Genomic DNA, 57671 nt, shown 5'->3' on the forward strand with positions numbered 1-57671 from the left:
AAAATGGTATAATTCTCGATCTGGAGAAACTTCAGGAAAAGGCATTAAATCTTTAATACCAGAAAAGTTTTGTGTAGTCATTGTATTTTTAAAAGCATCATTATATGCTACTTTATCAATACGATGTTCTTCTAATAAAAATTTGGGTTCTGTTTCTATTAATACACCATGAATGAAACCAAAACTTCCAAAACTTACGATTGCAGCATTAAACATAATATCATCCTGAATTCTTTCTGCTCCTAACCAATTAACAAACTTATCAGACATAATAGGAGTAGACGCTCGCTCTAACCAAACATGCCTATCCTTGCCTACTATTAAGTGTAATCCAACTACAAAATCTTGTAATGCACCAACGTTATAAGCAGCACCGTGTGTTCCTGTAGATAATGCTCCTGCGATGGTTTGACCATTACTAGCACCGGATGCTTTAATGGATCTGCTTGGTCTTTTTTCTTTTTCGAGTTTGGTATTTAGTTGTAAAATTGACATTCCACATTGCGAAAAAAATAAGTTTTCTAGGGTACCTCCATCGTTTAAATAATCTTTTGTTACATATGATTTAGAGATAGAAAAGGAAAGCCTAAGTGATTTAGTATCAATAATACCTCCTTCAGAAACGGCTACTTTAGAAAAAGACCAACCGCTACCCATTGCTCGCAATCGGATTTTATTTTTAATAGCATGTCCTATTAACCATTGGATGTTTTTAGTAGTAGCCTTATATTTCTCAGAACTTTTAGATAAGGAATGGTTATTTCTTATTTTAAAAGAAGCATTTTTAGTTAATTTTTGAGTAAAATTTTGATGTCTGTTTTCCCAAGAAGTTATTGGTAGTATTTCTATGCCTTTTGGTAATGCCATTTTTGAAGTTTTTAGATAGTTATAAATCTTCGATAGGAGTTTCTACAGGTGCGCATTCCCATTCTATTGTTTGTGGGACTACTATACCAAGAGTAATTGCTGAAATTAAAATATACCCAAGATTGGTTTTGCTAGTAACAGCATTCATTTTTTTAGATTCACATTCTGGGTTGATATCTTTAGGAGTTACTAAACCCCAAGCATAACTCCAAGATGTTTTATGATGTTTTATTATAGAATCATTATCATATTCGCTGACAACTCGTGTTGATATACAACTCTGACAAAGGATTAAAAGCAATAATAATATACTAATTGTGCGTAATTGGATATAATTTTTCATACCTCAGATATTTTATGAGGCAATAAGACGATTGAAGGGTAACTATATTCTTAGTAAAATTATGAATATATATAGTGTGCTAAAAGGGGTTTTTAACTGTATTTTCTTATAAATAAATTAGATAGTTTTAAAGTATATAAAAATATACTTTATATGCTTTTTAATGTGATTGTGTATATTTAAATATACTTTATTATATTTGTATGTGTTTTTTTTAAAGTATATTTATCTATACTTTGGAGATATTATTACTTATAAAGTATAATTTTGTATACCTTAATTTATAGATTATGGATTTAAGTAGATTTTCGGATAATGATGTTTTGTTAGAGCTTACGCAACGCGTAAAAAAGAGAAGGCTTAATCTTAATATAACACAAGAAGAGCTTTCTAAAAGAGCAGGAGTACATGTGCAAACAATAAAAAATTTCGAGTCTGGTAAAGCGACAACCTTACTTACATTTATTCAAATATTGCGAGCTTTTGGAGAACTTGATGCTTTAAGTTCTTTTTTGCCGGATCCTGGTATTAGTCCTGTTGAATTATTGAAATTAAAAGGAAAAGAAAGAGAAAGAGCTTCTGGAAATTCAAAAGATAAACCAAACAAATCATCATGGTAGATGTAATAAAAATAACACTCTGGGGAAAAGAATTAGGAGCTTTAAGTTGGGATACTGATAAGAAGTACGCATCTTTTGAGTATTTCTCTGAATTTTTAAATAATAATTGGGAGGTTTCTCCTATACATATGCCTTTAGGCACATCAGAGAAAAGAATATATAGTTTTCCTCGTCTTAACGAAGATACTTACAAAGGACTTCCAGGAATGTTATCAGATGTATTGCCTGATGATTTTGGAAATAGATTGATAGACCAATGGTTGTTACTTAATAATATACCAAAAGCACAGTTTACACCTTTAGATCGTCTATGCTATATAGGATCCCGAGGTATGGGAGCCTTAGAGTTTCAACCTGCGAGAAATTTAGGGAATAAAGTAGCAAGTAATGTAGTAATAGATAAATTAGTTATACTCGCTCAGAAAGTTCTAGATTCTAGAGAACAAATAGAACTTAATATTGATGAAACTGAACATTTAAATGAATTAATAAAAGTAGGTACTTCTGCTGGTGGACAAAGAGCAAAGGCAATTATAGCATATAATTCTAAAACAGGTGAAATTAAATCCGGTCAAACGGATGTTCCTGAGGGTTTTGAGCATTATCTGTTTAAATTCGATGGAGTAAATGATGTGTCTTTAGGAGATCCACAAGGTTATGGGAAAATAGAATATGCATATTATTTAATGGCATTAGATTGTGGAATTGAAATGGAACATTCTCAATTGTTTCAAGAATATAATAGAGCACATTTTATGACCAAGCGATTTGATCGTTTACCTAATAATAAGAAGTTACATATGCAAACATTATGTTCTTTAGCACATTTTGATTATAAATCTCCAGGAGCATATTCTTATGAGAATGCATTTGATATTATGCGACAGCTTAGATTACCGCATCGAGATGCTATTCAGTTATATAAAAGAATGTTGTTAAATGTTATTGCAAGAAATCAAGATGATCATACTAAAAATATTTCATTTCTAATGGATGAACAAGGAGTGTGGAAATTAGCTCCTGCATATGATATTACATATTCTTACAATCCAACAGGGATATGGACTAGCATGCACCAAATGTCAATTAATGGAAAGAGAAACGATTTTACTATCAGCGATTTATTAACTGTAGGGAGTAAAATAAGCTATAAAAATAGCAAAACAGAAATACAACAAGTATTAGATGTTGTAGCTAATTGGAGTTACTATGCTAATGAAGCAGGAATACCGTCTAAACAAGCTAATAAGTTACAACAAGCATTTAGGATAAATTTATAAATGAGTACGAAAAAGAAATCCAGATTAAATTATATAACTACTAAAGGCGTATTTTATATTACGTTATTGGTCATATTTATCACAATATTTCAGGTTTGGCAATTTGGATTAGAAAAGGAAAGAACTATTATCGAAAATTCTATCCTATCCACTACGATACTATCTGTGATATTTTTTCTCTTTATTACAATCGGTCTATATTATGGTGTAAAACTAAAAGATAATTTAGGCAAAATGACGGATCGATTGGATTATGATAGGGAAGGTGTATCTGATTTTTTTAATATAGATGCTGATATACCAGATGTTGGTGATGGATGCGAAGGTGCTGTATTAAGTATATTATTATGGATTCTAATAACTATTTTAATAGGAGTATTTTTATGGTTGTTTGGAGGAGTGCTATGGAGTGTTTTAATTACATTTTTAGCGATGCTTTATTGGATTTTCTTTAGGGCATTACGTTTGGTTTTTAAAAAATCTCCAGTTTGTAAAGGTAATCTTCCCAAAAGTATTAGGTATGGGATTAGTTATACAGTATTATATAATTTTTGGATTTATATAATAATTTTGATAGCTGAATTTATAAAACAATAATTATCGAGCATATAAGTACCGAGAAATTTGGTGAATTATTTAGGGCAAAAAATTCAAATTTGTTCACGATAAGTGGGGTAAAATGTTTCAATTTAGAAACTAATTTAAGACGCATTGTACTTATATACTCAAATAATAATAAGGTGCTGTTCTAGTTAAAATCTTCTCTGAGATAATACATTAACTTAGATTTGTCTGTAAAACTTTTTATTGCAATAATTTCACCGTTTAATTTATTATAAATTATTTCCGCGAATAAAAAGTCTATGTAGAATATACTGTAGTAAAAGTCTCTATTAGCATCGTTTATAGAAAAAAGGTGTATCCCTTTGTTCCAAATGTTACGATATTTCTCTGCTAAATTTTGCGAATTAAACCGCTTCTCTAGGGTAGTTTTTTGCATAAGCATTATGATTTTAAGATTTAAGGCACCACTAAACTACGGAAAAACCGTAACAAAACAAACATTAAAACGGAAAAATTTGAAATTTCCCCATTTATTACTTGTAAATTATTAAAAAGAACTATTTAAACGTTATTGTTAATTAATGATGTAAATAGAATAAAATATTATTTTCGTAGCTTAAAAGTAAAATTATATTGGCGACAGTTTCTCAAAATATATTTCTAACTAGAAAAGAAAAACAACGTTGTGTTTGTTGTGGTAAAAAAATTCCTTTTGGTAAATCGTTTGTTGCAGAAACCGAAGATCATAAAGGTACTTGTTTTGCTTGTTCACCATTTTTGGGATACTCCTTATTACCGGCAGGAAATGCTGCGATGACTAGAAGGTCTAAAAAACACTCAAAACTTTGTGGAGTCGTTTTAAAATGGAATCAACGTAGAAAGCGTTACGAGCGTAAAGGGCAGTTTGTAGAAGAAATAGCAATTGAAAAAGCACGGTTAGAGTGCGAAAATGATAGAGAAGCTAGAGAGCTTAAAAATAAAAAGGCAGCTATTATAAGAGAACAGAAAGATAAAGTGTATATCTTAAATTTTGCAAATGCAATAAGAAATAAATATCCTAATTGTCCTCAAAAGCGAGAGTTTAAGATAGCATCACATGCTTGCAAGAAACATAGTGGAAGGGTAGGACGTACTGCAGACGCCAAAGAATTTGACCCACAAATGATTGACTTGGCCGTACAAGCACATATACGGCATACAGAGACTAATTATGACGAACAATTTGGTAAAGGAAAAAGAAAGACAGAAATTAGATCAGATGTTCAGTCAAAAATTGAGAGTGTTTTGAATAAATGGAAATAGTAAGTCCTATATTCTAAGTGTAAAATCATTTAAGTTTTTAGAGATGGCAAAAAAAGGTAGAGAGAAAAATACATTAAATAAAGCAAAACATTCAAAGCTTATGAATCGCAAAAAGAATAAGCTTAAAAAAGAAAAAGAACAAAGGGCAGAACGATTAAAAGCGATAGTTCGAAAAGCTAATCAATCTAAAGAAAAAGGCTCTGAAAATGAATAAATGTTATTGTGGTAAAGACAAGTCCTATAATAATTGTTGTGGTACGGTTCATAAAGACATACTAAAAGCTACAACTGCCGAAGATTTAATGAGATCTCGCTACAGTGCTTTTGTTTTAGCTAATGGTGATTACTTAATGAAAAGTCATCACAGTACTACACGTCCTTTAAAAGAAAAGAAATCTATTGTTGCCTGGGCTAAATCTGTTAATTGGGTTAAGTTAGAGGTTTTAAATACTACAGATGGATCAGAATATGATATGAAAGGAACTGTGGAGTTTAAGGCTTTTTACTTTGAAAAAAATAAGATAGAATGTATTCACGAAAACTCTGCATTTATTAAAGAAAACGGGTATTGGGTATATCTAGGCGAAGCTTAAAGATTACACATCTCATAATTGGTGCTTAAAAATATTTGGTCTTCCTATTAACGAATTTTTAAAGATATTCTTTCAACAGGGCGGTTTAGCAATTGTATTGTTTGCTTTTTTTGGGTTATTGACCGATAAATGTCAGGTAATATTTCTCTTCAGTTTAAAAACAACCTATTCTTTTATTTTTCAAAATATATCTATTGATATCCATCAACATATAAACTTTTTCAAGAAAGGAGGGTAACAAAATAATCCCCCTTTTTATATAAGTATGTAAAATCAAAACGCGCGCTTGATAAATACACTTTTTTTGAGGTCGCCGAAAATCATAAAGAGTAGGCAAAATCTAAACATACAAATAATGAAAAAGGTATTCTTATTACCCAAAGGCTTAGACAAATTTTCTACAAAAGAGCTTAAAAATATGGAGGCTATTTTAGGAGGAACTGTGGATGTGCCAGATATTATATATTACCCAACTAGTGGTGGTAGAAGATGTGCAGAAGGCCAGGTTTGGTCAGAAACATTACAGCGATGTGTTCTTGTTGCTGTGGGAAATCCAGTTCAACACAGGTAAATGATTTGGTATTATATCCAAACATATATTGATAAATAGGTTGTTTAATCAACCTATAAAATACTAAGCGGAGTGGAGTAAACTTGTACAATTTTTATTCTCCAAACTTCGCTTAGTATGTTTAATATTCTTAACTTTTTAATTCCTTATTCATGCAATTCGATGCCTTAATACTCAAAGTAGCTAGCAGATGTAATCTTAATTGTTCCTATTGTTTTATGTATAATCTTGGTGATACTACATATAAGGGGCAACCAAAATTTATGTCGTATGAAATGATTGATTCCATTTTAGAAAAAACCAGACGATATATTCAGAAATATAATAAAAAGGAGTTCTCTTTTATTTTCCATGGTGGTGAACCTTTATTAATAGATAAGGAGTTTTACAGAACTTTTGTAGCTAAAGCTAATGATATCAAAAAAATACTCCCTAATGTAATTTTTAAGTATGACATACAAACCAATGGAGTTTTAATAGACAAAGATTGGTGTGCATTGTTTAGAGAATTAAATATTTATCCTAGTATGAGTGTAGATGGCACAAAAGAAGCACACGATATGTTTAGAGTAGATCATCGTGGAAATGGTAGTTATGATCAAGTGTGTAGAGGAGTTAAGTTATTAAAAGAGCAAATAGGATATGCTGATACAGTTTGTGTAATAAATATCAAAGAAGATGCAGGTACTATGTATAAAAGTTTCAAGAAAATGAATGTAAATTCTGTAAATTTCTTAATTCCAGATTATACACATGATAATTTTCCCTTTGATAAAAATAAAACGGAAATGGCTGATTGGTTAATTAAACTATTTGATATTTGGATACAGGATTCTGAACGATATAAGATTCCTATTTTTATAGGGTTAGTAAATAGGTTGTTAGGTGTTACCGAACAAACAAATAATGAATCTGCCGTTTTGGTCATCGAAACAAATGGAGAAATAGAAGCGATAGATTCTTTAAAAGCTTGTGGACATGGTTTTACAAAATCAGGAATTAATGTATTGCACAATGATTTTTCTGATATTAAAAAATCTCCTTTAGGGAAGTTGTATTTTGAAGAAAGTACAACAAAGTTGTGTGGTCAATGTCTTAGTTGTCCAATAAAAGAAGTCTGTCAGGGAGGTAGGTTGGTTCATAGATATAAAAAAGAAAATGGTTTTAATAATACATCTGTATATTGTAATGATCTTATAAAGTTGATAGCTCATATTCAGAATAGTTTAATGGCTATTTTTCCTGAATTATATAGTCAGAAAAATATAGATCGTATAAAAAGTGAAGAAATTATTCAATATTTGAGTAAGGAAAGGAGAAATTCTTCTACCAATTCAATGTTCTCTATAGAGTTAGAGTATTTTGCTTCCAGCTAGAATTGAAATTTTAAGTATTCTGATTATAAAGAACTGTTTACATTCATTTTAGTACTAATAGTTTCATTATGAAAAAAAATCTTCAAAATAATGATTATTCAATGGGTGAATTTGCTACTGTTGATCAATGTTCGTTAAGAGGACATTTACGTTGTGTATATACTACCGGTAAAGAAGTATATCGAGATGGTCGTAATGGTCGTAAAACAATTCATTGGTGGCGAATGTCTTATATTGGAAGAGCTTGTACCAGAAAGTGGGGTAGACGAGCAGGTGTTTTTTACGAAGCATTGTTTGTAGTCCCTCATTACATTGGAATATTCTTTGGAAACCTTCTTGGATATTGTATGTTTTTAGTTTTAGGAAGTAAGAAATGATTCATCTAATTCATTATTTGGATTAGAATTATTTTGTAAATATTACCACAATAATTGGCCAGTTATTGTGTTTAAGTAATGTTAATTTTATGAAATAATTATGAAAAATTGGCTAATTATATTTTCATTCATTTTTTGTTGTTCTTCTATTATTGCTCAAAAGGAAATTAAATTTTCTACTTATTTTAAAACCAATAAGGCGAACTTACGACTTAGTGATTTCTCAAGACTTACTAGATATATTGATTCAATTTCGAAATTAAAAAACGTTGGTAAAATAAAAGTTTTTGGTTATTGCGACGATGTAGGAGAAGAAGCTAATAATCTTATGTTATCTCAAAAAAGATCGGAATTTGTTTCTGAACAAATTAAGATTAAAGCAAATAAGCAGACCGTACTATTTTCCCCTGTAGGCAAAGGAGAATTACCAATTAATGATGAGAGTAATTTTTCTATTTCAGAACAAAGAACGAAAAACAGAAGGGTTGATATTATTGTTTATTTCAATGATAAGAATCAGATTATTGATGATTATCACGAGAAGGGTGATAGAATTATTTTAGACAATGTTTTATTTCAAGGTGGTAAAACTGTATTCTTACCAAGAACGGATTTTGTATTGCATAAATTGGTGGACGAATTAAAGGAAAAAAAGAAATTATACATACAACTTCAAGGCCATATAAATCAGTTAAAACCTCAGCAGATGGCTGACTCTACATTATATAGACCCGAAGATAATTTGTCTACACGAAGAGCAAAAAAGGTATATGATTTTTTAATTTCTAATGGTATTGATAAAGAACGATTATCTTACGTAGGTTTCGAAGGTAAATTTCCGTTAGGTACATATCCGCAATATAATAGAAGAGTAGAAATAGAAATAACGGATATCAAAGAATAATATAATTCTGTTAAAAACTTGTTTTCTTTTTCTCCTAAAAAAACAAGTTATTTGTTCCCGGAAAAAAAAGTTGTCATTGGAAGAACGAATTATTACAACAAAGAAGTTTACTCGAAATAATTTCTTTAAGAATACTTATTGCGTATTTAAGGGAGTACGTCTAAGAGAAATTTCTAGGAGAAAACCCCACTATCGAAGTGAATCTGGTAGCACCTATTACTATACAACTAATGGAGTATATCGCCTATCTAATCATTGGGGTAGAGCTGCTAAGTGTAACTGGAGATTGGTCTCAGAAATTCCTGTAGAGATTGATGATCTTCGTTTAGGGTATGCAGATTGGACTGATTTTAGAGAAAATCTAGATCAAGATGTAGATGCATATTATATTGCTGTAGATTTCGAAACCAAAACTGTTAGTTATAAGCATAAGGACAATCCTGCTTATGATCAGATTGCTGTGATACGTCCAGTTGATGCTACTCGTAAATTAATTAAACAGATAAAAACTCTTTTAGAAGATCATAAATGGGCAAAGTACTATGATTACGAGGATTTAGATGAGTTCCGAAAAGAAGTAGTATTGGAGTTAGTAAACACGACAAAAACATTGCACGATATTAGAAGAGAATTAGCATCAGGTTAAAACTATTCGGGCATCATTACATAACTGTTATCGTGAGATACTTTCGGAAATTGTTTGTTTCTCCATTTTTCTTTGGCTTCTTCTAGTTTAGTTGTGCTAGAGGAAACAAAATTCCAATAAATATGACGTTCTTCAGGGAATGGTTGCCCTCCAAAAAGTAATAGATGTGTGTTTGGCTCTAAAATTATGGTACATGTATCTTCTATTTTAGAAACTAGCATATTTCTTTTAGAAATATTGTTTTCACAGGCTTGTATTTCGCCATCTACGATACAGATGCCTATTTCTCCTTTTAGCTCTCCTTTGATTTGTAATTCATATCGTTCTTTACTTTTTACTTCTACCATAAAAAGTTCGGAATGCACAGGCAACGATGATATTCTACCATATCCTTTTCCGGCAACTAACTTAAATTCAGTTGTTCCATCATTCCAAGAAGGGATTTCAGTTTTATCTAAATGATGAAATTCGGGTTCTATATTTTCCAAATGTTTTGGTAGTGCTACCCAAATTTGATATCCGTGTGTTATAAATTCTGTACCGTCTCTCATGTCCTTAGGAGTACGTTCGGTATGTGTAACTCCTTTTCCGGCAACCATCCAGTTCACAGAACCTGGAGAAATACGTTGATTAGTGCCGATACTATCCTGATGCATAATTTCACCATCTAATAAATAAGTTAAAGTAGATAATCCGATATGTGGGTGTTGATCTACATCCATATATTTTCCTTTTTTAATGATGGTTGGACCCATATGATCAATAAAAATGAAGGGACCTACCATTCTTTTTTTTCGAAAAGGAATAAATCTCCCTACAAGAAAATCACCAATATCTCTACTTCGTTCTTCGATTATCAAACCTTGATTAGACATAAAAACAGTTTTTTGTTCATTTTAAGTTTCTAAAATACACTTTTTAACTACAGTATTTCGTTAAATAAGTATTAACGAATGATTGCGATTAAGAGGTTGTTCATACCTTAAAATAATTTACTATCTTTTCCCTTGCAATATTAAACAACCACAACTAACCAATGGAAATATTCTCCTCGTATAATTTAATAATCGAAGTTTCTTTAGTCCTTATTTTATCTTTTATTTTTAATGGAATAGCAAAGAAAACTAATATTCCAGCTGTATTAATGTTGATTATATTGGGTATTATTATTCAGTATGCGATTAAAGCATTTGGAGCGGGATCTTTTGATTTTTTCCCGATGCTAGAGATTCTTGGAATTGTTGGGCTGATAATGATTGTATTAGAGGCTGCGCTAGAATTAAAATTGAAAAAAGAAAAATTAGTTCCTATCTTAAAATCTCTTGGGATTGCTTTAATAGGGCTTGTTGCATCTGCATATATTGCTGCGGTAATTTTAAAGGCACTGATTGATGGAATGACGTGGCAATCTGCTTTGTTATATGCTACTCCATTATCTATTCTGTCAAGTGCTATAATTATTCCAAGTGTAGCCGGGTTGTCAGAAGCAAAAAAAGAATTTCATGTGTATGAAAGTACATTCTCTGATATTTTAGGAATTATGATGTTTTATTTCCTTACAGGAAAACTTAATCCCGCAGAAGATGCTGGAGTTTCGGGATTTGCATTTAACTTAATCATTACAATTATTATATCACTAATTGCCAGTTATGGTATTATTTTAATTTTTCAAAAGATAAAAAGCCAAGTAAAACTATTTCTATTAATAGCTGTTTTATTATTGTTATATGGAGTTGGAAAAAAAATGCATTTATCGTCTTTGATTATCATTTTGATTTTTGGTCTAGTAATCGCTAATATGAAATTGTTTTTTCAGTGGAAACTAGAAGGTTTATTGGATTTTGAAAAGGCAAAAACAATTTACCATGAATTACATGTAATTACTGCGGAAACTGCATTTGTAGTACGAACATTGTTTTTTGTGATTTTTGGTATTACAATTACCTTATCTTCTTTATTAAATTTAAAAGTAGCATTGATAAGTATTCTAATTATCATTTCGATTTATTTGATTCGATATGTATTGTTACGATTATTTGTAGGAAAAGATATTTCTCCTCAATTATTTATAGCTCCTAGAGGGTTAATTACAGTATTATTATTTTATGCAATACCAGCAGAGGCCATGATCCCAGGTTTTGAACCAGGAATTTTATTGTTTGTAATAATTGGAACTAGCCTTATAATGACTGGTGGTATGATACGTGATAATAGGGTAAAAGCGGTAGCATTAACTCCTGAAGAGATTGAAGAGGCAGCTGATGCAGAAGTAGCTTATATCATGAATACTACGACCGATCTTAGTGAAATTGAGGATTCCTCTGAAGAGGAAGACGATGATGAAATTTATGAATAATTAGTAGAAATGAAACGATTACATCGGTTAACAGCTATTTTAGTTAAGTTACAATCTAAAAAAATAGTTCAAGCTTCAGATTTAGCAGAGAAATTTGATGTAAGCATTCGTACTATTTATAGAGATATGCTTGCATTATCTGATGCTGGTGTTCCTATAGGAGCCGAGGCAGGTACAGGTTATTTTTTGGTAGATGGGTATTCTCTTCCCCCAATTATGTTTTCAGAAAAGGAAGCGAATGCATTAATAACTGCTGCTAAAATTATCCACACCAATAATGATGAATCACTTATTTCTGACTATAATACTGCTATAGAAAAAGTTAAAGCGATTCTTAATACAACACAAAAAGAAAAGTTAGAACTTTTAGAAAAAAGAATTGTTAGTCCTCCTTATAAAAAATCTCCAGCTAGCACTTATTTATCAACAATCCAAAAAGCTATTACAGATTTGAGAGTACTAGAAATAGAATATACAGCTGCTTCTACAGAATACACCAAACGATCGATTGAACCTTTAGGTGTATATTTTACAAATACTATATGGGTGTTAATAGCCTATTGTAGATTACGTAAAGATTATAGGGAGTTTAGGACAGATCGAATTATCAATTTAATAGAAACTTCAGAGTTATTCCCTCCAAAATTTTTTACGTTAGAAGAGTATTTTAAAAAATATATGGAACATTAAAAATACTACTGACATAAGGTTGTCACACTCCACTTGTAGTTTTGGTGAAAATTAGAATATGTATCACTTAATCCACACAATTATGCTTAGTATGTTTTTATGCTGCGCAACTACATTTAGTCAAAACCACAACCTTATGAAAGACAAACCTTATTCAATTGAAATCGTATTATTCGAAGTAGTACCAGGGTACTCTGTAGAACAAGCTGAGAAGGCTATAACCTCTTTAAATGATATTGTTAAATTATATGATGGATTTATAGATAGAACAACCGCAAGTAATATCGACGGTAAGTTTATTGATCTACTGTATTGGACAGATATTAAATCGGCTAAGCTAGCTGGAGAAGATATTATGAAAAATCCAAAGGCATTAGAAATTTTTGAAATTATAAAACCGGAATCAATGCAAATGTTTCATATGGATGTTTTTAACCAATTCGAAGAATAATCATATATTTAAAAGAATGTATTATGTTATCAGATTTAAAACCTATTATGCAAACAAATAAAAAGATTCCGGAGCACATAATAAATCGAAAAGGTCCAAGAAGTGCTAAAGATTTAGATTCGGAAGTATTAGAATATTTAAATAAAGGTCTAATTGAAACAGCTAACCTTATGGAATGGTTAGCTGTAGATCAATTAAAATTACTAAAATATATACTAGATGATTTAAACAAATCTAATTGGTATGATAGTTTTTATGAAGCCGTGTCTAATCAAAAAAAGCCAAGTGCCAATAGCAATACCAAAGTTATAGGCGCAACTTTTGCTCAATTAACCAATGATAATAAAGTCATTGATTATTTGTCTAATCATCCTTCTGATGTATGTAGATGTTGGGCTACTCAGTATTATAGTGGATTAGACATGTCAATCACAGAAAGACTTCACACTAATAAACCATTTGCTGCAGATCCACATTTTGGGGTTAGAGAAGTTGCGATTTTTGCAACAAAGGATTATATAATTCAAGATTTAGATCAATCTATTATGATATTATCTAACTGGACAAAAGATACTAATGAGAATGTAAGACGTTATGCTGTAGAAACGATTAGACCAATAGGAGTTTGGACAAAAAAAATAGATGAACTCAAAGAAACTCCCGAAAAAGCAATTGGTATTTTGGAAGCGTTGAAATCTGATACATCAAAATATGTAAAGGATGCTGTTGGTAACTGGTTAAATGATGCAAGTAAGACAAGACCTGATTGGGTTCTTAATGTTTGTAAAGAATGGGGAGAAAATAGCTCATCAAAAGATACCAAATATATTATAAAAAAGGCTCTAAGGACTATCAATAAGTAGCTTATAGCTAGTTGTTAACCGTTGTCTATTTTTCGACAATTATCATATTATTATCAAATCGAAAATAATGCTGCTAAATAATTATTAAATAATCATTAAATCTTATTCTTTTTAAAATTTATATAGGTAAATGTTTTCAGCTTTTTTATAGCTTTAAACTCCTGTTGGAAGTTATTAACAACAGGTTCATTTGATAAATTTTGCACTAAAGAATAAATAATGAGAGTACTTCATACGAGTTTAGAATGTTATCCTTTAGCAAAAGTTGGCGGCCTTGGAGATGTCGTCGGTTCATTACCAAAATATCTAACGGAACTAGGTTGTATTACAGAGGTAATTATGCCTTTTTTTGATAATTCAAAAATTAATGAGCTTTCTTGTGAAGACATTTATACTGATTCATTGGTTTTGGGATCTAATTCCTTTGATTTTACGATTAAAAAAGTAATATCCTCTGAGTTTGGGTTTCAAATATATCTAGTAGATATAAAGGAATTATTATATAGATCAAATGTCTATAGCTATGAAGATGATACAGAACGATTTGTAGCGTTTCAAATAGCGATTTTAAATTGGCTTTTATCTATAGATATAAAACCTGATATTATACATTGCCATGATCACCATACGGGTCTTATACCTTTTTTAGTATCCCAAGTGGGTGTTTATCAAAGTTTAATTGATATTCCTACCGTACTCACAATTCATAATGCGCAATATCAAGGTCAGTTTTCTTATGATAAATTAGATTATATACCACAATTTGATTTACATAATATTGGATTACTAGATTGGGATCAATGTATAAATCCTTTAGCTACTGCAATAAAGTGTGCTTGGAAAGTAACTACAGTTTCACCAAGTTACATGGAAGAGTTGCAAGGTCAAGCTAATGGTTTAGAAGGGCTTTTATCACACGAAAAAAATAAATGTATTGGAATACTGAACGGAATTGATCATCAGACATGGAATCCCAAAACGGATCCAATGATTATTAGTAATTACGGAAATAAAAATATCGTTTCTGGAAGAAAGGAAAATAAAAATTGGTTATGTAAAGAGTTTGGGTTTGATATAGATAAACCATTATTTGCATTTATAGGTCGACTTGTATATGAAAAAGGAGCAGACCTTCTTCCGGATATTGTTTCTGAGGCGTTACAGCATTTAGATATTAATATACTCATTTTAGGATCTGGTGATCCGGCTATAGAGTCAAAATTAAGGGAATTAAAGGAACGTTTTCCAGGTACATATAATACATATATAGGATATGATGAAAAACTATCGCATATTATATATGCAGGCGCTGATTTTTTATTAATGCCTTCTAGAGTTGAACCTTGTGGGCTTAACCAACTATATTCTTTACGATATGGTCTCGTACCTATAGTTAGAAAAATCGGGGGTTTAAAAGACACCGTTATAGATATTGGTGATGGTGGTTTTGGGATCTGTCATGATCAGGTAAACGTTCAGGATGTATATAATTCAATTAAAAGGGGAATTGAATTTTATAACGACCAAAATAGATATAGGAAAACACAGAAAGAAATTTTAAAAATTGATCATTCTTGGAATAATTCAGCTAATAAATACATTGAATTATATAAATCTTTAAAACAATCGCACAATGATTAACAAAAAAGTCCTTGCAATTATCCTTGGAGGTGGACAAGGAACCAGATTATCTCCTTTAACCGAAAGTAGATCAAAACCAGCAGTATCTATCGCTGGAAAATACAGATTGGTAGACATTCCTATTACCAACTGTATACATTCGGATATTAAAAGAATGTTTGTGCTTACGCAGTTCAATTCAGCTTCTCTAAATAGTCACATTAAAAACACCTATGTTTTTAGTTCTTTTAGTCAAGCTTTTGTAGATGTTCTTGCCGCAGAACAAACGCCTGGTAATAAAACGTGGTTTCAAGGTACTGCAGATGCTGTAAGACAATCGATGCATCATTTTCTTAATCATGATTTTGAGTACGCACTTATTTTATCCGGTGATCAATTGTATCAAATGGATTTTAATGATATGATTGAAGCGCATATAGAGAAAGGAGCTGATATCTCTATAGCTACATTGCCTGTTAACCCAAAAGACGCCACCGATTTTGGGATTTTAAAAACTGACGAAAATAGTTTTATCAGTTCATTTACTGAAAAGCCAAATTCTGATAAACTTCCAGGTTGGGAATCTGAAGTAAGTGAAGAAATGAAAAGTGAGAATCGTCACTATTTGGCTTCAATGGGGATTTATATATTTAATAGACAATTGTTAGTTGATTTGCTTTCTGATCCTTCAAGAATAGATTTTGGAAAAGAAATCATTCCTCAGTCGATTGAAGATCATAAAGTATTAGCATATCAATATGAAGGCTATTGGACAGATATAGGAACAATTCCTTCCTTTTTTGAAGCTAATATCGAGTTAGCCAATGATATTCCAAAATTTGATTTATTTGATAATGATAGAAATATACTTACCAGACCTAGAATACTTCCTCCATCAAAAATATCTGGAACACTACTAAATAAATCAATGATTGCTGAAGGTTGCTTAATACAAGCCAAGGAAGTAGAACAATCTGTTATTGGTATTAGATCCAGAATTGGAAAAGATACTATCATAAAAAACACATATATGATAGGTAGTGATAGATATCAAGACATAGAAGAATTGCAAACTGATGATAAGGAGAATAGACCTTATATAGGTGTCGGAGAAAGATGTAATATTAATAACGTTATTATTGATAAGGATTGTAGAATTGGTAATGATGTTGTTATTAATGGAGGGCCACATCTAGAAGACATTGATAATGAAAAGTATGTGATAAAAGATGGTATTGTAGTGTTTAGAAAAGGTGCTATAATACCAGATAATTTTAAGATCTAAGTATCTATAATTTCTAAATTAAATAATTATAAATAGAATATTCTATTTAGTTAAAATGATATTAATAATATCATGACCATTCTTATATGAGTAAAGTAATAGTACATAGTTTATTTTCTGAATTTGATATTAATCTTTTTAAAGCGGGTAAGCACTATCGATTATATGAAAAATTTGGTTCACATATTATTATGGTAGATGGAGTTCGAGGAACATACTTTGCAGTTTGGGCACCATCTGCTAAATCTGTTTCTGTGATTGGAGATTTTAATTTTTGGGTAGAAGGAGAACATCAATTACACGTTCGCTGGGATAAATCTGGTATATGGGAAGGTTTTATACCTGAAGTAGGAAAAGGTAATATCTATAAATATAAAATTCATTCTCATAATAATAGTATTGTAACTGAAAAAGCGGATCCATATGCACGTAGATGTGAACACCCTCCAAAAACGGCTTCGGTAGTTTGGGAAGATTTATATGATTGGAATGATAATGAATGGATGGCAAATAGAAAAAAACATAATACAATCGATGCTCCTTTTTCGGTTTATGAAGTTCATTTAGGCTCTTGGAAAAGAAAAATAGAAGAAGATCGATCTTTGTCATATACCGAACTGGCAGACGAATTGGTTTCCTATGTAAAGGAAATGAATTTTACTCATGTGGAACTAATGCCTGTTATGGAATATCCTTATGATCCATCTTGGGGATATCAAATAACTGGTTATTTTGCACCAACATCTCGTTTTGGTTATCCTGAGGAATTTAAATTACTAGTAGATAAACTTCATCAGAATGATATTGGGATTCTATTGGATTGGGTACCATCACATTTTCCAGAAGATAATCATGGTTTAGGCTTTTTTGATGGATCTTGTTTATATGAGCATCCTGATAAAAGAAAAGGATATCACCCTGATTGGAAGAGTTTAATATTTAACTATGAAAGAAATGAAGTTAAAAGTTTTCTGATTAGTAATGCAATTTTTTGGTTGGATCAATTCCATGCAGATGGATTAAGAGTTGACGCAGTTGCTTCCATGTTATTTTTAGATTATTCTAGAGAAGATGGGGAATGGGAAGCAAACCAATATGGAGGTAGAGAAAACCTTGCAGCGATTGAATTCATGAAGGAACTAAATAAAGAGATTTATATTAGTTACCCGGATGTACAAACAATTGCAGAAGAATCGACTTCTTTTCCCATGGTCTCTAAACCAACATTTCTTGGAGGGCTTGGTTTTGGTATGAAATGGATGATGGGTTGGATGCACGATACGCTACAGTATTTTTCTAAAGAGCCTATCTATAGAAAGCATCATCAAAATGATTTAACTTTTAGCATGACCTATGCATTTACGGAAAACTTTATGTTACCGTTATCCCATGATGAAGTGGTATATGGAAAAAGAAGTATTATAGGCAGAATGCCTGGTGATGAGTGGCAGCAGTTTGCTAATTTACGATTGTTGTATAGTTATATGTTTACACATCCAGGGAGTAATTTGCTTTTCATGGGTGCCGAGTTCGGTCAACGAGAAGAATGGAATTTCCATAGTAGTTTAGACTGGCATTTATTACAATACGATTATCATTCTGGAATTAAAAAGTTGATTACAGATCTTAATTTGTTATATAGAAATCACCCAGCTTTGTATGAAAAACAATTTGAGTCAGATGGTTTTGAATGGATAAGCTATGATGATCATGAAAATTCTGTAGTTGCCTATATTAGAAAAGGAAACAAGACTGAGGATACGTTAGTTGTAGCTTGTAATTTCACACCGGTACCACGCTCCAATTATCGTATAGGATTATCAGTAAAAGGAATATTAATCCCAATATTTAATAGTGACAAAAAAATGTATGGAGGAACAGGGGATTTTGGATCTAAAAATATATTGATAGAAGATGAAGAATGGCATTATAGAGAATATTCGGCGGAGATTGATATTCCTCCATTAGGAACACTTGTTTTTAAAATCAAGAGTTAATTTATATAACCTAAATTATTTCATGTTTACAATACTATAAGGCACTTTATTAGTTGTAGTTTAAACAATTGTTAATTGATTATAGTTTCAAACGTTTTCGTTGAATGTTTTTAATAAATACTAATTAAAAGAGTTCATTTATTGCAATAGATATTGTTTTTTTACATAACACAATAGTATAAGAAAAGAAACCAACCAACTATGATTACTAATACTGAGTTAGAGATAAAAGGGAACTTATTTCCTGGAAAAATCATTTCCTTTTCACAAAATGTAGATAAGATTAATTTCACTACAGAGAATGGTGTAATTCTTCAAGTAACTATTATAAGAGGAAGTGTAGTGCGTTTTAGATACGCAACGGACAGTAATTTTGAGAAAGACTTTTCTTATGCAATTAGCGAAAAAGGTGTAAGAGGATACAGTGAGTTAGAGGTTAAAGAGTTAGAAGATAAATATGAGATCATCACCAAGAAAATAGTAATTTCTATTGCTAAGGCTAACATTAGTGTTTCCATTAGTGATAAAGAAGGAAATGTTATTTGTAAAGATGATTGGGGATTTCATTGGGAGCAAAGTTATGAGTACGGTGGAAACATCGTAAAGATGAGTAAATCCGCTCCGCAAGGTGAGTGTTATTATGGTTTGGGTGATAAACCCATGCATTTAAACTTAAAGGGTAAACGTATAGAGAATTGGGCTACTGATCAATATGCTTTTGGAAAAGATCAAGATCCATTATATAAAAGTGTTCCGTTTTATATTGGAATGTATGAAGAGAGAGCCTATGGAATTTTCTTTGATAATTCTTTCAAAACATTTTTTGATTTTTGTAACGAACGTCGTAATGTAACTAGTTTTTGGGCGCATGGCGGAGAGATGAATTATTATTTCTTTTATGGACCTAATATGCAGGATGTGGTTACTAGATATACAGATCTTACAGGTAAACCCGAATTGCCACCTTTATGGGCATTGGGATATCATCAATGTAAATGGAGTTATTATCCAGAAAGTAAAGTAAAGGAAATTACTACGAAATTTAGAGACTTAAGAATACCTTGTGATGCTATATATTTAGATATAGATTATATGGATGGATTTAGATGTTTTACATGGAATAAGGAGTATTTCCCAGATCCAAAACGAATGGTAGAGGAATTAGCAGAAGATGGGTATAAAACTATTGTAATTATTGATCCAGGAATTAAGATTGATGATCAGTATTCTGTATATCAGGAGGCAATGGAAAACGATTATTTCTGTAAACGCGCCGATGGACCTTATATGAGAGGAAAAGTATGGCCAGGAGAATGTTTTTTTCCTGATTTTACAAATCCTGAAGTTAGAGAATGGTGGGCAGGATTATTTAAAGAGCTTATTGATGAAATTGGTGTCAAAGGGGTTTGGAATGATATGAATGAACCAGCAGTAATGGAGGTTCCTGGAAAAACATTCCCAGATGATGTACGTCATAATTATGATGGGAATCCTTGTAGTCACAGAAAAGCACATAATATTTATGGTACGCAAATGGCGCGTGCAACTTATGAAGGGATAAAACGATTTGCTTATCCAAAAAGACCATTTGTAATTACAAGATCAGCATATTCAGGAGCACAACGATATACTTCTTCTTGGACTGGTGACAATGTAGCCACTTGGGAGCATCTTTGGATAGCAAATATTCAGGCTCAACGTATGAGTATGAGTGGTATGTCTTTTACAGGAAGTGATATCGGAGGATTTGCAGAACATCCTACAGGAGAACTTTATGCTCGATGGATACAGTTAGGTGTTTTTCATCCTTTTTGCAGAACTCATTCATCAGGAGATCACGGTAATCAAGAACCTTGGACCTTTGGTGAAGAGGTAATTGATGTAACACGAAAATATGTAGAATTGCGCTACCAATTGCTACCATATTTATACACCATGTTTTGGGAATATGCAGAAGAAGGAATACCAATGTTAAAATCATTGGTCCTATATGATCAATTGGATCCACAAACACATTATAGAACCGATGAATTTGTTTTTGGAAATCAAATTTTAGTATGTCCTGTTCAAGAACCTAATGCCAAAGGAAGAAGATTATATATACCTCGAGGTAATTGGTATAATTACTGGACACGTGAATATGTGAAAGGAGGAATGGAACAATGGGTAGACGCAGATTTAGACACGATTCCGTTATTTGTAAAAGAAGGAGCGGTTATTCCTAAATACCCTATTCAGCAATATGTAGGTGAGAAAAAAATTGAAGAATTAAAGCTAGAAGTTTATTATAAATTGGGTAATAAAGAAGTCTCTAAGGTATATGAGGACGCTCAAGATGGTTATGATTATGCTAAAGGGCGATTTAGTTTGCGGAGTTTTGCTTTTACTGGAAAGGAAAATGAAATTATTATACAGCAGCATAAAAATGGTACATTCATCACGGAGTATGAAGCAATGAAAATAGAATTTATAGGATTACCTTTTGTTATAGGAAAAATTGAAATTGATAATGTAGTGGTATCCTTAGGTGATCTTAACTATGATGCTAAAAATAATACCGTAGTTGTTCCAAAAAACTTTACAGAGCTTCATATTGTAGCTAAATAATGCAGTTTATCGATTATAAAAGCTTTACATAGACTATAGTGAATAAATAGATCGTTTTTTATTAAAATGGATGTGTTGAATTTTGTAATTTTATATTACGTAAATTATATCTATCCGTAAATATTATGAAAAATAAAAAAATAGTAGTTGCATTAGGATCTGTGTTTCTTTTTCTATCGTGTGCTACCAACCCTTTTACTGGTAAGCAAACATTGGCGTTAGTGCCTAATTCTCAGATTTTACCAGCAGCTTTTGCCCAATATGATCAGGTATTGAAGGAAAGTAAAGTACTAAAGGGCACATCAGAAGCAGAAATGGTTAAACGTGTTGGTCAAAAGATAGCTACAGCGGCAGAAAGATGGCTTAATGCAAATGGTCATCAAGGTTATTTGAGTGATTATAAATGGGAATATAACCTAATAGATGATAAATCTGTTAACGCTTGGGCTATGCCTGGTGGAAAAATAGCATTTTACACGGGTATTTTACCGATTGCCAAAACTGAAACGGGAATAGCTGCTATTATGGGACACGAGGTAGTTCATGCAATTGCAAATCATGGACAACAGCGTATGAGTGCTGGACAATTACAACAAGTAGCAGGTGTAGCGACAGCAGTAGCTGTTAGTGGACAAAAGGAGCAAACACAACAGATAGTTGGAACAGCATTTGGTTTAGGTAGTCAATTCGGAGTTATGTTACCATTTAGTAGAAGTCATGAAACAGAAGCTGATAAAATTGGATTGACATTAATGGCGATTGCAGGATATGACCCTTCGGAAGCAGCCGAGTTATGGAAAAGAATGAAAGCCAATAGTGGAGGACAAGCACCACCAGAGTTTATGAGTACACATCCATCAAATGATACTCGTATAGCTAATCTCACAGCTTGGGCGCCAGCTGCAAAAGCTGAGGCAAGAAAATTTGGAGTTACTAGCTTTAAATAATTGTAAATTCTCAATACTTAAAAAGATTATACTTATTTTAGAAGCTGTTCCGGAAAATTCCAGAACAGCTTTTTTAATATTGATACATGGGAAACACACTACCTAAAGGACATAAGAAATTATTAAATGCTTGGGCTTTTTATGATTGGGCAAATTCTGTATATAACTTAACTATTTCATCTGCTGTTTTCCCTATATTTTGGGGAGCACTAACTATTATTAGAAATGATCAAGGAGAAATAATTAGTGATACTGTTTCTTTTTTGGGATATGATTTTAATAATGATTCTTTGATAAGTTATGTAACCGCTTTAGCATTCCTTATTGTATCATTTATTAGCCCTTTCCTTTCAGGAATAGCTGATTATATAGGTAATAAGAAAAATTTTTTGAAGTTCTTTTGTTATTTAGGAGCATTATCCTGTATAGGTTTATATTGGTTTTCTTTAGATAATTTATTTTTCAGTTTGTTATGTTATTTATTAGCGTTGATCGGTTTTTGGGGGAGTATTGTATTTTATAATTCGTATTTACCAGATATCGCATTTCCGGAGCAACAAGATGCTATAAGTGCAAAAGGATATTCTTTAGGATATATAGGCAGTGTAATACTTTTAATAATAAACCTAGTAATGATATTAAAATATGATTGGTTTGGTTTTGAGAATGAAGGATTACCAACTAGATTATCATTTTTAATGGTAGGTGTATGGTGGATTGGTTTTAGTCAATATTCATATTATTATTTGCCAAAAGGAAATAAAAAGAAAACTTTATCTAAAGATGTTCTGTTTAATGGTTTTAAAGAATTGAAATTAATATGGAATGCTCTTAAACATAACATTAGGTTAAAAAGGTATTTAATTTCCTTTTTTGTTTATAGTATGGCGGTTCAAACCATTATGCTTATTGCTACTTATTTTGGTATTGAAGAGTTAGATTGGGGAGATCAAAATGCGACAACAGGACTTATTATTAGTATTCTTTTAATTCAATTAGTCGCTATTGCGGGTGCTTTTTTAACTTCAAGAGCTTCGGCTAAATATGGTAATATACAAACTCTTATAGTTATTAACTGTATTTGGATTGCGGTTTGTATTTATGCATATACTATTACAACACCAACTCAGTTTTATGTTGCAGCTGCTATCGTAGGTCTTATAATGGGAGGTATTCAAGCCTTGTCTAGGTCTACATATTCAAAGTTACTACCGGAAAATGCTGTGGATACTGCTTCTTACTTTAGTTTTTATGATGTAGCAGAAAAAATCGGTATAGTTATTGGAATGTTTTCTTATGGTATTGTAGCGCAACTAACGGGCAGTGTTAGGTTTTCAATATTATTTTTTATAATATTTTTCATTGTTGGTGTTTTTCTACTATTTAGAGTTCCAAAGGAAGAAGAGTAAGTGTTTTTTATTTTATATTAATTGCTTTTTATAGTGTTAAAATCTGTTAACAATGTATAGTTAATATATGATAATATTCTTTGTTTCGTTTTATCTCTTATGTAGATTAGATTTGAACTTTTAAAAACCAAAACCGTATGACTTCCCAAAGTAAGCTTCATCACTTTTATCTAAAATCTGTGCATTTGATCTAAATTATTAAATGCTCCGATGATATTTTTAATTCAAAATAAGTTTATATGATGATATTTGAATATAAACTCATAGCTTAAATTTTACAGTTAAACATAAATTAATACTCATGAAAAAACTGATATTAGTACTTACAGTTATTTTGCTGGCATCTTGTTCTGCAAGCCAGAAAACGATTATAGCAGCAAAGAAAACCTTAAAAGGGGAATGGTCTTTAGATAAAATATCTTATGACCGTTCTGGTGTGTTTGAGGTTACGTTATATAATGATGCGTCGGCAGAATGTCTAACTGGTGGTATATGGAAATTTATTCCAAATAATAATACAGGTAAATATACAGTAAATGAAAATCAGTGTACTTCTACTGGTGCTCGTAACTTTAGATTTACTATTCCAGAACCATCAGAAAATGGAGATTATAGTTTTCTTTTTAAACCAATAGATGAGAAGAAGAAAAGTACGAATAATAATAAAGGGTATCGCATGACCCTTAAACATTTAGATGATACTACAATGACGTGGACTCAAACAGTTAGCCTAGAAGGAAAACCTTTTGTAATCACCATGAATTTTAATAAACTACAATAAATCAAATCTTAAGATAATGATACGATCAAATTTTAATAAAATAGCAATAGCATTAACTGCTTTAATTATTTTGAACAGTTGTGATGCGGTACAAAATGCAAATAATACGCAAAAAGGTGCTGTTATAGGTACGACTACTGGAGCAGTTCTAGGAGGGGTAATAGGTAATAATGTTGGAAATAAAGAAAATTCTGTATTAGGAGCTATTATTGGAGGTGTTGTTGGAGGTGTTGCCGGTGGAGTTATTGGTAAACAAATGGATAAACAAGCTCAAAAAATAGAAGAAGAAATTCCAGGAGCAGAAGTAACTAGAGTTGGAGAGGGAATTGATATCATATTTGATGAAAATAGTGGTGTGTATTTTGATACTAATAAGTATAATATTAATGCAAAATCCAAGGAGAACTTGAATAAGCTTATTAATATTTTTAAGGAATATCCTGACACTAATATTATTGTAGATGGTCATACAGATAGTTCTGGTGATGATGCTTATAATATGGAATTGTCAAAGAAACGGGCAAATGCAGTTACTAGTTATTTAGTATCTCAAGGTATTAGCACTACCAGGTTAACTACCTATTATCATGGGGAAACATTACCTAAGTATGATAATTCGACCGCAGAAGGAAGGGCGAAAAATAGAAGAGTAGAATTTGGTGTTTTAGCAAATGATAAAATGATAGAAGACGCTAAAAAAATAGATTAAAAAAAGTATAAAAATTTATTAAATCCCCAAAGGAATGTAGTTTTCTTTGGGGATTTTTTCATGCATTTTTTTTACCCTGAAAACAGTGATCTCTTTTTCACTATTTAGGATGTAGTATTAAGGTAATAAGAAGAGGATATTTGTTCTATAAAACATGATAACCTTTTTAAAACCTAAACCTTGAGAACAATTTTCCTTTTTTTGACATGTATACTTTTATATAGTTGTGGAGCTTCGGATGCTTTTACAAGGTCAGCTAAGATTTCAATACACGGAGTTTGGATATTAAAAGAAGCCAGTTTTGATACCAATAGTAGTGCTACATATAATGTTACTGTATTGAATGGTGTTCCTTTAAAATGTATTGAAGACACAAATTGGGAGTTCATATCCAATAATAATACCGGAAGCTACGCTCTATCAGGGACCTCTTGCCCAGAAATTGGTATTTATAATTTCATATGGTCCATTCCAAAAGAAATGAATGGATTAAAGCATAGCATCTTATTAAAACCGGTTAATAAGAAGATGAAAAGTGAAATAAATAATAAAGGGTATCGTATGCAATTCCATGAATTGAAGGATTATAGAATGACTTGGACTTATGATATGATCATAGATGGAGAAAAGTTTACAATTAAACTAAATTTTGAGAAACAATAAGTAAAAGAATTAATAACCAACAAACATAATTTACTACACATGAGATCACACAATATCAAAAACTCAAAAAAACTAGCATATTTAGGAATATTATTAATCACTATCATGAGTTGTAAATCTATGAAAAACGCCGAATTAGGTGGTTTTATAGGAGCAGCGGGTGGCGCCATTATTGGAGGAGTAATTGGAGAGAATATAGGAGAAGAAGGAGAAATTGGTGCCGTCATTGGTGGTATTGTTGGAGCAACGGTAGGGAGTATTATAGGAAATCAAATGGATCAACAAGCAAAAAAGATCGAAGAAGAAATGCCTGCAGTCGTTGTACAAAGAGTAGAAGAAGATATTAATATTGTTTTTGATGAAGAAAGCGGTGTCTATTTTAATACCAATAAGTATGATTTAAATGCAAGTTCTAAAGAAACCATCAATAAATTAGCAGAAATACTTAAAGAATACCCTAATTCTAATATTCTAATCGAAGGTCATACCGATAATGTTGGTAAAGAAGAATCTAATTTTATTCTATCAAAATATAGAGCACAATCAGTTAGAGATTATCTTATAACACAAGGTGTTGATGAAGAGAGATTTACTGTCACTTATTATGGCGAATCACAACCTAAATATCCAAATGATACTTCTGAAGGGAAGTCCAAAAATAGAAGGGTAGAAGTTACTATATCACCAAATGAAGAATTAAGAAGACAAGCAGTTGCGCAAATAAAAGAGTAAGGTTTTGTAATTGAGAATGATAAATCCCGACTTAAAAGTTGGGATTTTTTTATGCACAAAATTTATGTATCTTCAATAAATGAATAGTCATAAGCACATAGTTATTATTGGTGGCGGTCTGTCTGGTTTGACTAGTGCAATACATTTGGCTAAGTATCAAATACCTGTGCTTATTATAGAAAAAGATCAGTATCCAAAACATAAAGTTTGTGGAGAATATATTTCTAACGAAATAATGCCATACTTTGATTTTTTGGGAATAAAATTAGATGATTTAGGAGTAGTAAAAATTTCAGAATTAAATATAAGCACAACAAAAGGTAAAATAATAAAAAGTAAACTTCCTTTAGGTGGTTTTGGTATTAGTCGATATACACTAGATAATTACTTATGGAATTTAGCAAAAAGTTTAGGTGTACAAACACTAAATGATCAAGTTTTAGATGTAGGCTACAAAAAAAACAGGTTTTCTGTAAAAACGGCTAATAATGCATTGATTACTAGTGATTATGTTATAGGAGCTTATGGGAAGCGATCCATATTAGATAAAAAGTTGGAACGTGATTTTAGTAAAAATAAATCTCCTTGGCTAGCAGTTAAAGCTCATTATAAGTCCAGTTTTAATCCTAATACAGTGGCGTTACATAATTTTGATGGAGGTTACTGTGGATTATCTATGGTAGAGAATAATACTGTAAATGCATGTTATCTCGTAAACTATGATAGTTTTAAAAGGTGTAAGGATATAGATCATTTTGAAGAGAATGTGCTTAAGAAAAACCCTTATTTAAAAGATTTCTTTGAAAACTCTCAACGAATATTCGAAAAACCGATTACTATAAGTCAAATTAATTTTGATAGAAAACAGCCCGTCGAAAATCATGTTTTTATGTTAGGTGATGCGGCAGGATTAATCCACCCTTTATGTGGCAATGGCATGGCAATGGCTATACAGAGTGCTAAAATCTTATGTGAACTGTTAATTAATAATTATGAATCTAATATATATACATTAGAAAAGATAGAAGAGCTTTATTCAAAAGAATGGAAAACAATGTTTTCTAAAAGATTATATGCTGGACGTATACTTCAAAAGATGCTGTTAAATGAAACTATACAACAAATAGGTCTGAAAGTGGCAACTTTAGTCCCGGTCATTGTTCCGAAAATTATAAAGCAAACACACGGAAAACCTTTAATATGTTAGAAAACTTTACGAATAGAAGTAATGAAGCAGAATTAATGGATGATCCCCAGGTTAATGAAAAAGATTTGGCAGTGGCTTTAAGGGATATATCTAGAGTAAATAAACTATTAGGAGGCAATAGTATCACTATCAAATCGGTATTAAATAAAATAAAAAGTAAGGATAATAAATCTGAATGGATTATTACAGATTTGGGATGTGGTGATGGTCAAATGCTGCGACAATTAGCAGATGTATTTAGGAAAAGAGGAATTAAAGCAAAATTAATCGGAATTGATAATAATGATAAATGTTTGTTACACGCAGAAAATTTAAGTAAACCCTATACAGAGATTAGCTATAAGAATGCCGATATTTTAACACTGACAAAAGAAAATTTTTCTTGTGATATAATTATCTGCACATTGACATTGCATCACTTTACAGATGAAGAAATAAAGAAAGTACTTAAAAAAAGTTTAGAGTTAGTGTCAGAATCTTTGATTATTAATGATATCCATAGAAACACTTGGTCGTATTATTTATTTAAAATATTTAGTTATTTCTTTATCAAAGGATATATTGCTAAGAATGATGGACTCGTATCCATTAAAAGGGGGTTTAAAAGAAAAGAATTAGTAAGTTTTGCAAAAGATTTAGGACTTACAAAGTATCAATTAGATTGGAAATGGGCTTTTAGGTATCGCTGGATAATCAATAATTAAAAGGGAGTAAAATTGAGTGTAAAAATAACAACAGTTGCTAAACAGTTGCCAAAATATGTAAGGGATACAAAAGAAATACTTCCTTTTGTATCTCATTGGCTTACAGGACAAGAAGATCGTTTTAAACGAAAGGTTCTTAAGATTTTTGAGAATGCCGCCGTCGATAAGCGATATGGGATTATGAGTATTGAAGAAGTTTTTACTGCAACTTCTTTCGAAGAAAAAAATGATATTTACATTAGAGAAGTAAAAAAACTTGGAGAATCTGCACTAAAAAAAGCATTAGATAAAGCTGGTTGGGAGCCAAAATCACTAGACTATATAATTACAGTAAGTTGTACAGGAATAATGATTCCGTCATTAGATGCCTATTTAATAAATTCATTAGATCTTAGGCAAGATATTGTAAGACTTCCTGTTACTGAAATGGGTTGTGCAGCAGGAGTTTCTGGAATTATATACGCTAGGAATTTCTTAGAAGCAAATCCAGAAAAAAGAGCTGCGGTAATCGCAGTAGAATCGCCAACAGCAACTTTTCAACATGATGATTATAGTATGGTGAATATTGTGAGTTCTGCTATTTTTGGTGATGGAGCAGCTTGTGCCTTACTTTCTTCAGAAAAACAATCTGAAGGACCAAATATTCTTGCTGATGAGATGTATCATTTTTATGATGCAACAACTATGATGGGTTTTAAATTGACTAATGGAGGTCTACAAATGGTGTTAGATAAAGAGGTGCCTGAAAAAATAGCTAAATATTTTCCTGATATAATACATCCTTTTCTTTCAAAAAATGGAAAATCTATAGAAGAAATAGATCATTTGATTTTTCATCCTGGAGGTAAGAAAATTGTGCAAACTGTAGAAAATCTTTTTGGTGATCTAGGAAAGAATATTGATGAGACTAAAACTGTTTTACGTGAGTATGGAAATATGAGCAGTGCTACGGTGTTATATGTTTTGCAACGTTTTATGGATAACAAACCCAAAAAAGGAGAAACCGGATTAATGTTAAGTTTTGGCCCAGGATTTTCTGCTCAAAGAATATTATTAGAATGGTGATCAAAATTAATTAGATATAATAATCTTACTATAAAAATATCATGAAAAACCTATTTACTTATATACTCTTTATTATGGTTACAGTATCTGCTTGTAAAGCCAATGATAATGGTGATAACTCCAATATTGACGTAGATATTACTAATGCAGAAGTTACTAATGTGTCTGTTACTGGTAATGAAAGTAACTATTCCTTTAGCGTAGAGATAAAAAGCCCTGATTTAGGATGTAATCAATATGCGGATTGGTGGGAAATCATATCCGAAGATGGCACATTGCTATATAGAAGGATTTTAGCACATAGCCATGTAAATGAACAACCATTTACAAGATCTGGAGGCCCTGTAGCGATTAGTGATGATCAAGTAATCTATATCCGTGCGCATATGAATACTACTGGATATGGGAAATTAGTGTATAAAGGAAGTGTTTCAGGTGGTTTTAGTCAACAAACATTGGAAACTACCTTTGCAAATCAAGTAGAAACAGAAGAACCACTGCCTAGCGGATGTGCTTTTTAAAAACAAAGTAATTTTGACAGGAGAACAGATTATTGAAAAGCTACCATATCAGGACCCTTTTTTATTTGTTGATGAAATTTTAGAGGTAGATGAGTATCAAATAGTAGGTAATTATACCTTAAAGCAAGATGAATATTTTTATAAAGGTCATTTTAAAGAAAATCCAATAACACCAGGAGTTATTCTTACAGAAATTATGGCTCAAATTGGTTTAGTATGTTTAGGAATGTTTATCCTTAGTGAACAAATAAATAACAATCCGGTTAAAGTAGCTATGAGTAGCACGAGTATTGATTTTTACAAATCTGTTCTACCAGGAGAGAGGGTAGTTGTTATTTCAAAAAAGGAATATTTTAGATTTAATAAATTAAAATGTCAAGTCGAAATGTATAACGAAGAAGAGAAGCTAGTTGCTAAAGGGCAAATAGCAGGTATGGTTGTTTAGTTTTCGTTAGTATTAATTCTTTAGAATTTTATGAAAAACAAAAGGGTAGTAGTTACTGGTTTGGGTGTTGTCTCATCAAATGGAATTAACGTTTCAATATTTAATGAGTCAATTAAAAGCGGTATCTCAGGAATTAATTATATTGAAGAATTGAAATCACTTAAATTTTCATGTCAAATAGCGGGAAAACCGAATTATAAAAAAGATTACTTAAACAAATACTTCAATAGTGTTCAGCTAAAAGGATTAAATGCCTCAGGATTAGAATATGGTGTGATTTCGGGTTTAGATGCTTGGAAAAATGCAGGTTTAGAAATCACGGATAAAAAAGAAAAGCCCTTATGGAATACTGGAGTAATTTTTGGAACAGGTATACTTGGAGTTGATAAATTTAGAGAAGCTATCTATAAAGTCGACGAAGGAAATGTAAGAAGATTAGGAAGTACTTCTGTTATACAAACAATGGCTAGTGGTATTAGTGCTTTTTTAGGAGGAATTATTGGTTGTGGTAATATTACAACAACGAATTCTTCAGCTTGTAGTACGGGAACAGAAGCTATTCTTATGGCTTATGATAGAATCACAGAGGGAAAAGCAGAAATTATTTTAGCAGGTAGTACCAGTGATAGTGGGCCTTATATTTGGGGCGGCTTTGATGCTATGAGAATTCTTCCTAATAAATTTAATGATAATCCTACAGAGGCTTCAAGACCGATGAGTGCTACGGCAAGTGGTTTTGTACCAGGAAGTGGAGCAGGAGCTATGGTGTTAGAAAGTTTAGAAAGTGCCAAAAAGAGAGGGGCAACAATTTATGCAGAAATATTAGGTGGACACGTTAATAGTGGTGGTCAAAGAAATGGCGGAAGTATGACTGCTCCTAATAGCATTGCAGTTAAACAATGTATTCGTCAAGCGGTTATAAACTCGGGGATTCAAAATAACGATATAGATGCTATTAATGGACATTTAACAGCAACCACAAAGGATGTTGCAGAAATTGAGAATTGGTGTGAAGCATTGGATAGAAAAGGAAAAGATTTCCCATATATAAACTCATTAAAAGGTTTGGTCGGTCATTGTCTAGCTGCATCCGGGAGTATAGAAAGTGTAGCTACAGTGCTGCAGTTAAAAGAAGGTTTTGTTTTTGGGAACAAAAACTGTGAAGATTTACATCCAGAAATCGAAGCTTTGATTGATAGAGAAAAAGTTCCTACTAAAACAGTATTAAAACCTATTAATATTGCGGTAAAAGCTAGTTTCGGATTTGGAGATGTAAATGCTTGTATTATCTTTAAAAAATATTCGTAATCAAAAAAAGTTCATGACAAAAGAAGAATTATTATCTAAACTAAAAACTATTATAAAACCATATGTTCAAAATCAGGAAGGATTACAACAACTTTCTGAAGCTACTAATTTTATTGATGACCTCGAGATTAATTCTGCAAATTTGGTAGATATAATACTTGATGTAGAAGATGAGTTTGGTATCGAAATAGATAATGACGGTATGGATAAAATGTTAACCGTAAAGGCATCTATAGAAGTAATTGAGGATAAATTAGCTGCAAAATGATAGGTGACGATATTGTAGATCTTAAACTTGCACGAATCCAAAGTAATTGGAGAAGAAAAGGGTGGCTGCAAAAGATTTTTACAGAATCAGAACAAGTCATGATTTGGGATTCTGAAGACCCTGATGGATTAGTCTGGAAATTATGGAGTATGAAGGAAGCTACTTATAAAGCTCATCAACGCCGTTTTTCTATACCTAGAAAATATAATCCTTGGGATTTTGTTTGTTCTGATGAGCAGGTTACAATCGATAATCATAGTTACAAAACAGTTTCTAAACAGAATAACAAGTACGCTTATACTATTTCTTTCACAGATCATAGTAACTTTATTTCTAAAGTATTTAATGATAATACACTGTTTTATAAAAAAGTATTACAGAATTATGTAGCTGATATAATGGGAGTAAAAAAGTCTTCTATTTCTATTCTTAAGGATATTTATGGAATACCATGTATCAAAATAGATGATAGATCTACAGATATACCGCTTTCTTTCTCTAGTCACGGTTCTTTTTCTTCATTTACCATTGATTTACCTTAGAAGGTTAATAAGGGGCAAAATACCCTATTAAAAACAGTATTTATACCCTTATGTAGTAGTATTATCATTTGTATTTTCGCAACAGGGAAAACAAAAACTAAATCAGTCAAAAATGATAAATACGTTATTAAGTAAAAGGAACACAAAAAAAGATGAGAAAATAAAAATCACTCGTCTAAAAGAAATGAATATTGTCAATAATGAATTCTTGAAATCTTCAGAAAAACTGGCTAAAGCTTATAATATTCACATATAAATAAATACCAAATAGTTTATTTCAAAATAGGGAAATCAAATACAACATCTAATTTGTTTTTTTCTCTTTCATCATGAATATTTACTCCATAATCACTGGTGTAAATTGTAGTTTTACCAAGTAAATTTTTGGTAATATCTAAGGTGAAATTGATAATAACTTCTTTTGTGATACCTTTAATAGTAAGGTTTCCTATCACTTTATAGTTATTGTCACCAAAATGAACTACTTCAGAGCTTTCAAAGCTAATTTTAGGGTATTTCTTTTTGTAGAAGAATTTTTCCCACATTAAATGACCATCTCTTAGGAAGTTACCTGTTTCTAAGGTATTTACTAGAGCTGTTCCTTTAAAATAAGCATTGTCAGGGTCTTCGGGATTAAACGAAATTTTAAAATCTAAACCTCCAATAGTTCCATTGGTATCCTCAGAAATAAAATCAAAGGATATTTTAGCATTTTTTTTATCAAAATCAAGTTTAATAAAATCATTGATTAATGCTTCTTCATGACCAATATAGCCATTGGATCCACTAATCATCTTATCAGCTGGTGGTGTAAATTGACCATATCCAAAAGGAATTAAAAAAATCAAAAAAAGAATTGAGTTTAGGTAGGTTTTCATATCAGAAGTTAATTTTTAAATATATACATAATCAATAATCATTCCAATAGCTTTAACATATCAAACAATGTAAAGTATATGATAATCAGTAAAATAATTATAATTTGATGTTAACATTTCTGCTAAATTCTGAAAATTAATATAACTTAGAAAGGATTTAATTCATCAGGTTACAAATTATAAAAGTTTTGAATATGGAAAATCATAATAAAAAGAAATCCTGGTCAAAGAGAAAGTTTGCTGATTTCCAAAATAAGTATCGTCGATCTTCTAATTTTGGGTATGGATCCAAAAGAGATAAATTCGCTATCACTGGTGATGGAGAACTAGCTGTACCTAGAAAAAAGAATATGGATGATATGAACGCTATTGATTAAAAAATTATTTATTTTTTTTACTTGTAGTTTTCAGATATGTCAAAATCCCTATAGAAATCGCAGCGCAAACCGAAAAACCTAAGAAAAGAGGCAAAGCAGTGTCCTCTACAAATTTTCCTATATAAGTACTAATAGGAACCGCCATTATTGTGCTTAAAAAACCGGTAATAGCAGCGGCTATTCCTGCAATATGGCCAACAGGTTCCATTGCTAATGCTCTTAAATTACCAAATAAAAATCCAATCGAGAAAAATTGCAAGCCAAAGAAAATTAATAGTACTAGTACACTGGGATTAGAATTCCCATAAAACAAACCAAGATATAGTAAAGAAATACCAAAGAAGGAGTAGAGTGAAACAGTAACTAACTTTTCCATTCCATACTTTAGTACTAAAGTTCCGTTTAAAAAAGTGGCCGTACCAATTGAGATTGCTAGTAACGCAAATATATATGGAAATTCATCTTTGAGTCGATATTGTTGTTCGAAAATTTGTTGTGAGCTACTTAAATATACCAAAAAAGAACCGACAATAAATCCCGAAATTAAAGTGTATCCGATCGTAGTCTTGTATTTTATTAATTCTCTTAAACCATCTTTAAATATAGAAGGAGTAAATTTTATACGATTCGAAACTTCCAAAGTTTCTTTTTGTCTTTTCCAAAACCAGATAGATACAAAACCACTAAATATAAGTTGTATGTAAAAAATAGCTTGCCAATTATAATGATCTAGTACAAATTTGCCAAGTGCAGGTGCAATAATAGGTACTAAGAGAAAAACTACTGTTATAAAAGACATAATACGTGCCATATAATCTCCACTGTAAGTGTCTCTAATCATAGCAATAGCTATTGTTCTTGGTGCGGAGAGTCCTATGCCTTGTAAAATCCTACCCGCTATCATAACAGCTAAATTAGTTGCGTTGATACACATAAAACTCGCTATTACAAATAGTAATAAGCCGATATAAACTATTGGTTTTCTTCCTAAGCTGTCTGATATTGGCCCAAAAATAAGAGGCCCTATACCGAGGCCTAAAAATATCATAGTAATTAATAGTTGATTGTCTGATAGTTCTGTAGTACCAATATTAATACCTATAATATCTAATGCTGGTAATAGCGCATCTATTGCTAAAGCAACAATAGACATGAGCGATGCCATTAAGACAATAAATTCTAATTGCGCATATTTTTTAAAAAGCATCCGGCAAAAGTAATTTATTTAGTGATGTAGTCTCACATTTAATACCGCTATTTAACCTTTATTTAGGAGCATTTTTTCTGTTTTCTAATAAGGTAGAATTTATTGTATATTGGTTTGTATGAAATTGTTTAACGCACAACGTAAAAATCTAATGACAGGTAAAGGGATACGAAAATATTTAGTATACGCTGTAGGGGAGATTATTTTAGTAGTAATTGGTATACTAATCGCAGTGAGTATCAACAATGCTAATGAAATTAGAAAAACCAAAAACAATCTAAATAATATTTTAATAGCCTATCAAGAAGATTTAAAAATAGACACATTAACGGTAGGTCGTGTTCTGGATTTATTAGAAGCTAGGAAACAAACTTTTGATCAATTTCTAAGCGATACGGTAACTATCGAAATGTATAAAAAGAATCCGTCTGCTATGGGGTTAGTTTTGAATTACAGTCCATTCGAACTACAACAAAAAGGTATAAGATTACTCGAAAAGTTCGAAAGCACATCCGAAACTGATAGTCTCGTAACTATGATAGTTGCTAATCACAATGGTTTTGATACTTTATTAAGGGAAACACATATACGAATAGGTAGTGATGTAACTGACAATATGGATTTTTTAAAATATAATCACCCTTGGATTGGTGATCTGTTACAAGGTAAATTAGAAAATATCGAAATGTATAATTATTATATAAGTGATACTTACAAAGCCAGATTGGCTATTCATAATGTACTAGTGTATGGAAATTTAAAACCTATTCTAGATCAATACATGAAAAGTTCAAAAACAATTCTAAGTAAAATAGAAGAAAGGATAAAGGATTAGTGGATATTCTATTGTTGAATTGTAGTTTAAAATTCGTAAATTACGGTATAGATTTTGATGTTAATTTATTGTAAAACAAATAAGTATATTATGAGGGCTGTAGTTTTTTTGTTAATGTTAGGAGGTTTTTTGATAGGGTGTAGTAGTTCAAAAAAAACTGTAGAGTCGACTACTCAGAGTAAAGCTTTAGAAGCACTGATTGCTAAAAAGTCATTTAATATTCAGTCGGACTGGATGTATCCTTTAGCTACATCTAGTATGAATGTTATAGCTAATAGTGGATTGTTACCTCCAGGAAGTACAGTTAATGGGATTAGTTTAATTGGCAACCCCAATCATATAAAATTTCATGGAGATAGTATTTCTATGGACTTACCATTTTATGGAGAGCGTCAATTACCTGGTCAGTATACACGTAATGAAGGTGGTATTGTGTTTAATGGAGTTCCTGATAGATATGAGGTTACAAAAGATGAAAAACGGCAAAGACATATAATTAAATTTACTGTTAAGAATAACAGGGAATCTTATAGAGTTATGGTAACATTATATCCAAACTGGACTTCCAATATAAATATTAATAGTAGCCACCGCACATCTATCCGGTACAGAGGAGATGTATCTACTTTGGAAAAAGATAATGGATTGGTTACCAATTAAATTATACAGTTTTTAGATAAGGGATTTGGTAATTATTCGAAAGTATTATCGTACTATTGTTTTTTTTGGACTAGATATTAGTTAGTAGCTCCTCTATATCTTCTTTATATGTTTGATAAAACTCTTCTACATATGGCCTTCTGCTATTATAACCTTGAGCTAAAAGTTCCCTTGACTTATTCAGTGTTTTTTTTATTTCTAATGAGTTTTTTCCTAAAGCTTTAAGAGTCTTTGCTTTCCAATACATTAGATCTGCATTTTTATTATATTGGATACCTAGCTCAAATTTCTCTAAAGCTTTTTCTAGTTCTCCTGTTTCAAAATATGTAATTCCATAATACATAAATGCTCTGCTCTCTATATAATTTATATCTCCAGATTTTGATTCATGATCAAAGAATTTTTTAAAATACTCTTGAGCTTTAGGGTACTCCTTTTTCATCAAATAAGCGACACCTCTCATAAAATCAATATTTTCAGATTGCGGATAATCTACAAAGTTGGGAGTTAATGCGTCTAGTTCATCAAAGTCCTTAATTGCATTATCATAATCTCTATAAAAGTATAAGTATAAATATCCCCTATATCCTTGCCAAGATTCTGGATCCAGCTCTACGGCTTTTTTATACTTCTTCATAGTCTCAGTATTAATACCACGTTTTACTCTGGGAGCACCCATTTCTCTATGAGGATCGGAGAAGGTGGTGTCTAAAATAATAGCTTCTTGGATATGAAAATGTTCTTCTGGCGTGCCTTGATAATATCCACCTTTTAAGCCTTCTATAAATTGTTTTGCGTATTTCTGAGAAACCGTCTCAGAAAACTCTTTTTTATATAATTTAGGTGGTTGACTACAAGAACTAATAAATAGTGCTAGACAAAATCCACTAAGGTAAAATATCTTGAATCTTTCCATTGTTTAAAATAAAGGTTATATAAAAGTAAGAATCTCTTTTTTTGTTTCTAATAATACATGGTTTCCATTCTTTTACTTCAGAAAGGATATTATATAGGTGCATACTAGTTTCTTCGGGAAACTGTTTTTTATTGTATTCGAAATCAGCAGATTGATCTGTAGTAAATTTACCAGCTTCTCCTTTACAATTAATAACAAACCTAAAAGTCAAGTAGCCAGATTGGTCCCTTAGCTTGTTAATATCTAGTTTACTAAAGATCAATCTTTTTAAACTCCCTTTTCCACCAATAAATCCAGCTCTATCATTTCCTCCATTATAATAATCTGCTATGAATTCTTGATCAGTACATAGTTCTAACTCTTTATCTTTATCTATGGTTTTATTAAAATCAATATAACCAACACGCTTTATGTTGTGTTTAGAAAGAACGTTAAATTCTGAAGGTAATAATTGCTCTACCAAAACTCTTTCCATCTTAAAAGCATCCGTTGTTAATGTGGAGGAATACAGGCCTAAATCCTGAACGTAAATATTACGAGAGTGAAAATTTGTAACGCTTTTTTGGTTTTCTCCATATACGGTAGTATCTATAATATTCAATGCAATAATTTTAGCAGGTTTTGAAGCTATAATAGTATCTTTGACCATAGTGATGGTTTTGCTCATATCAACATATCGGGACTTTTCATTCACAAGTTTTGACCTATAGTGGACAGTGTCTTTATCAAAAGTGAGGTAGAAATTCTTGTTTTGTTCCGGATATACAGCTGTAAGTGTATCTTTACCATAAATACGTTCTGCACTAACTTCTATCATGTGATTTCCTTGAATATTAAATTGGTTAGAAGATTGCATTTTAAAAGAAGGACCGTATATTTCTCGGCTATAGGTACTATCGTTAATTTTTTTGGTTACAGAGTAGTCAATATATGTTCTTACGTTTTGTTGATCTTTTAAATATAAATTTCTATAATATTTATTTACGACACCCATATTTTCAACTCCTTTCGGAATAAAAAAACGTTCATTAGTAAGTGAAGTTTTATTACAAGAATAACATATAACGCATAATAACAGCAATAAAAGCTTTTGGTACATTGAATTGGTATTGGTTGATGACTAAAGGTAGGTCTAATTTTATGAATACAAAATTAAAAATACACCAATCATAATACCGAATAAAGGGATTAGTTTTTTTCTCTTATTTTTTTCTTTAAAGACAATACCGCCAATAACAACAGCGATTAGTATTTGGCTTCTTTTTATAGCGGATAATAACATGATCAACGCCTCTGGATCTTGTAATGCTTTAAAATAAAAATAATCTGCTGCTTGTAGCAATATTCCAACAGCTACAATAGTCCATCGAAAAGTGAATTTCTTTCGTTTTTCTGAATTATTAAACCAAGTAAAGGATAAAATTACCAATAAAATTATAACAGTATAAAAACAAAACCAAAACTGTAAAGTTTGAGGTGTTAGTATTAAATCCTGAATTAAAAATTTATCATACAAACCACTAGAAGCTCCTAGAAATGTAGCACCAATAATGGCAAAAATCCATTTATTTCGTTTAAAATTAATCCCTTCCTTTTTACCTATTTTAGAATATAAGATTACTGAAAATATAATTAGAAAGAAACCAATCCATTGCAAGAAATTTGGGCGCTCTTGATAAATTAGAATGGCTCCTATGAAAGTAAAAAAAGGTCCAGCAGAACGTATTGGAGTAACGATGGTGATAGGTAGGTGTTTTAAAGCTTGATATGCCAGAATCCAGGAAGAAGCCATAATCATGGATTTTATAAAAATAAAACCATGGGTTTGCCAAGGAATGCTATTAATATAAAAGCCTATCTGTTTCGTGAAATTTGGATAAAACTGTGAACCAATAAAAAAAGGTAATAACACTAAAAAACCAGATCCAATGGTACCAAGAAGCACTGGAAAAACCTCATTTCCTTGTACTGCGTGTTTTTTACATAAGTTGTGTAAACCTAAAAATAGTGCCGCTAATAAACCTAAATACATCCACATGCCGCGAATATAAGTTATTAGTAAATTTATGAATAATTAGGTTTATATATTTCAAATTCCTTTGATTAATACTAAGAATTATTTCCTTTCATTTTTATTCTTTTTTCGATAAAATCGAAAAATACCATTAAACGACAATCGTTAAAATAACTGTAGGAATTATACTTCTGTTATTTTTTATATAACATAATTATGAATATTGTATTTTTTTAAGAATTATTTTGATATTTATTTAATTTAATGAATATATTTGCGGCATCAAACCAATTTATTATTCACGCATAATACTTTTTAACTATTTAACACAAATCAATTAATTAAAACCTTACAATGAAAACTCAACTAAGCTTTACAAAAAGAACGTTATGGCTATTAGTCATAACAATTATGACTACTATTGCACTACAAGCACAGCAAGTCATTAATGCTACATTACAAAATGACGGTAGAACCAGACAATATCGTTTGTATATTCCTGCGAGCTATGATGCCAATCAACCTGCTCCTTTAATTTTAAATTTCCATGGTTTTACTAATAACATTGATACTCAGTACAATCAAAGTGATTTTAGACAATTAGCCGAGGATAATCAATTCATTTTTGTCACTCCTCAAGGTTTAGGAGGCTTTTTCTCTGGATGGGCTATTAATAATAACTTTGGTGGTAATGAGGATGATTTAGGATTCTCAGATGCCTTGATTGATGTAATTCAGCAAGATTATAATATCAATGAAAAGCGAATTTATGCTACAGGATTCTCCAATGGAGGATTTTTTAGTTACAGACTTGCTTGCGAATTAAGTCCTAGGATCGCAGCTGTTGCTTCGGTTGCAGGAAGTATGACTAGAAGCTGGATTACCAATAATCAATGTCAACCACAACATCCAACTGCAGTATTACAAATTACGGGAACGAATGATAATGTAATTTCTATAAATGGTAACGGAACGAATGAACCAATACAGGATGTTATGGAATATTGGTCTGCAGTTAATAATGGAGATAGTACACCAGATGTGATTCAATTAGGAGGAGGATCTACTCGTTCTATCTGGGATAACGGTGATAATGGGGTAACGGCAGAATTTATTAGAGTCCAAGGAAAAGGACATAGCTGGAACGGTGGAAACGTAAATACATCTCAAGAAATTTGGGATTTCTTTTCTAGATTTGATATTGATGGAGCAATTGATGGTACGCCACCACCTCCGCCTAATGATACCTGTTCTGGTGATGTAACTTCTTTTCCGTTCAACGAAAGTTTTGAAAGTAATTTTGGCGAGTGGAGTAATGCTACTTCTGGAGATGATATCAACTTTACTAGAAATTCAGGAGGAACTCCTTCAAATCAAACGGGGCCAAGTAGTGCTACTGATGGAAGTACTTATATCTACGTAGAAGCCTCTGGTAATGGTACAGGTTTTCCTAATAAAAGAGCAATACTAAATTCACCTTGTTTGAACTTTACTAATGTAGATTCTCCAACCCTTAATTTTGAATATCATATGTTTGGTAGTCAAATTAATAGCTTAACAGTAGAAGCAAGAACAAACAATACTGGAAATTGGTTACCAATATTTAGTAGATCAGGAGATCAAGGTAATATATGGAACGAAACAAGTATAGATCTAACGAGTTATGCAGGTAATCCAAGTGTACAATTACGTTTTAATGTATTGACAGGAACTGGCGCTAGTGGATGGCAAAGTGATATTGCTATTGATGCTGTAAGTATCCAAAATGGTACAGGAAATCCAAATCCAACCTGTGATAGTATTGACTTTAATGACTTTGCAATCACCTCTTTTTCTAACCAAGATAGTGCAGGAAATTTCGCTATACAGAATGGAGGAGGAGCTTTATCATTAACTAACAATACTTGGAAATATATTGGTCTTAATTATACCGTTACTGCAAATACAGTAATCGAATTTGATTTTAGCAGCGCATCGCAAGGAGAGATTCATGCAGTAGGTTTTGAAGATAATAATTCACTAACATCCTCACGTTATTTTAAGGTACACGGTACTCAAAACTATGGAGTAACGAATTTTGATAATTATTCTTCTGGTACAACTACTTATGTAATTCCTGTTGGGAATTTTTATACCGGAGCTATGGATAGATTGGTGTTTATCAATGATAATGATGCAGGATCAGGAAATAATTCTATCTTCTCTAACGTAAAAATATATGAAGGGTCTTGTAACGGTTTATCTGCAACAGAAGTAATTGCTAATTTAGATGATAAAAGACCAATTATGGGAACTGATAAAGAAGGTATCGAAGCAATAAAAATGTCTCCGAATCCAACATCTGATCAGTTCTCTCTTCAGTTAAGTTCTCAAAGTACCGAAGATGCTATTGTGCATATATATAATACATTGGGGCAGAAAAAGTATGAAGCTTTATTAACCCCAGGAATCAATAATTTCTCTGCGCGTAGTTTGTCGCTTAGTTCTGGAGTTTATATTGTAAAAATTAAATCAAAGGGTAGCGAAGAGATTACTCAAAAATTAATTGTTAGATAATTCATAACAAACTATCAAACTAATAATTTACAAAAGATGCTTCAGTAATTAATACTGAAGCATCTTTTCTTTTTATACTTTGTGAAATTTTTGAGTAAGTAAGATTGTTAATAATCTGAAATAACATTTCTTATATTTGTTATACTAACAGTCATCATTTGGAATTCAGTAAAAATTTATTGTTTTTTTTTAGTGCTTTAGGAGCCTTTAACGGACTCTTTCTTAGTCTTTATTTTGGGTTTCTAGTTAAGAATAGGAGCAGAGCCACTCTTTTTTTAGCAGCTCTTTTATTTGTAATAAGTGTTCGTGTTACTAAATCAGTTTTCTTAACGTTTTATCCAGGTACATCTTCTGTATTCGTTAGTATAGGTTTAACAGCCTGTTTTTTAATTGGCCCATTTTTATATCTATATACCAAAATTGCTATAAACCCTCACAAAGTTCATAAATGGAATTGGTTATTTCATATTGTTCTGATACTTATATTTATGATTATCATTAGTATTGAATATCCCTATAGAGAATACAAACACTTGTGGTGGCTTAGTCCACCAAGAATATTTGGTTCCCTTTTATTTATCCAATGGACAACCTATACAATCGCAGCTATATATCAATCTAGGAATAGGTTTAGGAAACTTTGGAGTAAAACAGAGAAGATTACTACGCTAGATTTTTGGATCATTAATATCGTTACAGGTGGTTTTATTATTTGGTTAGCATATAATACCACAACATATACTTCTTATATTGTTGGAGCACTGTCATTTTCATTTACCTTTTACATTACTTTGGTTATTTGGATTATAAAACGAAGAAATAGTACACTTACGTTTCTTACACCTATAGTAAAATATGCTAATAAAAAGATAGACCAGGAAAAGGCATCTTCTATTGCCGATAGATTAAATATCTTGTTTGAAAAAGATGAAATACATCGTGACCCTAATCTAAAGTTATCTGATGTTGCTAGTAAGCTAGATATAAAACCGCACGAACTATCTCAGTACCTTAATGATAATCTTGGCTTAAGTTTTTCTAATTATATAAACAACTATCGCATAAAAATTGCTACAGAACTAATTCAAACAAATACACTACTTACTTTAGAAGCAATTGGTAATGAATGCGGTTTTAAATCGAACTCTACTTTTTATACCGCTTTTAAAAAACAAGAAGGAATGACACCATCTCAGTTTAAAAAATCGTGTAAATGATATGTGTATTTTTCTGCGGAATTATAAATCCGTAGAACATCAACTCGTTTTGTATAATGATTTTTGAAGTTTTCAAATAGATTAGCATACTAAATCAATCTTTTAAAAATCGAACAATGAAAAAATTATTGCTATTATCTGTATGTTTAATTAGTTTTTACATAACCTCTGGGCAATCAGACAAAGATCAAATCACTGAAACTCTTCTACATTATATAGAAGGAACCGCAAATGGAGCACCAGAAAGAATAAAAAAAGCCTTTCATAAAGATTTAAATTTATATTCAATATCTAATGATACTTTGAGTATTAGATCTGGTAAGAAGTATATTAGTTATTTTAAAGAAGGTCAAAAACGGGAAAGAGTTGGTAAGATAGTTTCAATAGATGTTGTAAATGATGCAGCTATTGCAAAAGTAGAAATCGATGTACCAACTAGAAAAAGGCTATATACCGATTATATGATGTTACTAAAGGTAAAGGGTACTTGGAAAATTATCCATAAATCATATACTCATATTAATTACTAAGCAGGCCTTAGTCATGTAACTGTATCTCTATAGTTTGATGGTTGTTTTGTTTTATGTCTCCAAGTATATTATTATATAAATACGATCCAATTATTAATTAAATCAAATCTATAAGGTAATAATCGAATATATATTCGATTATTACCTTATATTTGCATTGTGAGAGTAAAAGATGAGCATAAACGAGAGGCAATTATAGCACACACCTTGGATATTGTTTCCGAAAAGGGATTTGCTGGTATAAAAATGTCTACGTTGGCTAACAGAATTGGTATTTCGGTCTCCACATTGTATGTCTATTATAAAAACAAAGATGATCTTATAGTATCCATAGCAAGCGAGTTAATAACTAATATTACTAAAAATAGTGTTCAAGATATTACAGAGGATGTACCTTTTAAACTTAGAATGAAAGCTGTTTGGTTATACTGGATTAATTTTAGTATAAATCACAGTAAAGAGATGAATTTTATAACACAAGTAAAAAAGTCGCCGTACTATGAAAAAATTCCAACGGCAATAATAGAAACCAAAAACAGAATTGGAACGAATTTATTTGAGTTAGGTAAGAAAGAAGGACTTATTAGGGATATTGATAATGAAGTTTTGGAAGCTACAATTGGAGCACTGTTATATGAAACTGTTAACCTAATTATAAATAAGAAAATACAGTTAAATAAAAAGGACACGGATATGATGTTTTCCTTTGTTTGGAATGCTATAAAAAGTTAATTTTTTTTGTTCATAAAAGAATATTTATTCGATTATAAAGAATCTTTTACATACTTAAAAATTAAATATCCAGCTAATGAAAGATAAGAATCTTAAAACAACTAATGAAAAATAATTTTTTTAAATATTTAAAACGAATGATTGCAGGTATAGGAATTCTTGTTGGCATAGTGCTACTAATAGCTATTTTGTTTATTAATTTAAGTCCTGAGTTTGGAGGTAAGGCAACAGATGAGCAACGAGATTCATATACTTCTTCAAAAAATTATAAGGATGGAAAATTTATAAACACTAATGAGGTAAAGCTAGATATGAGTCTAAGTGATATGGGTAAGAGTCTTATTGGATATTTAAAATCTCAACCGAATACAGTACCCAATGATAATTTACCTATTAAAGAAGTGGATTCTTTGGATATTGTAGAGTTTAAAAAAGAGTCGAGTCTTATTTGGTTTGGCCATTCGTCATTTTTGTTACAGGTTAATCATAAAAACATATTGATAGATCCTATGCTTGGAAATGTACCAGCACCACATCCTATGTTAGGAGGAAAACGTTTTAGTAAAAGCCTTCCGATAGAAATAGAAAAAATGCCTAAAATAGATGCTGTTCTTATTTCTCACGATCATTATGATCATTTAGATTATGGTTCTATTCAGAAACTAAAAGATAAAGTAACTATGTTTTACACACCATTAGGAGTTGGGGCTCATCTACAAAAATGGGGAATAGAAAAGGAACGAATTATAGAATTAGATTGGTGGGAAGAAATTATGTATGAAGAAATAAAATTCATATGTACACCTGCACAACATTTTTCTGGGAGGGGCCTAACTGATAGAGCAAAAACATTGTGGAGTTCTTGGATAATTCAATCGGATAAAGAAAATATCTTTTTTAGTGGTGATAGTGGATATGCGGATCATTTTAAAAAGATAGGTGAGAAGTATGGCCCATTCGATTTTGCTATGATAGAATGTGGTCAGTACAACGAAATGTGGCCAGATATACATATGTTCCCAGAAGAGACTGCACAAGCGGGATTAGATGTTAGGGCAAAAGTAATAATGCCAATTCATTGGGGTGGTTTTAAGTTGGCAATGCATACTTGGAAAGATCCTATAGAACGAGTTAGTAAGAAATCTAAAGAATTGAATATCAGTATTATTACTCCAATGATTGGAGAATCAATTTTTCTAAAAGAAAACAACAATCTGAAAAAATCTTGGTGGGAAAATATTGAGTAAATACTATAATTGAGTGTTATACAGATATTTTTTTAGAATACTCCATAAAACTATTTTCAAAACGCTTTAGTTTAGGATCAAGCTTTTCTGAATATAAGACGAATTGACATTTTTTAATACCACGAGTAATAGAAAGGAGTGCAGTATACGCTGCATTTTCAGTCAAAAAACCTGCATCATCAACACTAAATATTTTTAATTGCGAAACACTTAATCCGTTAGCTAATAGCAACTTATTTAGTGTTACGGGTGTCGAAATAAGGATATCAAGTCCTTCGAATATTTCTGATTTTTGAAGATCAATATGTAATTCCTCGTGACTTAAATATACTCGTAAAGAGTTATGCTTGGTATATTTTAAGAACAAATCATACAATTCTGTGGCTTTTTCTTTGTTTTTTACAAGCACGATTGCTCTAGGTGCATTACCAACAGCAGTACATTTTAGTTTATGTAAAATAGTAAGAATAAGTGTAGTCGTTTTACCTATATCCGTTGGACCACTGCAAAATACATTAGCGCCACTTTTTATTACAGGAATAGCTTTAGTTTGAAAAGGTGTCGGCAAAGTTATATCTAAGTCCGAGAGCTTTTCCTGTATATCAGCGTGTAATTTTTTAAAAGGCATAGAATTATAAGAGATATCTTTTTAATATAATTTCTCGACAAATATACTACCAACAAATCGAATAAATTAATATTATTACCTGAACTGTGGACTGGTTTCCAAATAGCTATAACTGAGAATTTACAATAAAGATAGTGTAGATGCTAAAATCCTCGTTTTTTACTAAAATCACAAGTGTTTTTACTAATTAGAGCTTTTTTATCTAACTATATTTGTTTTACAAAATGAGTAAAACGCTAATTTCGAAATGTTTGATTTTTAAATTAGTTGTAATGCAAAAATTATAGTTAGTAAAATAATGCCTAGAACTATATTCCAAAATATTGTAATTCAAAAATTTGAGGAAGCAACATCTTTAGCTTTTTGTAAATACACTCCCATACGTTTTTTCGAAATTCTACATATAGAAAAGGGTGCAGGAACTATTGTTATCAATAATCACAAAGTTAAGTATAGTGATAATCAACTATTCATCTTAATACCTAGTGATCAATATAATTTAGAAATTGAAACCCCGACAACAGTTTCTGCTGTAAAATTTCTAAATAGTTTTTTTAGTAGCTCTAGCTTAGAAGAAAATGAATTACAACGAAAAGAGTGGTTTAGAAGAATAGAAATAATTTTACATAGTGCAGATAGAACATCTAATTTAAGGCTAAAGTTCAATACTGATCAATATAGTTTAAACTCTTTGTTTTCAGTATTGTGCAATGAATATAATGATGAGAATTTAAAAAATGAAGTCGTACTAAAATCAACGATGCATACTATTTTACATATTATTTCTAGAAATGTAAATTTTATATCTTCAAAAATGTCTAGTTCTAAAATTCAGGACATTATTAATTATATCCATAGTAATATTCATGATTCTGAAAAACTAACAAAAAAGGAATTAGCAAATCAATTTCATATTTCAGAAAATTACATTAGTCAATATTTTAAAAATAAAATGAATATTGGTTTAAAGAAATACATTCTTAATTACAAATTGAAATTAGCAGAAACTCGCTTAAAATATACAGATTTAACAGTTACAGAAATTTCTCAAGAATTGGGTTTTACTGATAGCAGTCACTTAGATAAAACCTTTCTATCTTATAAAGGAATAACGGCAAAAAAATATAAAGCTAGTTTGAGTACTACCCTATAATTATAGATTCCTCATTTTTTACTAAATCATCTTTTTTTCTTACTAAATCTAGGCTCTAGACTCAGCGTAAATTTGAATTATAATTCATAAACAATAGTTATAATGAAAAATTCACAAGAAGTATTTGAGAGCCATATGAGGGCTGTTGACACATTAGAACCTTCTAAAGTAGCTGAAGATTATACGGATGATGCAATCTTCATTACGCCGGAAAAAACGTATAAAGGAAAACAAGCAATTTTCGATTTTTATAAAGAGTTCCTTCCAAATTTTGATGGTTTTAAGTTTAAAATTATCAAACAAGAAGTCCACGATAATGTAGTGTATTTCGTTTGGAACGGAAAAAACACACATCTAGATATACAACTTGCTACAGACACTTATATCATCGATAATGGAAAAATAAAGCAACACACATTTGCCGCAATTAATAATTAACACTTTTAAATATACACACAATGGACTACAAAAATTTTCAAACATTCACAGCAGAACAAAAAGGTGGAATTTTAACAGTAGATATCAACTTTGGACCTGTAAACGTACAAGGACAAGAAATGTTAGCGGACTTAAGCAGTTTATGTCTTCGTTTAGAACGAGATAGAAGTGTAAAAGTAGTTGTTTTTCAATCTTCTAATCCAGGATATTGGGTATGTCACTATGATACAAATCTCCTAAGGGATATGTCTGAAGAAGCTGTACCAAGAAACGAAGTAAAACTACTTGATTTACAATCAGTATTAGAGCGATTAAGTAATGTGCCACAAGCTACTATAGCAAAAATAGAAGGTTTTGCACGTGGCGGTGGTCACGAGATGGCATTAGCTTTAGATATGCGTTTTGCAGCACGTGGCAAAGCAAAATTTATGCAAATGGAAGTAGGTATGGGGATTTTACCATGTGGTGGTGGAGCATCTCGTATGGCAAGACAAGCAGGATTGGGTAAAGCACTAGAAATTATTTTAGGAGCAAGAGATTGGGATGCAGACGAGGCAGAAAAATTTGGTACAATCAATAAGGCTTTAGATGCAGATGAAATAGGAGCTTATGTAGATGCATTAGCAGAACGTATTTCTAAATTTCCAGCTGAATCTATCGAAGCTTGTAAAAGAGCTGTTTATGCTTCTATCGATTTACCTATCGCTGAAGCATTACATGAAGAAGCCTATCAATTGTTTCAAGCAACTAGCAAAACACCAGCAATAAAGCGATTTACAATTGCAGATGAAAATGGAGCACAATTTGACCACGATAATCAAAAGAACTGGGAAAATATGTTAATTGATTTACAGGAAATCCAAAGAGATTAAGAATTGATTTTATTCAATAATTACAATGGATGCTCAAAAATACCGGGCATCCATTATAAAAAAATAGTATTAAAATGAAAAAAAATAATGCACTCGCACAGGCTCGTGCGCTCACTCTACCATCTCGTGAAGCATCGTTAAAACGTGAAGTATCTGTTTCTCAATTTTGGAACAGCAACCGAAAATTGCTCGAAAATGCATGGGCAGAATGGGAAATCGAAAATAAAGATCATTTACTTATTCCGGATGAAACATTACTCGACCCAAGCTTGCTACAAGCTATTAATGACGCGTGGGAAAACCCAGAAAAAGAAAATGTTGTTGCCGACTTATGGAAAGAAATTATTCCAGGTGTTTATTCTGCGCAATTTTTTAATCTTGATCGTTTAACAGAATTCCGTGATTATCTAGAAGCAGTGATAAATTCACAAATTCCTAAACGTCCACCATATGGTATCCAATTAAATCGTTATGGAATTATGCTTGACCCACGCTCCGAAGGACATCTCGCTGCACCTAATTTTCAGGCATTTTACAATGATATAATGAACCGTTATATGCGTCCGATTGCTCGTTTGTTATTAGGTACTTATGGTTATGATAGCCAAACATTTGGTTTTTCCATTCAATACAACCCTGATAAAGATAAAGATTTGCATGCGCATACTGATGCTTCAGCTGCTACTTTGAATATCAATATTAACTTAGCTGATGAAGAATTTACAGGTTCACAAGTTGATTTTCATGATAAAACTACTGGAAAAATTGTACAGACTATTTTTGAACCGGGTAAAGCAATAATCCATCGTGGTGATGTCCCACACGCTACACACCCTATTACCAGTGGACAACGCAGCAATTTGGTTGTTTGGTTATATGGAGATCATATGCAGATCCCTAGAGGTAATACAAGCAGTTATGGTAATTCTGATAATTCGATATCTAAATTTGATGAACCAAAAAATATAACAGCTCATCAACGTTGGAGTATACCGGACGCACCCAAAGATACTTTTGCGCCATTTTAAAAAGTCTAGTTAATATCTACTTGTATCAAGCGCTATATTAAATTATCAAGTTATCGCAGAAAGGTATAGGAGTGAAGTGGAAGTATATCAAAAAAGGTTATTTTTTCTCGTAGTTTTCGTTTTTCTAGAACCATTTAGTTTTTCATTAGTTCACCTTATTGTTTGCTTTATTATTATTTAGAAATTAATAACTAACTTGCTAGTAACTAATAAACTAATTAACTACCTAAACGATGAAAAGTTTTTTAATAGCTTCTCTCGTCCTTTTTGTATTATACGGATGTGAGCAAAAACAAAAAGCCCCAGACTCAACGCCAACAACGGATACTTTCGTCAAAATGACTAAAGCCGATAGTATTGTTAGCAGAACATTCCCAGACCCTGATAGTCCTGATCCAAAAGTCATGCGGGTGTATGAAAAATTAAACTTTGGCAATGGATATAATAGCTCTACAGGACAAGAGTATTTCGGTGTTTTTGATTTTGATGGTATTGTTAAGGGAGCGGAAATATCGGCAGGAGCCAGAGGAAACACAGGACAAATTACGGTAGATCGTGTTAGCACACAAGAAGACTTAAAAGAATCATTAGATATATCTGCAAAGGCAGAGTTGGATTTTACCTTAGGTAATTGGAGCTCTCAAAATGAGCTTAAGGTCAATGTGCTTAATGAAACAGAGTTTAGTAGTTTTTCTGATCATTTATTAATTAAGGCAGAATATGTAAATGAACCACTGGTCTTGATCCAACCGAAAATAAAACCAGCTCTCATAGAATTGGCAAAAAATGATCCAGAAGCTTTTATACGCACCTGCGGTGATATGTTTGTTAGCAGAATTTATACGGGAGGTGAGTTATTTACCTTATATACTATGCATACTCGTAATACTAGAGAAAAGGAAAAAGTTGATGTGTTTTTTAAAACTACAAATCAATACCTAGGCGTAAAAGTCAATGGAGAAATTAATGTGGAAAAGGTTAAAGAAAAACAAGAAAGTACAAAAAGTATTAATACTACAATTATTTCTAGAGGTGGTGGTCCAACACCTCGTGATCTAAATATAGAATCATTTTTAGAATATGCTGCACAATTTAAAGAAGATGTAAGTGCAGACAAGCGCGCGGTTATTTTATATGTAGAAATGAGTCCATATGAAAGTATTGCAGGTTTTCCTGATATTGATTTTAGCCAAATTAGAGTTGTACAGCGAAAGGTTTTAGAAGATGCGGGACATCTACTAGCATTAGTTAAAGAAGCTAAAGGTAATATAGAATTTGTAAGAAATAATCCGGATTTGTTTTCCGAAGAGGATATCAATCAGTGTGATATTGAGGAAGATTTAGCTTCAAATTATGAATCATTATTACAAAGAATGATAAGAGATTGTCGAGAAGATCCAAATTCCTGCTATATAGACGATTTATCCATTTTTAGGGACTACGAAGGATTTAAACCTGACATCGAACTTCCTGAATGGGACGGAGAGACAACACCTCTACCATTGGCTACAGATCAAGGTTGGACAACCGTTTTTTCAAATACTCAAAATGATGCACTTATTTTGTCAATTCAGGGTGATATGGAAATAAAGAGAAATGATAAAACTACAGAAATAGATTGCAGGCAACCCACCCATAAAATAGATAAACGTTTGGTTTCTTATTATAACGAAAATGACACTTTCTGGAAATTTTTATTTGGTGGAGCGCATTATGTACCAGTTTATGAAGAATATACATATCCCTATTACCAAGTACAATATGTGAGTAAAGAAACAAACAAAATAATACAAACATTAAACTATAATGGACCGCTGAAGCCTATTAATGATGTAGAAATCAGAATACGATTAGTTAACCCAAACACGCGGTTATTATTTAAAAAAGGCAATAAATATGTTGCTGTAAGTCCAGATATTATAAATAAAATAGGTTACAAAGCTTCTTCTTTTTATAAAACTATCCGTTCTTGTCAGATGGCACTTCCAGTTTCTGCAGTTATTGCGGATGAAAATACAAAACCTAGAAAAGAAAAAAGAACTCCCAAAATGATGAGTTCAAATATGCAAACAGTAGATAGAAATATTAACCGTCCTGCAGTAAAATTAATAGATGGCGTCTATCAATATGATTATTCTGAATATTGGAAAAATAACTAATATTAAAGGTTCTTGTAAAGTTAAAAAGTATGATTTTTATATTAATAGAGTAACATCCATAAGAATAAATAAAGGCAGCAATACTAAATTGCTGCCTTTATAAGTATATAAAATGCTGTAATGAACATTAAGAACCTTACAGTAGGATTCTAATTTAACCCTTACTCATTTACAATAACTTTGGTCATTGATTTCTCTCCCATTTCAGATTCTAAAGTAATTATATATAAGCCATTAGGAAGATTACTTACATCAATAGTGTAAGTAGATTCATTGTTTATACGATGCGACTTCAATACTGTACCTGTTGGACTTAATAATTTTATGATAGCTCCATTAAGCTTAGAAGTTCCTGAAATATTTATCACTGAATTCGAAGGATTTGGAAATGCGGTAAGCCCTAATTCATCAAAAGAAGTTACCGATAACGTAGTTGCACAAGAGGGTTCGTTCGGTGTTAAACTAAAATATATTGTAAATCCTTCAGTTTTAGAAACCATCACAAAATTACCATTATCAACTGTTACAAAATACGAACCATCTAATCTTGCTATTCCACTATTAGTAAAGGTAACTTCTGGATTGTCATCAGCAAAAGTCTGTGGCATTTGTACAAAAGATGTATAAGTACTTGTAGTTTGATAATCAAAATTATATAGTCCTTGGTTGTTTAAATCCCAGTTGATGAAAAACTTATAAATATCACTAAAATCAGGTCCATTATCACCAATCACATATACATAATTATAGGTTTCATTTAAGGAAGGTAAGGCTGCTGCTCTTGGAGTATCAAAAGGACAAACAGTTTCTTCACATTCTGGATCTACTGTTAAACTAATTGTTTCCGTAGCTCCACTACTAAACATTCCATCACTAACAGTTAAAGTAACTGTAGCACTGTTTAAATTCGAATATGTATGAGAAACTTCAAGACCTTCTGCAGTGGTTCCATCTCCAAAATCCCAAGAATAGGTCAATTGATCTCCATTAGGATCATAAGAATCTGCTGCACTGAAAGTAACATCAGAGCCACCACATCTTCCATTATCACTTGTAAAAAGAGCTACGGGCGGTAAAGGTTCTGTTGTTGCTCCAAAATCAATATCACTTGTAGAGTAAAATGCCTCAGCGGTAAGTGATCGTTGCCAGATACTGTAAAGGACGTGTTTACCTGTTCTTTGCGGTAATATAACATCTATATCATCAACAGATGCCGCTGGTCTTGGATCTGTTTCTACAAGGAGTTCTAGACTATCCCAAGTTAGTGGCTTATCTGGTGTCCAATCTGCCTTTGTTATATACACTCGGTAGTATAAGGTTTCATGAGGAGCAGTGTTGGTCCAGGTTACAGTAAGAGGGCCTGGAGTAACAGGTGTTGCTACCCAATCATTTCTTACTTGATCTAATCCGCCATATTTGTCCGGACGTCCGGCACTGGCAAGATTTCCATCCATAATGATATCCATATGCATTCCGCCGGCATCCATTCTGGCAACTTCGTTCCAATCGTATAAAGCTTGTGTACCCCAACCAATTACAGCATCTTGGCAAGCAGGAGAATCTGGGCTTTCAGGACCTTCTTGAAAACAAGCCCAAACACGACTCGGTGGACTGGTTACTGTCCCATGCGGAGAGACAGGTTGTACAAAAGTTAATACTAGGCAGAGACAAAGCCAAGTTTGCCAATGCTTTCTTTTTACATGTAGGTTTTTTAGAGTATTTCTATTCATGACGAGTTAATTTGTGTTACACGATGATATTGTAGTATTACAATAATCATAATGTCTTCGTAACTTAAATTTTAAGAATTTATTGTGAATAGGTTTTGGATGAATCGAAATAGAAGGTTATGATTTCATACGCCTAGTATATTATATAAAGTAAAAACCACTTTAATTTACGATACTATCATGGACATTGACTTTTTTTTGAAAGCTCTTTAATAAAGTTACTGTTTTATTTAATGATATATAAAACGAAAAAAATGTAGATGTTATAAATTATTTTATAAAAACAATCGAATACAATAAATAGTTACAGTGTACTAATTATTTTCAGGAATAAGGGGTGTTTTTAGATTTTAGTTTATGGAATAGGAGAGTAGGGGAACTCACTTTAGCGAATAATGATTTCAATTAAATAACAGAAAATAACGAATGCTTTATATGAAATCGATCTTATTAAAATACCATTTAAAATGGATTTTATCCTATTTGATCTTTTTTCATTTTTTTAGATTTTCATTTTCAGATAATATTGCAAGAATATATCAATAACTCACAAGGCTCTCATTAATGGTTTTAGATAGAGGTATAAATAATTAGGTCTTTTCATGGCTAAAATTATTGGAAGAGTTAGAAAAGAAAACAATCATTTAAAGATCGAAAGTATATTAATTTTTTATCTTACTAGTCATTAAAACCTTTGATGAACTCTATTAAATTTAACAAAACAGATTATCAGCTTTTGGCAGTCTACTTTTTAGTCTACTGGGTTTGGAATGGTTTTCATCATTTTTATGATACAAATACATTTTCTTTTACAGAATATTTTATTAGTATTCCAATAAGGATCATTCAGATGATTGTATTGTTATGGTTTATTAAGTGGGTCATAGAAACTTTCCTAATTAAGTATAAAAGTTACGTAGGTTTATTTGGAATTGGTATATCTGGTTTGTCTGCTATTGGCTTTTTTTTCTTCTTGTTAAACAAATACTACATTCCTTTTGGTTACATAAAGTGGGAAGAGTTGCCTTCTATTGGTAAGACTATTCTTTTTAATGTTGAAGATTCTATTATTAATGTTTCTATTCCTTTAGTGTTAGTATTCGGAAAAAAATATTATAACTATCGAGAAGATCAACTCAATCGAATTAACTTACAAAAAGAGCTTGAGCTAAAAGTGTTACGTGCGCAATATGATCCACATTTTTTATATAATAACCTCAATACTATTGATGCTCTAGTAGATTATTCTTCTAAAGAAACTATTAAAAAATATATTTCGAATTTAGCAGCATTATATCGCTATCTTATTCATAAAAAAGATGAAGAAGTTGTTTTACTTAATGAAGAATTATCTCTTATAAATAAGTATTTTTTTTTAATAGAAACTCGCTTTGAAGGTGATTATAGTTTTGAAGTTTTTAGAAATGCTTCTAATAAAAATAAATATATACTAAATGGTGCTTTATTGACGTCTATTGAAAATATAATAAAACATAATACTGCGGATAATAAAATCATAATTAGAACACAAATTCATATCGAAAAGGATAAAATTAGAATTGAGAACAACAAATCTAATGCGATCAACATAAAAGAATCTTTAGGTACTGGTTTAGAAAACTTAAGAAAACGCCACGAGTTATTAGGAGATAGAACCATAGAAATAATAGAGGATAAACAAAAGTTTATTTTAGAAATACCTTTACTTAATTTAATAGATTAATACGGCATATTATAATGACTATTTTAATTATAGAAGATGAAAAACCCGCTTATAAAAAGCTATTAAGTTATTTAGTAAATTATTTAGGTGATAACTTTATGCATACTCATGTTCGTTCTGTAAATGAAGGTATTGAAGCGTTAACAAACTCAAATACTTTTGATCTAATTTTTGCTGATATTAAAATATTAAAAGGAACTTCATTTGATATTTTTAGTCAAGTGACTTTTTCGACACCTATTATTTTTTGTACAGCCTATAATGAACATTTATTCAAAGCTTTTCAAACAAATGGGATTGCTTATGTTTTAAAACCATATTCTCAAGAAGAGTTAAATGAAGCAATTAAAAAGTTTGAAACACTTTTTAATACAAAACCTTATAATAAAGACATTTTTAATGACTTTAAGTTATTATTAGAAAGTAAGGAGAATGTATACAAAAAGCGATTTGTTGTAAAGAAGAAAGACGATATAAAACTTATTGATGTTGAGACGATATGTTTTATCGAAGTGTTTGGGGATTTGTGTAAACTATACGACACTAAGGGCATGTTTCATACCATTTCGAAGAATCTAGGAACAGTATACAATGAATTAAACCCCAATCAATTCTTTAAAATTAACCGAAGTCAAATTGTGAATATTAATTTTATAGAAAGTATTTCGCCTCACAGTAAAAATAGACTGTACCTAAAAATCAGTAATATAAAAGATTTAGCGGTCACAAGTACATCTACAACTAAAGCATTTAGGATATGGTTAGAAAACTAATAATTAATCGTCATTTTATCCCTTTTCATTCTATCATTATATAGCTTCACCTTTTTTCTGTTTTTTCGCGCTCAGTAATGCTGCAATTTAGTATCACAACTAAAATGTACATCAATGAAAACGTATTTTACAATCACTTTAATTTTATTTCCTTTAATAATTTTTGGACAAGACAAACCCATTGATCAAATTTCATTTACAATAAATGATAGCGGACTTATAATTATATCATTAAAAATAAATAAAGTGATGGTTTCTGATTTTGTAATGGATACTGGTGCTTCAGTCACAGTTATTGATAATAGTGTCGTTAACCAATTAGGATTACCATTACAAGATCAACCTACTCAAATCACTGGGGCATCAGCCGTTAATAATGATATAAGAAAGACACAAAAGCAGCGAGTGTCATTAAGTAACAATATTGTACTAAAAAATTTAGAAATGTATGTATCAGATTTATCTCGTTTGGCCGATATTAAAGGGATCATAGGATATGATATCTTCAAAAATTATGTTACTGAAACGAACTTCGACACAAAAACAATTTATTTTTATAAACGAAAAGGGAAACCTGACACTAAAGGTTATAAATCGATTCCTTTTACTGAAGCATTTTGCACACCTGAAATAGATATTTCCGTTTTACTTTCTAATAATGAATCATTGTCTGGCAAAGTGCTTTTCGATACAGGTAATGTGGCATCACCATTTATATTTAACGAGCCGTTTACAAGTAAGTTGAATATGGTATCGAAATTTGAAAAACTCATTATTAAAGAATCTCAAGGGATTAATTCCAAAGATAAAACTAAACAAGGTATTGTTAAAAATATTAAAATTGACAATTATACTTTTTCAGAAATACCAGTATCTCTTTCAAAATCAAAAAAGGGAATGTTATCTAAAGAAGCTTATATGGGCATCTTAGGATTAGAATTCATAAGTAAATTTAATTTTATATTAAACTATAAAAAAAAGAAAATCTATTTAAAGCCAAATAAATCATTTAAGGATAGTTTCGATTTTCCATTGAGTGGTATTATTCTGAAATCAAAAAGAAAATCTATATTTATTAAATCCATTTATCAACCTAGTATGGCCTATGATAAAGGTTTAAGAGCTGGTCAGCAACTAATTTCTATTGACGGTATTAAGGAAAAAGACAAACAATTTTACCAAAAAGCGTTACGCAGTGAAGACAAAGTGGTGTCCATAACTGTGCAATTAGAAGATGGCACATTAAAGACAGTACAAATTTTATTGAAACGATTGATTTGATTTTAGAAGCTATAGGAGATGTATGTTTATTAGTTCTGTATTTTCTTTAAAAGTTTACTAATTAAATACCAAAGAATACCTTTTATTAAAACGAGAATGTATTT

Annotated in this window: 60 protein-coding genes (1 of these 60 only partly in view); 50 read left to right on the forward strand and 10 right to left on the reverse strand. The window is 31.2% G+C overall.

Translation table 11 applies throughout. The annotated features are described in order from the left end of the window. Positions 1-867, reverse strand: partial view of an FAD-binding oxidoreductase gene (locus H526_RS32195; protein WP_211237817.1) — the 5' portion only. The gene continues 63 nt to the left of window position 1, outside the view; the window shows 867 of its 930 coding nt (coding positions 1-867); it begins with the start codon at positions 865-867; its stop codon lies beyond the left edge, outside the window. A gap of 19 nt (positions 868-886) precedes the next feature. Further along, positions 887-1210: a hypothetical protein gene (locus H526_RS0101670; RefSeq protein WP_027391381.1), complete on the reverse strand. Its 324-nt coding sequence runs from the start codon at positions 1208-1210 to the stop codon at positions 887-889. 290 nt (positions 1211-1500) lie between these two features. Between H526_RS0101670 and H526_RS0101675 the strand changes: the two genes are divergently transcribed. The 11 genes from H526_RS0101675 (at position 1501) to H526_RS0101730 (ending at position 9443) form a co-directional block, all read left to right on the forward strand. Continuing rightward, a complete protein-coding gene (locus H526_RS0101675; RefSeq protein ID WP_027391382.1) occupies positions 1501-1830 on the forward strand; it encodes a helix-turn-helix transcriptional regulator in 330 nt (109 codons plus the stop codon). Next, complete coding sequence (locus H526_RS0101680) at positions 1824-3110, forward strand: type II toxin-antitoxin system HipA family toxin (RefSeq protein WP_027391383.1); 1287 nt, start codon at positions 1824-1826, stop codon at positions 3108-3110. The genes H526_RS0101675 and H526_RS0101680 overlap by 7 nt, the downstream gene beginning before the upstream one ends. Beyond that, entirely contained in the window at positions 3111-3707 is a 597-nt protein-coding gene (locus H526_RS0101685) for a hypothetical protein (protein ID WP_027391384.1), read from the forward strand. A 600-nt stretch (positions 3708-4307) separates the two neighbouring features. Next, a complete protein-coding gene (locus H526_RS0101695) occupies positions 4308-4976 on the forward strand; it encodes a DUF2293 domain-containing protein (protein WP_035084083.1) in 669 nt (222 codons plus the stop codon). A 43-nt stretch (positions 4977-5019) separates the two neighbouring features. Continuing rightward, the gene (locus tag H526_RS32150) at positions 5020-5190 is read left to right on the forward strand and encodes a hypothetical protein (protein WP_162897346.1); all 171 of its coding nucleotides are present in this window, start codon (positions 5020-5022) and stop codon (positions 5188-5190) included. Then, positions 5183-5569, forward strand: coding sequence for a YchJ family protein (locus H526_RS0101705; RefSeq protein ID WP_027391387.1), 387 nt, complete (start codon positions 5183-5185; stop codon positions 5567-5569). Before H526_RS32150 ends, H526_RS0101705 begins: the two co-directional genes overlap by 8 nt. A 355-nt stretch (positions 5570-5924) precedes the next feature. Further along, positions 5925-6140 (forward strand): hypothetical protein, encoded by a 216-nt coding sequence (locus H526_RS0101710; protein WP_027391388.1) that lies wholly within the window; start codon positions 5925-5927, stop codon positions 6138-6140. Between the two features lie 152 nt (positions 6141-6292). Beyond that, on the forward strand, positions 6293-7516 hold the full coding sequence (locus H526_RS0101715; RefSeq protein ID WP_081415524.1) for a radical SAM protein: 1224 nt from the start codon (positions 6293-6295) through the stop codon (positions 7514-7516). Positions 7517-7584: 68 nt separating this feature from the next. Further along, positions 7585-7893, forward strand: coding sequence for a hypothetical protein (locus H526_RS0101720; protein ID WP_027391390.1), 309 nt, complete (start codon positions 7585-7587; stop codon positions 7891-7893). 100 nt (positions 7894-7993) lie between these two features. Beyond that, positions 7994-8797 carry an OmpA family protein gene (locus tag H526_RS0101725; protein WP_027391391.1) on the forward strand — a complete coding sequence of 268 codons (804 nt, stop codon included), beginning with the start codon at positions 7994-7996 and terminating at the stop codon, positions 8795-8797. A 76-nt stretch (positions 8798-8873) separates the two neighbouring features. Then, entirely contained in the window at positions 8874-9443 is a 570-nt protein-coding gene (locus tag H526_RS0101730) for a hypothetical protein (protein WP_051335923.1), read from the forward strand. A gap of 2 nt (positions 9444-9445) precedes the next feature. Here the strand turns inward: H526_RS0101730 and H526_RS0101735 are convergent, their stop codons facing one another. After that, complete coding sequence (locus H526_RS0101735; RefSeq protein ID WP_027391393.1) at positions 9446-10318, reverse strand: pirin family protein; 873 nt, start codon at positions 10316-10318, stop codon at positions 9446-9448. A 161-nt stretch (positions 10319-10479) separates the two neighbouring features. Here H526_RS0101735 and H526_RS0101740 point away from each other — a divergent pair, with 161 nt between their 5' ends. From H526_RS0101740 to H526_RS31630, 23 genes are all read left to right on the forward strand, one after another. Then, a complete protein-coding gene (locus H526_RS0101740; RefSeq protein WP_027391394.1) occupies positions 10480-11799 on the forward strand; it encodes a cation:proton antiporter domain-containing protein in 1320 nt (439 codons plus the stop codon). A gap of 9 nt (positions 11800-11808) precedes the next feature. Beyond that, a complete protein-coding gene (locus H526_RS0101745) occupies positions 11809-12489 on the forward strand; it encodes a helix-turn-helix transcriptional regulator (protein ID WP_027391395.1) in 681 nt (226 codons plus the stop codon). A gap of 136 nt (positions 12490-12625) precedes the next feature. Then, positions 12626-12940 carry a hypothetical protein gene (locus tag H526_RS28050; RefSeq protein ID WP_035084087.1) on the forward strand — a complete coding sequence of 105 codons (315 nt, stop codon included), beginning with the start codon at positions 12626-12628 and terminating at the stop codon, positions 12938-12940. A 47-nt stretch (positions 12941-12987) separates the two neighbouring features. Continuing rightward, complete coding sequence (locus H526_RS0101755) at positions 12988-13803, forward strand: DNA alkylation repair protein (RefSeq protein WP_081415539.1); 816 nt, start codon at positions 12988-12990, stop codon at positions 13801-13803. Positions 13804-14022: 219 nt separating this feature from the next. Then, positions 14023-15444: a glycogen synthase gene (locus tag H526_RS0101760; RefSeq protein WP_035084093.1), complete on the forward strand. Its 1422-nt coding sequence runs from the start codon at positions 14023-14025 to the stop codon at positions 15442-15444. After that, the gene (locus H526_RS0101765) at positions 15437-16708 is read left to right on the forward strand and encodes a glucose-1-phosphate adenylyltransferase (RefSeq protein ID WP_027391398.1); all 1272 of its coding nucleotides are present in this window, start codon (positions 15437-15439) and stop codon (positions 16706-16708) included. The genes H526_RS0101760 and H526_RS0101765 overlap by 8 nt, the downstream gene beginning before the upstream one ends. 86 nt (positions 16709-16794) lie before the next feature. After that, positions 16795-18705 carry a 1,4-alpha-glucan branching protein GlgB gene (gene glgB, locus H526_RS0101770; RefSeq protein WP_027391399.1) on the forward strand — a complete coding sequence of 637 codons (1911 nt, stop codon included), beginning with the start codon at positions 16795-16797 and terminating at the stop codon, positions 18703-18705. A 201-nt stretch (positions 18706-18906) separates the two neighbouring features. Next, complete coding sequence (locus H526_RS0101775; protein ID WP_027391400.1) at positions 18907-21312, forward strand: glycoside hydrolase family 31 protein; 2406 nt, start codon at positions 18907-18909, stop codon at positions 21310-21312. 125 nt (positions 21313-21437) lie between these two features. After that, positions 21438-22259 carry a M48 family metallopeptidase gene (locus tag H526_RS0101780; protein WP_027391401.1) on the forward strand — a complete coding sequence of 274 codons (822 nt, stop codon included), beginning with the start codon at positions 21438-21440 and terminating at the stop codon, positions 22257-22259. An 86-nt stretch (positions 22260-22345) separates the two neighbouring features. Next, positions 22346-23668, forward strand: a complete 1323-nt coding sequence (locus H526_RS0101785; protein WP_027391402.1) for an MFS transporter — start codon at positions 22346-22348, stop codon at positions 23666-23668. A 301-nt stretch (positions 23669-23969) separates the two neighbouring features. Then, complete coding sequence (locus tag H526_RS0101790) at positions 23970-24449, forward strand: lipocalin family protein (RefSeq protein WP_027391403.1); 480 nt, start codon at positions 23970-23972, stop codon at positions 24447-24449. Between the two features lie 19 nt (positions 24450-24468). Further along, the gene (locus H526_RS0101795) at positions 24469-25158 is read left to right on the forward strand and encodes a YiaD family glycine zipper/OmpA-like lipoprotein (protein WP_027391404.1); all 690 of its coding nucleotides are present in this window, start codon (positions 24469-24471) and stop codon (positions 25156-25158) included. 180 nt (positions 25159-25338) lie between these two features. Then, positions 25339-25821: a hypothetical protein gene (locus H526_RS0101800; protein WP_027391405.1), complete on the forward strand. Its 483-nt coding sequence runs from the start codon at positions 25339-25341 to the stop codon at positions 25819-25821. A gap of 39 nt (positions 25822-25860) precedes the next feature. Then, entirely contained in the window at positions 25861-26553 is a 693-nt protein-coding gene (locus tag H526_RS0101805) for a YiaD family glycine zipper/OmpA-like lipoprotein (protein ID WP_027391406.1), read from the forward strand. Between the two features lie 79 nt (positions 26554-26632). Further along, positions 26633-27760: an NAD(P)/FAD-dependent oxidoreductase gene (locus H526_RS0101810; protein ID WP_027391407.1), complete on the forward strand. Its 1128-nt coding sequence runs from the start codon at positions 26633-26635 to the stop codon at positions 27758-27760. Further along, a complete protein-coding gene (locus H526_RS0101815; protein ID WP_027391408.1) occupies positions 27754-28464 on the forward strand; it encodes a methyltransferase domain-containing protein in 711 nt (236 codons plus the stop codon). The genes H526_RS0101810 and H526_RS0101815 overlap by 7 nt, the downstream gene beginning before the upstream one ends. Before the next feature lie 12 nt (positions 28465-28476). Then, positions 28477-29529 carry a type III polyketide synthase gene (locus tag H526_RS0101820; protein ID WP_027391409.1) on the forward strand — a complete coding sequence of 351 codons (1053 nt, stop codon included), beginning with the start codon at positions 28477-28479 and terminating at the stop codon, positions 29527-29529. 41 nt (positions 29530-29570) lie between these two features. Next, entirely contained in the window at positions 29571-30050 is a 480-nt protein-coding gene (locus H526_RS0101825) for a hypothetical protein (RefSeq protein ID WP_027391410.1), read from the forward strand. 13 nt (positions 30051-30063) lie between these two features. Continuing rightward, entirely contained in the window at positions 30064-30495 is a 432-nt protein-coding gene (locus H526_RS0101830; protein WP_027391411.1) for a 3-hydroxyacyl-ACP dehydratase FabZ family protein, read from the forward strand. Between the two features lie 30 nt (positions 30496-30525). Continuing rightward, positions 30526-31803 (forward strand): beta-ketoacyl-[acyl-carrier-protein] synthase family protein, encoded by a 1278-nt coding sequence (locus tag H526_RS0101835; RefSeq protein ID WP_027391412.1) that lies wholly within the window; start codon positions 30526-30528, stop codon positions 31801-31803. A gap of 13 nt (positions 31804-31816) precedes the next feature. Then, a complete protein-coding gene (locus H526_RS0101840) occupies positions 31817-32071 on the forward strand; it encodes an acyl carrier protein (protein WP_027391413.1) in 255 nt (84 codons plus the stop codon). Continuing rightward, a complete protein-coding gene (locus H526_RS30535; protein WP_051335926.1) occupies positions 32068-32613 on the forward strand; it encodes a 4'-phosphopantetheinyl transferase superfamily protein in 546 nt (181 codons plus the stop codon). Before H526_RS0101840 ends, H526_RS30535 begins: the two co-directional genes overlap by 4 nt. Before the next feature lie 112 nt (positions 32614-32725). After that, a complete protein-coding gene (locus tag H526_RS31630; RefSeq protein ID WP_155839596.1) occupies positions 32726-32869 on the forward strand; it encodes a hypothetical protein in 144 nt (47 codons plus the stop codon). 16 nt (positions 32870-32885) lie between these two features. Here H526_RS31630 and H526_RS30540 read toward each other — a convergent pair whose 3' ends face one another. After that, positions 32886-33491 carry a YceI family protein gene (locus tag H526_RS30540; RefSeq protein WP_027391414.1) on the reverse strand — a complete coding sequence of 202 codons (606 nt, stop codon included), beginning with the start codon at positions 33489-33491 and terminating at the stop codon, positions 32886-32888. Positions 33492-33685: 194 nt separating this feature from the next. On the opposite strand from H526_RS30540, the gene H526_RS0101860 reads away from it, so the two are divergent. Next, positions 33686-33868 carry a hypothetical protein gene (locus H526_RS0101860; protein WP_027391415.1) on the forward strand — a complete coding sequence of 61 codons (183 nt, stop codon included), beginning with the start codon at positions 33686-33688 and terminating at the stop codon, positions 33866-33868. Positions 33869-33872: 4 nt separating this feature from the next. On the opposite strand, the gene H526_RS0101865 is transcribed toward H526_RS0101860, so the two are convergent. After that, a complete protein-coding gene (locus H526_RS0101865; RefSeq protein WP_035084096.1) occupies positions 33873-35075 on the reverse strand; it encodes a multidrug effflux MFS transporter in 1203 nt (400 codons plus the stop codon). Between the two features lie 118 nt (positions 35076-35193). Here H526_RS0101865 and H526_RS30545 point away from each other — a divergent pair, with 118 nt between their 5' ends. Beyond that, the gene (locus tag H526_RS30545) at positions 35194-35910 is read left to right on the forward strand and encodes a DUF6090 family protein (RefSeq protein WP_027391417.1); all 717 of its coding nucleotides are present in this window, start codon (positions 35194-35196) and stop codon (positions 35908-35910) included. A 90-nt stretch (positions 35911-36000) separates the two neighbouring features. Continuing rightward, positions 36001-36570 (forward strand): DUF4251 domain-containing protein, encoded by a 570-nt coding sequence (locus tag H526_RS0101875; RefSeq protein ID WP_035084098.1) that lies wholly within the window; start codon positions 36001-36003, stop codon positions 36568-36570. A gap of 70 nt (positions 36571-36640) precedes the next feature. On the opposite strand, the gene H526_RS28070 is transcribed toward H526_RS0101875, so the two are convergent. From H526_RS28070 to H526_RS0101890, 3 genes are read right to left on the reverse strand one after another with little or no spacing between them, the layout of a single operon-like run. Next, positions 36641-37486, reverse strand: a complete 846-nt coding sequence (locus tag H526_RS28070) for a tetratricopeptide repeat protein (RefSeq protein ID WP_051335927.1) — start codon at positions 37484-37486, stop codon at positions 36641-36643. After that, positions 37458-38585, reverse strand: coding sequence for a hypothetical protein (locus tag H526_RS0101885; RefSeq protein ID WP_155839598.1), 1128 nt, complete (start codon positions 38583-38585; stop codon positions 37458-37460). Before H526_RS0101885 ends, H526_RS28070 begins: the two co-directional genes overlap by 29 nt. Before the next feature lie 39 nt (positions 38586-38624). Then, entirely contained in the window at positions 38625-39524 is a 900-nt protein-coding gene (locus tag H526_RS0101890) for an EamA family transporter (RefSeq protein WP_027391420.1), read from the reverse strand. 330 nt (positions 39525-39854) lie between these two features. Here H526_RS0101890 and H526_RS0101895 point away from each other — a divergent pair, with 330 nt between their 5' ends. From H526_RS0101895 to H526_RS0101915, 5 genes are all read left to right on the forward strand, one after another. Continuing rightward, positions 39855-42056: a T9SS type A sorting domain-containing protein gene (locus H526_RS0101895; RefSeq protein ID WP_035084100.1), complete on the forward strand. Its 2202-nt coding sequence runs from the start codon at positions 39855-39857 to the stop codon at positions 42054-42056. A 158-nt stretch (positions 42057-42214) separates the two neighbouring features. After that, positions 42215-43273: a helix-turn-helix domain-containing protein gene (locus tag H526_RS0101900; protein ID WP_027391422.1), complete on the forward strand. Its 1059-nt coding sequence runs from the start codon at positions 42215-42217 to the stop codon at positions 43271-43273. Between the two features lie 116 nt (positions 43274-43389). Beyond that, on the forward strand, positions 43390-43803 hold the full coding sequence (locus tag H526_RS0101905; protein WP_027391423.1) for a nuclear transport factor 2 family protein: 414 nt from the start codon (positions 43390-43392) through the stop codon (positions 43801-43803). Between the two features lie 159 nt (positions 43804-43962). After that, complete coding sequence (locus H526_RS0101910) at positions 43963-44535, forward strand: TetR/AcrR family transcriptional regulator (protein ID WP_027391424.1); 573 nt, start codon at positions 43963-43965, stop codon at positions 44533-44535. Positions 44536-44639: 104 nt separating this feature from the next. After that, positions 44640-45782 carry an MBL fold metallo-hydrolase gene (locus H526_RS0101915; RefSeq protein ID WP_027391425.1) on the forward strand — a complete coding sequence of 381 codons (1143 nt, stop codon included), beginning with the start codon at positions 44640-44642 and terminating at the stop codon, positions 45780-45782. Between the two features lie 16 nt (positions 45783-45798). Here the strand turns inward: H526_RS0101915 and H526_RS0101920 are convergent, their stop codons facing one another. Next, complete coding sequence (locus H526_RS0101920; RefSeq protein ID WP_027391426.1) at positions 45799-46410, reverse strand: DEAD/DEAH box helicase; 612 nt, start codon at positions 46408-46410, stop codon at positions 45799-45801. A 298-nt stretch (positions 46411-46708) separates the two neighbouring features. Here H526_RS0101920 and H526_RS0101925 point away from each other — a divergent pair, with 298 nt between their 5' ends. The 5 genes from H526_RS0101925 to H526_RS0101945 all read left to right on the forward strand — a co-directional run bounded on the left by H526_RS0101925 (position 46709) and on the right by H526_RS0101945 (position 52060). Next, positions 46709-47563, forward strand: a complete 855-nt coding sequence (locus tag H526_RS0101925; protein ID WP_027391427.1) for a helix-turn-helix domain-containing protein — start codon at positions 46709-46711, stop codon at positions 47561-47563. Positions 47564-47665: 102 nt separating this feature from the next. Continuing rightward, a complete protein-coding gene (locus H526_RS0101930; protein ID WP_027391428.1) occupies positions 47666-48001 on the forward strand; it encodes a nuclear transport factor 2 family protein in 336 nt (111 codons plus the stop codon). A gap of 20 nt (positions 48002-48021) precedes the next feature. Next, a complete protein-coding gene (locus H526_RS0101935) occupies positions 48022-48873 on the forward strand; it encodes an enoyl-CoA hydratase/isomerase family protein (protein ID WP_027391429.1) in 852 nt (283 codons plus the stop codon). A gap of 185 nt (positions 48874-49058) precedes the next feature. Then, positions 49059-49901 carry a 2OG-Fe(II) oxygenase gene (locus tag H526_RS0101940; protein ID WP_245591173.1) on the forward strand — a complete coding sequence of 281 codons (843 nt, stop codon included), beginning with the start codon at positions 49059-49061 and terminating at the stop codon, positions 49899-49901. A gap of 233 nt (positions 49902-50134) precedes the next feature. Continuing rightward, positions 50135-52060 carry a hypothetical protein gene (locus H526_RS0101945; protein WP_027391431.1) on the forward strand — a complete coding sequence of 642 codons (1926 nt, stop codon included), beginning with the start codon at positions 50135-50137 and terminating at the stop codon, positions 52058-52060. A 161-nt stretch (positions 52061-52221) separates the two neighbouring features. Here H526_RS0101945 and H526_RS30550 read toward each other — a convergent pair whose 3' ends face one another. Beyond that, on the reverse strand, positions 52222-53790 hold the full coding sequence (locus H526_RS30550) for a lytic polysaccharide monooxygenase (RefSeq protein ID WP_051335928.1): 1569 nt from the start codon (positions 53788-53790) through the stop codon (positions 52222-52224). Between the two features lie 697 nt (positions 53791-54487). Between H526_RS30550 and H526_RS0101955 the strand changes: the two genes are divergently transcribed. From H526_RS0101955 to H526_RS0101965, 3 genes are all read left to right on the forward strand, one after another. Continuing rightward, complete coding sequence (locus H526_RS0101955; RefSeq protein WP_027391432.1) at positions 54488-55513, forward strand: sensor histidine kinase; 1026 nt, start codon at positions 54488-54490, stop codon at positions 55511-55513. A 14-nt stretch (positions 55514-55527) separates the two neighbouring features. Further along, positions 55528-56286 carry a LytR/AlgR family response regulator transcription factor gene (locus H526_RS0101960; RefSeq protein WP_027391433.1) on the forward strand — a complete coding sequence of 253 codons (759 nt, stop codon included), beginning with the start codon at positions 55528-55530 and terminating at the stop codon, positions 56284-56286. A gap of 114 nt (positions 56287-56400) precedes the next feature. Further along, a complete protein-coding gene (locus H526_RS0101965) occupies positions 56401-57567 on the forward strand; it encodes an aspartyl protease family protein (RefSeq protein ID WP_027391434.1) in 1167 nt (388 codons plus the stop codon). Positions 57568-57671 lie beyond the last annotated feature (104 nt).

It is taken from the genome of Aquimarina latercula DSM 2041, assembly GCF_000430645.1.
Lineage (GTDB): Bacteria > Bacteroidota > Bacteroidia > Flavobacteriales > Flavobacteriaceae > Aquimarina > Aquimarina latercula.

Excerpts from the sequence above, each read along its gene's own strand:
- H526_RS0101670 (WP_027391381.1), bottom strand. The coding sequence starts at position 1,210 with ATGAAAAATTATATCCAATTACGCACAATTAGTATATTATTATTGCTT.
- H526_RS0101675 (WP_027391382.1), top strand. The coding sequence starts at position 1,501 with ATGGATTTAAGTAGATTTTCGGATAATGATGTTTTGTTAGAGCTTACG.
- H526_RS0101680 (WP_027391383.1), top strand. The coding sequence starts at position 1,824 with ATGGTAGATGTAATAAAAATAACACTCTGGGGAAAAGAATTAGGAGCT.
- H526_RS0101685 (WP_027391384.1), top strand. The coding sequence starts at position 3,111 with ATGAGTACGAAAAAGAAATCCAGATTAAATTATATAACTACTAAAGGC.
- H526_RS32150 (WP_162897346.1), top strand. The coding sequence starts at position 5,020 with ATGGCAAAAAAAGGTAGAGAGAAAAATACATTAAATAAAGCAAAACAT.
- H526_RS0101705 (WP_027391387.1), top strand. The coding sequence starts at position 5,183 with ATGAATAAATGTTATTGTGGTAAAGACAAGTCCTATAATAATTGTTGT.
- H526_RS0101710 (WP_027391388.1), top strand. The coding sequence starts at position 5,925 with ATGAAAAAGGTATTCTTATTACCCAAAGGCTTAGACAAATTTTCTACA.
- H526_RS0101715 (WP_081415524.1), top strand. The coding sequence starts at position 6,293 with ATGCAATTCGATGCCTTAATACTCAAAGTAGCTAGCAGATGTAATCTT.
- H526_RS0101720 (WP_027391390.1), top strand. The coding sequence starts at position 7,585 with ATGAAAAAAAATCTTCAAAATAATGATTATTCAATGGGTGAATTTGCT.
- H526_RS0101725 (WP_027391391.1), top strand. The coding sequence starts at position 7,994 with ATGAAAAATTGGCTAATTATATTTTCATTCATTTTTTGTTGTTCTTCT.
- H526_RS0101735 (WP_027391393.1), bottom strand. The coding sequence starts at position 10,318 with ATGTCTAATCAAGGTTTGATAATCGAAGAACGAAGTAGAGATATTGGT.
- H526_RS0101740 (WP_027391394.1), top strand. The coding sequence starts at position 10,480 with ATGGAAATATTCTCCTCGTATAATTTAATAATCGAAGTTTCTTTAGTC.
- H526_RS0101745 (WP_027391395.1), top strand. The coding sequence starts at position 11,809 with ATGAAACGATTACATCGGTTAACAGCTATTTTAGTTAAGTTACAATCT.
- H526_RS28050 (WP_035084087.1), top strand. The coding sequence starts at position 12,626 with ATGAAAGACAAACCTTATTCAATTGAAATCGTATTATTCGAAGTAGTA.
- H526_RS0101755 (WP_081415539.1), top strand. The coding sequence starts at position 12,988 with ATGCAAACAAATAAAAAGATTCCGGAGCACATAATAAATCGAAAAGGT.
- H526_RS0101760 (WP_035084093.1), top strand. The coding sequence starts at position 14,023 with ATGAGAGTACTTCATACGAGTTTAGAATGTTATCCTTTAGCAAAAGTT.
- H526_RS0101765 (WP_027391398.1), top strand. The coding sequence starts at position 15,437 with ATGATTAACAAAAAAGTCCTTGCAATTATCCTTGGAGGTGGACAAGGA.
- glgB (WP_027391399.1), top strand. The coding sequence starts at position 16,795 with ATGAGTAAAGTAATAGTACATAGTTTATTTTCTGAATTTGATATTAAT.
- H526_RS0101775 (WP_027391400.1), top strand. The coding sequence starts at position 18,907 with ATGATTACTAATACTGAGTTAGAGATAAAAGGGAACTTATTTCCTGGA.
- H526_RS0101780 (WP_027391401.1), top strand. The coding sequence starts at position 21,438 with ATGAAAAATAAAAAAATAGTAGTTGCATTAGGATCTGTGTTTCTTTTT.
- H526_RS0101785 (WP_027391402.1), top strand. The coding sequence starts at position 22,346 with ATGGGAAACACACTACCTAAAGGACATAAGAAATTATTAAATGCTTGG.
- H526_RS0101790 (WP_027391403.1), top strand. The coding sequence starts at position 23,970 with ATGAAAAAACTGATATTAGTACTTACAGTTATTTTGCTGGCATCTTGT.
- H526_RS0101805 (WP_027391406.1), top strand. The coding sequence starts at position 25,861 with ATGAGATCACACAATATCAAAAACTCAAAAAAACTAGCATATTTAGGA.
- H526_RS0101810 (WP_027391407.1), top strand. The coding sequence starts at position 26,633 with ATGAATAGTCATAAGCACATAGTTATTATTGGTGGCGGTCTGTCTGGT.
- H526_RS0101815 (WP_027391408.1), top strand. The coding sequence starts at position 27,754 with ATGTTAGAAAACTTTACGAATAGAAGTAATGAAGCAGAATTAATGGAT.
- H526_RS0101825 (WP_027391410.1), top strand. The coding sequence starts at position 29,571 with ATGAAAAACCTATTTACTTATATACTCTTTATTATGGTTACAGTATCT.
- H526_RS0101835 (WP_027391412.1), top strand. The coding sequence starts at position 30,526 with ATGAAAAACAAAAGGGTAGTAGTTACTGGTTTGGGTGTTGTCTCATCA.
- H526_RS0101840 (WP_027391413.1), top strand. The coding sequence starts at position 31,817 with ATGACAAAAGAAGAATTATTATCTAAACTAAAAACTATTATAAAACCA.
- H526_RS30535 (WP_051335926.1), top strand. The coding sequence starts at position 32,068 with ATGATAGGTGACGATATTGTAGATCTTAAACTTGCACGAATCCAAAGT.
- H526_RS31630 (WP_155839596.1), top strand. The coding sequence starts at position 32,726 with ATGATAAATACGTTATTAAGTAAAAGGAACACAAAAAAAGATGAGAAA.
- H526_RS30540 (WP_027391414.1), bottom strand. The coding sequence starts at position 33,491 with ATGAAAACCTACCTAAACTCAATTCTTTTTTTGATTTTTTTAATTCCT.
- H526_RS0101860 (WP_027391415.1), top strand. The coding sequence starts at position 33,686 with ATGGAAAATCATAATAAAAAGAAATCCTGGTCAAAGAGAAAGTTTGCT.
- H526_RS0101865 (WP_035084096.1), bottom strand. The coding sequence starts at position 35,075 with ATGCTTTTTAAAAAATATGCGCAATTAGAATTTATTGTCTTAATGGCA.
- H526_RS30545 (WP_027391417.1), top strand. The coding sequence starts at position 35,194 with ATGAAATTGTTTAACGCACAACGTAAAAATCTAATGACAGGTAAAGGG.
- H526_RS0101875 (WP_035084098.1), top strand. The coding sequence starts at position 36,001 with ATGAGGGCTGTAGTTTTTTTGTTAATGTTAGGAGGTTTTTTGATAGGG.
- H526_RS28070 (WP_051335927.1), bottom strand. The coding sequence starts at position 37,486 with ATGGAAAGATTCAAGATATTTTACCTTAGTGGATTTTGTCTAGCACTA.
- H526_RS0101885 (WP_155839598.1), bottom strand. The coding sequence starts at position 38,585 with ATGTACCAAAAGCTTTTATTGCTGTTATTATGCGTTATATGTTATTCT.
- H526_RS0101890 (WP_027391420.1), bottom strand. The coding sequence starts at position 39,524 with ATGTGGATGTATTTAGGTTTATTAGCGGCACTATTTTTAGGTTTACAC.
- H526_RS0101895 (WP_035084100.1), top strand. The coding sequence starts at position 39,855 with ATGAAAACTCAACTAAGCTTTACAAAAAGAACGTTATGGCTATTAGTC.
- H526_RS0101905 (WP_027391423.1), top strand. The coding sequence starts at position 43,390 with ATGAAAAAATTATTGCTATTATCTGTATGTTTAATTAGTTTTTACATA.
- H526_RS0101915 (WP_027391425.1), top strand. The coding sequence starts at position 44,640 with ATGAAAAATAATTTTTTTAAATATTTAAAACGAATGATTGCAGGTATA.
- H526_RS0101920 (WP_027391426.1), bottom strand. The coding sequence starts at position 46,410 with ATGCCTTTTAAAAAATTACACGCTGATATACAGGAAAAGCTCTCGGAC.
- H526_RS0101925 (WP_027391427.1), top strand. The coding sequence starts at position 46,709 with ATGCCTAGAACTATATTCCAAAATATTGTAATTCAAAAATTTGAGGAA.
- H526_RS0101930 (WP_027391428.1), top strand. The coding sequence starts at position 47,666 with ATGAAAAATTCACAAGAAGTATTTGAGAGCCATATGAGGGCTGTTGAC.
- H526_RS0101935 (WP_027391429.1), top strand. The coding sequence starts at position 48,022 with ATGGACTACAAAAATTTTCAAACATTCACAGCAGAACAAAAAGGTGGA.
- H526_RS0101945 (WP_027391431.1), top strand. The coding sequence starts at position 50,135 with ATGAAAAGTTTTTTAATAGCTTCTCTCGTCCTTTTTGTATTATACGGA.
- H526_RS30550 (WP_051335928.1), bottom strand. The coding sequence starts at position 53,790 with ATGAATAGAAATACTCTAAAAAACCTACATGTAAAAAGAAAGCATTGG.
- H526_RS0101955 (WP_027391432.1), top strand. The coding sequence starts at position 54,488 with ATGAACTCTATTAAATTTAACAAAACAGATTATCAGCTTTTGGCAGTC.
- H526_RS0101960 (WP_027391433.1), top strand. The coding sequence starts at position 55,528 with ATGACTATTTTAATTATAGAAGATGAAAAACCCGCTTATAAAAAGCTA.
- H526_RS0101965 (WP_027391434.1), top strand. The coding sequence starts at position 56,401 with ATGAAAACGTATTTTACAATCACTTTAATTTTATTTCCTTTAATAATT.